The organism is Streptomyces sp. NPDC006283 (genome assembly GCF_040613325.1).
GTDB lineage: Bacteria > Actinomycetota > Actinomycetes > Streptomycetales > Streptomycetaceae > Streptomyces.
Map to the genome: position 1 here is coordinate 1 of NZ_JBEXRZ010000007.1, position 56,774 is coordinate 56,774.

Below are 56,774 nucleotides of genomic sequence, written 5' to 3' on the forward strand. Positions count from 1 at the left end.
GCCCTCATGCCGGCCGGTTTCGTCACCCGGACCGGCCTGCGCCGGCTGCCGGACCTGATGCGCTATCCGACAGGGACGCCGGCCTCGAGGTTGAGTACCGTGCTGCGTTCGCGGGCTCGCAGGGCCCAGCGCAGTCGTTCGTAGCGGGCGGGCGGCAGCAGGTCCGCCGCCTCCTGTTCGGCGACGAACTTCCAGCCGCGCAACTCTGAGCCGGGGAGCAGGACACGCGCGGCGTCGGCGTCCGCGAGCCGGCCGCCGTCGAAGAGCAGCCGCAGTCCGCCGTAGCCGGGCGGACGCGGGGGTTCCCAGTCGACGACCAGCAGCCGGGGTACGGCGGTGAGTTCGATGCCGAGCTCCTCCGTGACCTCGCGCATGCCCGCCCGGGCCGGTGCTTCGCCGCGCTCGACGACGCCGCCGGGGAATTCCCAGCCGGGTTTGTAGGTCGGGTCGACGAGAAGTACCCGGTCGTGCTGGTCGAAGAGGAGCACGCCGGCGGCGAGCGTCTCGCCGGTCGGCTCCGGGGTCTGAACGATGTCGCTGACCGTTGCCGAGCCCGTGCGTACGGCTTCGGCCACGGCGGCGGCCGTCTCCTGCGTGCCGAGCCTGCTGTTGTCGATCAGATGGGCGTCGGCGGTGAGCCAGCCGAGCGCGGCCTGGTAACGCTCGATGTTGCCGAACGCCCACCGGCGCGTGCGCTCGCTCTCCGCCGGGTCGTCCTCGAAGGCCTCACGTCCGGCGATCCGAGCGCGCAAAATCGTTTCGTCAGGCGCCAACAGCACATGCCGCACGGCTATCCGGCGGGCGGCGAGCCCGCCGAAGATCTCGTCCCGGTAGTCCTGCCGCAGCAGGGTCATGGGGGCCACCAGCACGCCGCCCACCTCGGCGAGCAGCGCGGCGGCCGTGTCCACGACGAGCCGCCGCCAGATCGGCAGATCCTGGTAGTCGCCCACCTCGGCCAGGCGTTTGGCGGGCAGCAGGCGGCGCATGCCGCTGCCGATCAATTCGGGGTCGAACAGCGTGCTGTTGGGGATCAGGTCGATCAGTTCGCGCGCGGTGCTGCTCTTGCCCGCACCGAACGCACCGTTGATCCAGACGATCACGGGTCCCCCTCTTCCGTAGCCGACAGTGGATTGCCCGCAACACCCTGCCACGGAAACGCCGCACCGGAACCGGTTGGCCGATCACACACCCCAACTGTGGCCGGGCCGTGACACCCGCCGCGCAGCGTCGTTGGAGCGGGAGAGACAAGGGGGTGCGTCATGCGCCGCACGGTGTTGGAGAAGTTCCCCGCGGGTGATCCGCGCGGCAGTCGGCAGGCGGAGGAGTACGCCCGCCACCGCAGGGACGAGGGCTTGGCGGCCGAAGTCGTCATGGACCTGGAGTCGGACGCGTTCCTGGTCGTGGTCCCCCAGCAGCAGGGCTCGGACCGCGGGTGGTGAACCCGCGGGGCTCGGTTTCCTCCGCCTGGTGGTGACCGACGCGCGACGGCGTGGGCGACTACCACGACGGTGCCTTCCCGGCGGCCCCCACGACGCCCCCGGGGCGCAGCGCCCTGGACCGCAAACGCCGCGGAACCCAACGCCGCGCACCACGAAGCCCCCGGGGCGCAGCGCCCCCGCGTCCCGTCAGGCGCGTCCCGCGGGAATCGCCCGGGACTCACGCCCCAGCATCGCCGCGGCCGCCGCACCGACCAGCCCGGCATCCGTCCCCATCAGAGCCGGTGTCACGCTCAGGTGCCGCACGAAGGACAGCGTCGCGTAGTCCCGCAGGGCGCGGCGCAGCGGGGCGAAGAGCACTTCGCCGGCCCCGGCCACTCCCCCGCCGATCACGGCGATCTCGATCTCGACGAGCGTCGCCGTGGCGGCGATCCCCGCGGCGAGCGCCTGAGCAGCCCGCTCGAAGGAGGCGACGGCGATGGCGTCGCCGGCACGCGCGGCGGCGGCGACCGCTGCGGCGGAGGTGTCCTTGTCCGGCCCGGGGCGCCATCCGTTCTCCAGCGCCCGGCGGGCGATGTTGGGTCCGCTGGCGATGCGCTCCACACATCCCCGGGCCCCGCACGGGCACAGGTCGCCGTTGAGGTCGACGCTGATGTGGCCGATGTGGCCCGCGTTGCCGGTGGGTCCGGCGTGCGGCGTGCCGTTCAGCACCAGACCGCCGCCGACGCCGGTGGAGACGACCATGCACAGCGCGTTGTCGTGGCCGCGTGCCGCGCCCTGCCAGTGTTCGGCCGCGGTCATGGCGACCCCGTCGCCGACCAGCGTGATGGGCAGACCGCCCACGGCCCGGGACACGCGGTCGACGAGCGGAAAGCCGCGCCAGCCGGGCACGTTGACCGGGCTGACCGTACCGGCGGAGGCGTCGACGGGCCCCGCGCTGCCGATGCCGAGCGCCGTCGCCCTCGGCCACAGCGGGGAGGCGGTCAGCTCGGCGAGAACGTTCTCGACCGCGTGCATCACCGTGTCGCCGTCTTCGCGGGCGGGTGTGGGGCGCTGCGCGCGGAGAAGGATCGCGCCATTGCCGTCCACCAGCGCGCCGGCGATCTTGGTGCCACCGATGTCGAGCGCGGCGACGAGGCTGTTATGCATCGGTACGGGATCCCCCGGAGCTGTCGGACCTGCGGTTTCGATAACAGTCTCCATTCCCCTGACAACGTTGTCCAGGGCCTATGCTCGACGCCACACGCTACCTATACGACGATCGTGACCGCCGAGACCCAGACAGGACAGCGCACTGTGGCCGATTCGACCCGTCCCCTGCCGCCCCCGGGCAGCCCTCGCGGCCCCGAGCCCCGCTACGGGAATCGGCCCACGATGAAGGATGTCGCCGCGCGGGCCGGAGTCGGACTGAAGACGGTTTCCCGCGTGGTCAACGGCGAGCCAGGCGTCACCCCGGACACCGAGCGCCGGGTGCAGGAGGCGATCGAGTCGCTCGGCTTCCGCCGCAACGACAGCGCCCGTGTGCTCCGCAAGGGGCGCACCGCCTCCATCGGCCTGGTGCTGGAGGACCTCGCCGACCCGTTCTACGGCCCCCTCAGCCGTGCCGTCGAAGAGGTCGCCCGCGCCCACGGCGCACTGCTCATCAACGGTTCCAGCGCCGAGGACCCGGACCGCGAGCAGGAGTTGGTGCTGGCGCTGTGCGCCCGCAGGGTGGACGGCCTGATCGTGATTCCCGCCGGACACGACCACCGCTACCTGGAACCCGAGATCAAGGCGGGCATCGCGACGGTGTTCGTCGACCGCCCGGCCGGCCGGATCGACGCGGACGTGGTGCTTTCCGACAGCTTCGGCGGCGCGCGGGCGGGCGTGGCGCATCTGATCGCGCACGGTCACCGGCGGATCGCGTTCATCGGGGACCAACCGCGTATCCACACCGCCGTGGAGCGGCTCCGCGGCTACCGTGCCGCCATGGAGGACGCCGGTCTCGAGATCGACGACTCGTGGGTCGCGCTCGGCTCGACGGCTCCGGAGCGGGTGCAGGCGGCCGTCACCGCGGTGCTCGAAGGGCCCGAACCGGTCACCGCGATCTTCGCCGGCAACAACCGCGTCACCGTGACGGCGGTCCGCGCCCTCGCGACGTACGAGAAGCGCATCGCCCTGGTCGGGTTCGACGACATCGAGCTCGCGGACCTGCTCGGCATCACCGTCATAGCCCAGGACGCCGCGGCGCTCGGGCGCACCGCGGCCGAGCGGCTGTTCCGCCGGCTCGACGGGGTGAACGAGGAGCCGGCCCAGACGGCGCTGGAGACGGTGCTGATCCCGCGCGGTTCGGGGGAGATCCCCCCGGCGTCGTGATCCGGTGCGGCGGGCCCGGTCGGCAGACCGGCAGGCCCGGCACGGGCTGATCGCCGAGCCTCGACCCATGACTTCGGCGTCTTCATGAGCGTCGATCCGGTGTTCGCGGCCGGTGGCAGGGACGCTCGTCAGCGACCAGCACCTCTGCCTCACCTCGTGGCCGGCCGTCACCGCGATCGCCACCGCCGACGCGGTCGCCCTGGGCACGGGCGCCGGAGGGCGCAGGGGTGGTAGCCGCACGACCGCGAACGCCCCGCGTCGTGACAACGGTCGCGACGCGGGGCAGCAGGAAGTGTCACCCGGCCGTGGCAGTCAGGTCGCCGCGCCGGGGCCGGGCGAAGCCGTCGAGATCGGCGCGGGTCAGGCCTGTCAGGCGGGCGACTTCCGCAGTGTCCAGGGCGCCGCAGTCGATGCCGCGCAGCAGGTAGGAGCTCAGGGCCTTGGCGGTGGCGGGCTCGTCCATGACGTCGCCGCCGGCGTGGTTGGCGTAGGCGGCGAGCCGGGCCGCGGCCTGCTCGAAGCCCTCGCGGTAGAAGGCGAACACGGCGGCGTAACGGGTGGGCAGGTGGCCGGGGTGCATGTCCCAGCCCTGGTAGTAGGCGCGGGCGAGTGCGCGACGGGTGAGGCCGTAGTGGAGCCGCCAGGCGTCGTGGACCTTCTCGGTCGGGCCGACGGGCAGGACGTTGGTGGATCCGTCGGAGACGCGTACGCCGGTGCCCGCGGCGGCGACCTGCATGACCGCCTTGGCGTGGTCGGCGGCGGGGTGGTCGCTGGCCTGGTGGGCGGCGCTGACGCCGAGGCAGGCGCTGTAGTCGAAGGTGCCGTAGTGCAGTCCGGTGGCGCGACCCTCGGCCGCGTCGATCATACGGGCGACGGTGGCGGTGCCGTCGGCGCCGAGGATGGACTGGCTGGTCTCGATCTGGATCTCGAACCCGATGCGGCCGGGCTCCAGACCACGGGCCTTCTCGAACGCCTCGACCAGCCGCACCATGGCGGTGACCTGCTCCGTGTAGGTGACCTTGGGGAGGGTCAGTACGAGCCCGTCGGGCAGTTCGCCGCGCTCCGTCAGGCCGGTGAGGAAGACGTCGAGGGTGCGGATGCCGCGGCCCCGTACGGCGGCCTCCATGCACTTCATCCGGATCCCCATGTACGGGGCGGCGGTGCCCTGTTCGTACGCCTCTGAAATGAGCCGCGCCGCGCGTGCGGCGTCGGCGTCCTCGTCGTCGCCCGCGTAGCCGTCCTCGAAGTCGACGCGCAGGTCCTCGATCGGCTCGTGCTCCAGCTTGGCGCGGACGCGCGTGTACACCGGCTCCGCGAGCTCGTCCGCGAGGCCGAGGACGCGCGCGAAGGTGCGGGCGTCGGGAGCGTGCTCGTCGAGTGCGGCGAGTGCCTTGTCGCCCCACGAGCGGATCGTGCCGGCGGTGAAGTCGTCGCCGGGGACGTAGACGGTGTGGACGGGCTGGCGCGTGCCGGGATCCCCGGGGTAGCGGCGGGCGAGTTCCGCGTCCACCGTCGCCAGGGAGGCGCTGATGCCCTCGCTGACCGCGCCGGCGAGGCTCGTCGCCACCTTCTCCTGCTGACCCATTCCCACACCCTCCGCACACTTCGGGATCCGTGGTTTCCGCATCACGGATTCAACATTCTGTTGAATGAAGTTAATGCGGCGCCGTGATCTGCGTCAATGGTGCGCCTCAACGGACCGGGGCCGCGCGGTGAAGATCACCACGCGGCCCCGGGCCGGACGATGCGCAGATCAGCCCTTGCGGGTCTTGACCTCGTCGGTCAGCTGCGGGACGACCTCGAAGAGGTCGCCGACCACGCCGTAGTCGACCAGGTCGAAGATCGGGGCCTCGGCGTCCTTGTTGATGGCCACGATGGTCTTCGAGGTCTGCATGCCGGCCCGGTGCTGGATCGCGCCGGAGATGCCGGAGGCGATGTACAGCTGCGGGGAGACCGACTTGCCGGTCTGGCCGACCTGGTTGGTGTGCGGGTACCAGCCGGCGTCGACAGCGGCACGCGAGGCACCCACGGCGGCACCGAGGGAGTCGGCGAGCGCCTCGATGATCGCGAAGTTCTCCGCGCCGTTGACGCCACGGCCACCGGAGACCACGATCGCCGCCTCGGTCAGCTCGGGGCGGCCGGTCGACTCGCGCGGGGTACGCGAGACGATCTTGGTGCCGGTGGCCTTCTCCGAGAACGACACGGCAAGCGCCTCGACGGCGCCCGCGGCCGGGGCGGCCTCCACGGCGGCCGAGTTCGGCTTGACCGTGATGACCGGGGTGCCCTTGGAGACACGGGACTTGGTGGTGAAGGAGGCGGCGAACGCGGACTGCGTCGCGACCGGGCCCTCGTCACCGGCCTCGAGGTCGACGGCGTCGGTGATGATGCCGGAACCGATACGGACCGCGAGGCGGGCCGCGATCTCCTTGCCCTCGGCGGAGGACGGGACGAGCACGGCGGCCGGGGAGACTGCCTCGTACGCGGCCTGCAGCGCGTCGACCTTCGGGACGACGAGGTACTCGGCGAACTCCGGGGCGTCGGCCGTCAGCACCTTCACCGCACCGTGCTCGGCGAGCGCGGCGGCGGTGTTTTCGGCGCCGGCGCCCAGTGCGAGGGCGACGGGCTCACCAATACGGCGGGCCAGCGTCAGCAGCTCCAGGGTGGGCTTGCGGACGGCACCGTCCACGTGGTCGACGTAGACGAGAACTTCAGCCATGGGACTTCTTCTCTCCTGCTTGCGAAGTGTGAAGGGGGCGGTTGGGGCCGAAGCCTTAGATGAACTTCTGGCCGGCCAGGAACTCGGCCAGCTGCTTGCCGCCCTCGCCCTCGTCCTTGACGATCGTTCCGGCGGTGCGGGCCGGACGCTGCGCGGCCGAGTCGACCTTGGTCCAGGCGCCCTCGAGGCCGACCTCTTCGGCGTCGATCTCGAGGTCCTCGAGGTCCAGGGACTCCACCGGCTTCTTCTTGGCGGCCATGATGCCCTTGAAGGACGGGTAACGCGCCTCGCCCGACTGGTCCGTCACGGACACGACGGCCGGCAGCGACGCCTCGAGCTGCTCGGAGGCGGTGTCGCCGTCACGACGGCCCTTGACGGTGCCGTCCTCGACCGAGATCTCGGAGAGCAGCGTGACCTGCGGGACACCGAGGCGCTCCGACAGGATCGCCGGCAGCACGCCCATCGTGCCGTCGGTGGAGGCCATACCGCAGATGACCAGGTCGTAACCGGTCTTCTCGATCGCCTTGGCCAGCACCAGCGAGGTGCCCATCACATCGGTGCCGTGCAGGTCGTCGTCCTCGACATGGACGGCCTTGTCCGCACCCATCGACAGCGCCTTGCGCAGCGCGTCCTTGGCGTCCTCGGGGCCGACGGTCAGCACGGTGACCTCGGCGTCGTCCGCCTCGTCCGCGATCTGCAGCGCCTGCTCCACCGCGTACTCATCCAGCTCCGACAGCAGGCCGTCGACGTCGTCTCGGTCGACGGTCAGGTCATCGGCGAAGTGCCGATCGCCGGTGGCGTCGGGCACGTACTTCACACAGACAACGATCCTCAGGCTCACGCCGGCTCTCCTACTGCATCGTCTCTACTGGACTGCCTTGTGAACGCAGCATAGGCGTCCGATGGGGCGGATCCCGGTCGGGGCGGGCCGCGCTCCGAACGAAATATTACTCGTCAGTACACCCACAGTGTTCCCGCTAAGCAAGCGCTTTGAACTGTGACCTTGACAACGGCATAACCGCTGCGCCACTGGGCTCAGTCCCTCAGCGCGGTGAAGCGTCCCTGGTGGTACAGCAGCGGCCGGCCCCCGCCCGCCGGGTCGCCGACAACGGCCTCGGCGATCACGATGCGATGGTCCCCCGCGGGCACCCTGGCGACGACACGGCACACCATCCACGCCAGCACCCCGTCGAGCACGGGAACGCCCTCGGGCCCTGTGCGCCAGCTCGTGGGCGGCGCGAACCGGTCGGCACCGCTGCGCGCGAAGGTGGCGGCCAGCTCCTGCTGGTGCTCGCCGAGTATGTGGACGCCGACGTGGTCGGCGTTCGCCACGACCGGCCAGCTCGAAGAGCCGGTTCCGACGCCGAAGGAGATCAGCGGCGGCTCCGCGGCCACTGAGGTAAGCGAGGTGGCGGTGAACCCGACCGGGCGTGGGCCGCCCGCGGTGATCACCGCGACGCCCGCCGCGTGCTGCCGGAAAACAGAGCGGAGGAGGTCGGGGGAGGCGAGCCGAGTGGTGCCGAGATCGGGCGATGCCGTCATCGAGGTTTCCTTCTGGGTGTGCGAATCATGCGGCTGTGGCTGCTCGGACAGCCGGACAACGCGCGCTCGCGTTCCGGGCGAGGTCGACATGGACCCGCCCGTACAGAAGGAGTACTGGAGGCACGGGAGCCAGCCTGGCGATACTTGGCGTGCACAGTCAAGTGCGCACAGGGAGGTGCGACCAGCGTCACGGATGCCGCGCCGCCCGTTCGAGCCCATGTCACGGCGCCTGCCGGGTAGGTGTCACACCGCCCGCCCGAGCGCCGCGATGACGTCGGCTCTGCGAGGCGCGCCGGAGGCTCTGGTGACGATCCGTCCGCCCGCGTCGAGGACCAGCACGGTGGGTGTCCTGACGATGCCCAGCCGGCGCACGAGTGCGAGGCGTTCCTCCGCGTCGACCTCGACATGGACGACTCCGTCGACCATGGCGGCGACATCGGCCAGGGTGCGGCGGGTGGCCCGGCACGGCTGGCAGAAGGCGGTGGAGAACTGGACGAGTGTCGCCCGCTCGCCGAGTTCCGCACCCAAGTCCGTTTCATCGAGCCGTCGTTCCGTGCCCGGGTCCGTTTCACCGATCCGCCGTTCCGTGTCCGGATCCGATCCACCACTTCGCCGTTCCGCGTCCTGAGCGCGCACCTTCGTCCTTTCCCTCGCCCCGGGTTCATCCCCAGAACTGCAGCATTCACCTGGCGGCAAGGATTCCCGCGCCCCGAAACCGTACTGGAGTTCCCTGGGACGACGTGATGAGAATCTCGCCTTCGCAGGCCACCAGGGCTGGTCAGTACGCCACACATGGGGGACGATCGCGCTATGCCGCAAACCTACGGCGGCGTAACTTCCACCGGGCGAACCCTCCCCGGGCATGACGAAAGGGTCCTCCCCCCATGGCAGAGCTCGTCTATCGGCCGGTCATCGGCGCCGCTCGTACGATGTTCAAGGCGCTCGACCTGAAGATCGACACTCAGGGGTCGGAGAACATTCCGCGAACCGGCGGAGCAGTGCTGGTCAGCAATCACATCAGCTATCTGGACTTCATCTTCACCGGCCTCGGCGCCCTGCCGCAGAAGCGCCTGGTCCGCTTCATGGCGAAGGACTCCGTCTTCCGGCACAAGATTTCCGGGCCGTTGATGCGGGGCATGAAGCACATTCCGGTGGACCGCAAGCAGGGCGAGGCGGCCTATGCGCACGCGCTGGACTCGCTGCGCTCGGGCGAGATCATCGGCGTCTTCCCCGAGGCGACGATCTCGCAGTCGTTCACGCTGAAGTCGTTCAAGTCCGGTGCGGCCCGGCTCGCCCAGGAGGCCGGTGTACCGCTGATCCCGATGGCCCTGTGGGGCACCCAGCGCCTGTGGACCAAGGGACGGCCGCGCAACTTCAGGCGATCGCACATCCCGGTGACGATCCGGGTCGGCGAGGCCGTCGAGGCACCCGCCGACCAGTACGCGGGCGCGATCACCCGCCGACTCCGTGAGCGGGTGCAGGAGCTGCTCGAGGCGGCTCAGCGCGCCTATCCGGTGCGCCCCAAGGACGCGACAGACACCTGGTGGGTGCCCGCGCATCTCGGCGGTACGGCCCCGACGCCCGCCGAGGTCCGCGAGGCCCACTAGACCACGCGAGGGCGTGTCGGCCCGAGGACCACGGCCGACACGCCGCGGGGCAGGTCAGGCCCGGGGGTGGACGGTGATCCGCGCCCCGGGGCTCAACTTCTCCAGCGATTCGGCGAGTTCGGCGGCTGCGGCCTCGAGCTCGCCGTCCGCCGCCGGGCCCATTCCCTCGAGCAGGAACAGGGCGTTCACCGACTCCTCGGCAAGACGCGTACGCACTCCCTGGCGCCAGTTCCAGCGCCGGCAGGTGACGCCTTCGTCGTCGCACCAGACGACCTCGCCGGCGTCGGGGTGCTCCACGACGCGCTCGCCGCCGGCCATGGTGACGAAGGGCTCTTCGCCGTCGGCCCGTACGAGCCGCATGCCGCCCCTGATGTGGTCGGTGTCCTCACCGCCGACGGGGATCAGATGCGACACGCTGATGGCGTTGTAGAGGTCCACCAGGAGGTTGATCCGGGGCAGCCCGCCGTCGGCGAGCGCCCGCTTGGCCAGCGCCTCGGCGGAGTTGCGGGTGCGGGACGGCTTGGCGCCGAAGGCCGTGTACGCCTGGCGCCAGGCGGCCATGTGCGGGTCCTCGTGCGGAGCGCGTCCGCCGAGCCGGGTCACGAGCCGGCGGGCTGCCTCGTTTAGGAGAGCAGAGCTGTCTGCGCTGCTGGGGCCGTTGACGAGTCCGCGCGCCTCGACGGCGACGTGGGTGAAGCCGGGCGCCAGCGCGCGCACTTCGTCGGACACAGTGAGCTGGAGGGTCATCGCCTGCTTGCCTTCGGCTGTTCGGGGTGCGGTGGGGAGGGGTCTGCCAGGTCTTGAGGACCGGGTCCAGTACAGCATAGAGCACTGGACAGTCCATCATGCTGGACCGCCTTCGAGGCGGGCACAGGAAAACGGCCGATCGACAGTCAATGACTTGTCCGATCGGCCGTCCTCTTGCGCACGCTGGAGCCGTCCTGCCTGTGCACGCCGGGAAATGGGGGCTAGCGCGCCATCTCTTCCTTGAGCGCCTGCACGAAGGAGTCCACGTCCTCTTCCGTGGTGTCGAACGAGCACATCCAGCGCACGTCGCCGGCCGCCTCGTCCCAGAAGTAGAAGCGGAACCGCTTCTGCAGTCGCTCGCTCACTTCGTGCGGAAGGCGGGCGAAGACGGCGTTGGCCTGCACCGGGTAGAGGATCTCCACCCCGTCCACCTGGCGCACACCGGCGGCGAGCCGCTGGGCCATCTCGTTGGAGTGGCGGGCGTTGCGCAGCCACAGATCCTTGGCGAGCAGTGCTTCCAACTGCACCGAGACGAAACGCATCTTGGAGGCGAGCTGCATGGACAGCTTGCGCAGATGCTTCATGTGGCTGACCGCGTCCGGGTTCAGGACGACGACCGCTTCACCGAAGAGCATGCCGTTCTTGGTGCCGCCGAAGGTCATGACATCGACGCCGGCAGCGTTGGTGAACGCCCTCATCGGGACGTTCAGCGAGGCCGCGGCATTGGCTATCCGGGCCCCGTCGAGGTGGACCTTCATGCCGTGGCCGTGCGCGTGATCGACGATCGCGCGGATCTCGTCCACGGTGTAGACCGTGCCGAGTTCCGTGTTCTGGGTGATCGACACCACCTGTGGCATCGCACGGTGCTCGTCGTCCCAGCCCCACGCCTGGCGGTCGATGAGCTCGGGCGTGAGCTTGCCGTCCGGCGTCGGTACGGTCAGCAGCTTCAGGCCGCCCATCCGTTCCGGAGCGCCGCCCTCGTCGACGTTGATGTGGGCGCTCTCGGCGCAGATCACGGCGCCCCAGCGGTCGGTGAGCGCCTGGAGGGCGGTCACGTTGGCGCCGGTGCCGTTGAAGACCGGGAACGCCTCCGCCGTCGGCCCGAAGTGGCTGTGCATGATCCGCTGGAGATGGTCGGTGTACTCGTCCCCGCCGTAGGCGACCTGGTGGCCGCCGTTGGCGAGGGCGAGCGCCGCGAGCACCTCGGGGTGAGCCCCCGCGTAGTTGTCGCTGGCGAACCCGCGCACGGACGGGTCGTGGTGGCGCCTGGCGTCGGTCTTCACGGTTTGGGGGTCAGCCACAGACGCTGTCCATTCACTTCCTGGGCGGGCCGGTCCCAGACTCCGGCGATGGCCTCGGCCAGCTCCGCCACGTCGGTGAAGCCCGCGAACTTCGCATTCGGGCGCTCGGCGCGCATCGCGTCGTGCACCAGTGCCTTGACGACCAGGATGGCAGCCGCCGACGTGAGGCCCTGCTCGCCCCCCGCCTTGCGGAAGGCGTCGGCGAGGGCCAGCGTCCACGCCTCGGCGGCGGCCTTGGCCGCCGCGTAGGCGGCGTTGCCCGCGGTGGGGTTGGAGGCCCCGGCCGCGCTGATCAGCACATAACGGCCCTTGTCGCTGCGCTGCAGCCCTTCGTGGAAGGCCAGCGAGGTGTTCTGGACGGTACGGATCAGCAGCTTCTCGAGCAGCTCCCAGTCCGCCGGGTTGGTCTCGGCGAACGTGGCACTGCCGCGCCAGCCGCCGACGAGGTGGACCAGACCATCGATCCGCCCGAACTCCTTCTCCGTCTTGTCGGCCCAGTCTCGGGCGGCGTCCAGGTCGAGCAGGTCGACGGTGTCACCGGTGACGGTGGCCCCACCGTGGGCGTACCTGGCGGCGTCCACCGCCTCTGCGAGCCGCTGGGGGTCGGCGTCGGAGGCGACGACGATGGCGCCCGCCTCCGCCAGCCTCAGCAGCGCGGCCCGGCCGGCCGGGCCGGCCGCGCCCGCCACTGCGACCACTGCGCCGTCCAGAGCACCGCTGCCGTTGGTCTTCATGGTCGCCTCCTGGATGCGAGAGCTCACGCGGCAGCTCCGGAAGCGGAAGCGGCGGTGATCCCCTTGGTGGAGGCGATCACGTTCTTCAGCTTCTTGGAAAGCGCCTCATAGAACATGCTCAGCGGAAACTCGTCCGGAAGCACGTCGTCGACAAGCTTGCGGGGCGGCTGGGACAGGTCGAGAGCGTCGGGGCCCTTGGCCCAGCGCGAGCCCGGGTGGGGCGCCAGGTAGGTGGAGACCAGTTCGTACGCGGCGAACCAGTGGACCAGCTTGGGGCGGTCGATGCCGTCGCGGTAGAGCTGCTCGATCTCACCGCAGAGCTGGTTGGTGACCTGCGGGGCACGCTCCCAGTCGATCTTCAGGGTGTTGTCCGTCCAGCGGACGACATCGTGCTTGTGCAGGTACGCGAAGAGCAGCTGGCCGCCGAGGCCGTCGTAGTTGCGGACCCGGTCGCCGGAGACCGGGAAGCGGAACATCCGGTCGAAGAGCACCGCGTACTGGACGTCACGGCCGTGCTGGTTGCCTTCGGCCTCCAGCTTCACGGCCTCCTTGAACGCGGTGAGGTCGCAGCGCAGCTCCTCCAGGCCGTACATCCAGAACGGCTGGCGCTGCTTGATCATGAACGGGTCGAAGGGCAGGTCGCCATGGCTGTGGGTGCGGTCGTGGACCATGTCCCAGAGCACGAAGGCCTGCTCGCAGCGCTTCTGGTCGGCCACCATCTCGCGGATGTCGTCGGGCAGCTCCAGGCCGAGCACGCGCACGGCCTCGTCGGTGACGGCGCGGAAGCGGGCGGCCTCGCGGTCGCAGAAGATGCCGCCCCAGGTGAAGCGTTCGGGCGCCTCGCGCACGGCGATGGTCTCGGGGAAGAGCACCGCGGAGTTCGTGTCGTAACCGGCGGTGAAGTCCTCGAAGGTGATGCCGCAGAAGAGCGGGTTGTCGTACCGGGTGCGCTCCAGCTCGGAGAGCCACTCCGGCCACACCATCCGAAGCACGACGGCCTCGAGATTGCGGTCGGGGTTCCCGTTCTGCGTGTACATCGGGAAGACGACCAGGTGCTGAAGGCCGTCCTCGCGGCCCGCGGCCGGGTGGAAGGCGAGCAGCGAGTCCAGGAAGTCCGGCACCTCGAAGCCCGAGCCGGCCCACTTGCGCAGGTCGGCCACGAGGGCGCGGTGGTACGCGGCGTCGTGCGGCAGCAGCGGGGACAGGTCCTCCACGGCGCCGATCACACGGTCAAGGGCGGCCTCCACCGTGGCTCGGGCCGGCGCGTCCTCTGCGTCGAAGTCGATCGAGCCGTCCTTGGACTGCCAGGGACGGATCCGCTCGACGGCATTCTTGAGCGTCGGCCAGCTCGGGTGGTCGATCACCCTGTCGGCCCGGGATATGCCCCCTGTGGCCACGTCCTGCACAAGAATTTCCGTCATGTCACTTCCTTCACGGGAGAACCTCGCGTCAAGACACCGTATCCATGCGCGGTTCTCTCCCACAAGTAGAGGCTTGGGAAATTATCCTGCGCCACCCCCCTGATCGCCGCAGTTTTTGCGGCGAGGGGCCCGCGATACGGTCGCATCGGCGGCTCTGGTCGGGACCACGAGCGATCGCGCCGTCAACCGCCCGAGGACGCGCCCACCCGCGGGTGAAGCGCCCCTACGGCCGGGGCCCGCGGTGCGCGACACGGCCCGGGTGTACGGCTTCCGGACACCCCGTGCGAGAGCGGTTCCGTCACCGGGACAGGCCGTTAGGCTGCGTCCTTACCGCCGGGTGCCAGGCTGCGCCCCGCGGGAGCCGCCGTCGACGGAAGCGAGAGAATCTTGACTTTCCTCACCATCGGTCATCGCGGGGTCATGGGCGTCGAGCCGGAGAACACCCTGCGTTCCTTCGTCCGCGCCGAGCAGTCCGGCATGGACGCCATCGAGCTGGATCTGCACCTGAGCAAGGACGGCGCACTCGCCGTCATGCACGACGCCGACGTCGACCGCACGACCGACGGCAACGGCCCGATCGCCGAGAAGACCCTCGCCGAACTGCGCCAGCTCGACGCGGGCGGGGGCGAGCGGGTGCCGGTGTTCGAGGAGGTCCTCGACGCCGTGAAGTCCCCGCTCCAGGCGGAGATCAAGGACGTGGCCGCGGCGCGCGCGCTGGCCGAGGTGATGCACAGGCGTGATCTGGTGCCGCGTGTCGAGGTGTCCTCGTTCCACGACGAGGCGATCGCCGAGATCTCGGCGCTGGTACCGGGCGTGCGCACAGTGCTGATCGCCAGCCGCTGGGGAGCCGACATCGTGGACCGGGCGAAGGCGGTGGGCGCCCACTGCCTGGCGTTGAACATCCGCCGGCTGACACTGGAGACCGTCGAGCGAGCCCACTCGGAGGGGCTGCGTGTGATCGGCTGGGTGGTCAACACACAGGATCACCTGCGGCTGGTGCGCGCTCTCGAGTTGGACGGCGCGACGACCGACTTCCCCGAGATCCGGCGCACCGGCCGCTTCACGGCCTGACGGCCGCCGTCGTGCGAGGCCTCACCGGCCTCGCACCAGGTCCCCCGCGGGCGCTTCCAACCGCCCTGTACGCGGTTGCTCCCCAGAGGACTTCAACCGCCCTGCACGAGATCCTTCACCAGCAGCTCGAAGGCAAGATCGTCGCGCTGCGGGACACCGAAGCGCTCGTCGCCGTACGGAAAGGGGCTCATCCGGCCCGTACGACGGTATCCGCGGCGCTCGTACCAGGCGATCAGCTCCTCGCGCACGGAGATGACCGTCATGTGCATCTGCGTGACGCCCCATGTCTCCCGCGCGCTGCGCTCCGCCTCCGCGATGATCCGGCGGCCCAGACCGGCGCCCTGGAGCTCGGGGCGCACCGCGAACATGCCGAAGTAGGCCACCTCCCCACGGTGCTCGAGCTGGCAGCAGGCGATCGGCGCGCCGTCCCGTTCGACGATCATCAACCGGCTGCCGGGCGTGGTCACGACCTCGAGGACACCCTGCGGGTCGGTGCGCTGCCCGGCGAGGATGTCCGCCTCCGTGGTCCAGCCCGCTCGGCTCGAGTCACCGCGGTACGCCGACTCGATCAGCGCGACGAGTACCGGGACATCGGCCTGGACCGCGTCGCGGTAGGTGAGTACGCCGGAGTCCTTCGGCGGTGCGGTGTCCATCGGGTGGGCCCTCCGTCTCTCCCGCTGTGCAGAGGACACGACTCTATCCCGCCCGGCGGCCGGCCTTCCCGCCGGTACGACGACCGACTTCACGGCCTCGCGGCCCACGTCGCCCTGCCCCGGAAAACCACGGTTCCCCCCGTGATCGCCCCTGCTGCGTGGGCTCAGCGCCTTGAGCCGGTGAGGCTGTGTCACCTGCCGTCGTCGGCGCCGTCGTCCGCGGCTCCCGGCCGGTCCGCCCGGTGCCGGGTACCGGGCAGGAATTCCTGCACCTTGGCCTTGAAGCCCTGCCGGATCATCGAACCGCGGGCGCTGTCGCCGTGCAGGATCGCGGAGGCCGCGGCCTCGATCTGGCCGAGCGAGGTGTGCGGCGGGATCGGCGGGACGGCCGGGTCGGTGCGGAAGTCGATCACGAAGGGCCGGTCGGCGGCGAGTGCCTGCTTCCAGGCGGCCTGGACCTGCTGGGGATTCTCGACCCGCACCCCCCGCAGACCGATGCGTTCGGCGATGTCGGCATAGGGCAGGTCGGGGATGTGCTGGGACTCCTCGAACTGCGGAGCCCCCGACATGGCCCGCATCTCCCAGGTGACCTGGTTGAGGTCGCCGTTGTTCAGCACCGCCACGATCAGCCTCGGATCGGACCACTCACGCCAGTACTTCGCCGCCGTGACCATCTCCATCATGCCGTTCATCTGCATCGCGCCGTCGCCCACCAGGGCGATCGCGGGACGGTCGGGATGGGCGAACTTGGCTCCGACGGCGTACGGGACGCCGGGGCCCATCGTGGCGAGCGTCCCGGACAGGGAGCCCCGCATCCGGCCGCGGAGCCGCAGATGCCGGGCGTACCAGTTGGCGGCGGAGCCGGAGTCGGCGGTGATGACGGCGTCGTCGGGCAGCATCCCGTCCAGCGCATGCACCACGTACTCGGGATTGATCGGGTCGGCGTCCACGGCGGCCCTGCGCTGCATCACCTCCCACCAGCGGTCGACGCTCTGCTCGATCTCGTCGCGCCAGGCGCGGCTCTGCTTGCGGTGCAGACGCGGCAGGAGGCGCCGCAGTGTTTCGCGGGCGTCCCCGACGAGGTTCACCTCGAACGGGTACCGCAGGCCGATCATGTGCGGGTCGATGTCGATCTGTACGGCCCGCGCCTGGTCGAGCTCGGGCATGAACTGGGTGTACGGGAAGCTCGATCCGATCATCAGCAGGGTGTCGCAGCCCCGCATCAGCTCGTAGGAGGGGCGGGTGCCGAGCAGCCCGATCGCGCCGGTCACATACGGCAGGTCGTCGGGGAGGACGTCCTTGCCGAGCAGGGCCTTGGCGACTCCGGCGCCAAGCACGTCGGCGAGCCGTTCGACCTCGGCGCGTGCTCCGCGGGCACCTTGGCCGACGAGGAGGGCGACCTTCTCACCAGAGTTGAGGATCTCCGCAGCGCGCTCGAGGTCCTCGTCCACGGGCACGGGTGCGTAGCGGCCGGTGCCCATGCTGGAAGGCACCATCTTGAAAGCGTGCTTCGGCGGGGTGTACTCCAGTTCCTGAACGTCCGCGGGGACGATGATCGCAGTCACGGTGCCCCGGGCGTAGGCGGTGCGCATGGCTCGGTCGATGAGGTTGGGCAGCTGTTCCGGGACCATCACGGTCTCGCAGAAGTCGGACGCGACGTCCTTGTAGAGGTTCTGCAGGTCGACTTCCTGCTGGTAGGAACCGCCCATCGCGCTGCGGTTGGTCTGCCCGACGATGGCGACGACCGGGACATGGTCCAGCTTCGCGTCGTAGAGCCCGTTGAGCAGGTGGATCGCGCCCGGCCCCGAGGTGGCGGCGCAGACGCCGGCCTTTCCGGAGAACTTGGCGTATCCGACGGCCTGGAAGGCCGACATCTCCTCGTGGCGGGCCTGCACGAACTTCGGCTTGTTGTCCGCGCGGCCCCATGCGGCCAGCAGTCCGTTGATGCCGTCTCCCGGGTAGGAGAAGACATGCGTCACGTCCCATTCACGCAGTCGCTGAAGGATGTGGTCGGCTACCTTCGTGCTGGCCATCCGGATCGCGCTCCTCACTGTCCGGCCGGGCGGTGTGCGCCGTAGTCTCCTGGCCTGTCCTGGGTAACCGTGGAGCGAGTGCGGGAAACATCGCCTCGTCCGCCAGCGGCAAGACCAGAAAGGGTCGTCCCGAAGCACCGGCGTGCTGACCGTCCGGCACTGGACACCCGGCACGATCGAGTAGCACGCGACTCGGCCTCCGTCGATGTCGGGCCGGTGACGGTGACGGTGACGGTAAGGGTGAGATCGTCGTCCGGTTCGCCGACGGCACGATGCTGGTCGCGCCGGGCCTCTCGGCGCACCGAATCGCACCGGCGACTGCCGCCCATCGCGGGCGGCCACGTGTTCCGGTACGACGCCGCCGCCGAGCTCTGCGGCAGCGAAGCCGCGGTGGTTCGCGCTGACGACCCCTCGAGTGGGCGCCCGTGCCACGGTGAACCCACCCGCAACGCTGCCTGCGGCGTGCGGCAGGATGACAGGTCGCGCCGAGTGGACTCCGTTTGTCCCGACGCGAGGTACAACCGCACTCCCAGCATGCACAGATGACAAGGTGACGATGCATCACATCCGGCTCATAGCGGCAACCCCCGCTCGCGCTCTGCTCCGCGCAACGGGAGGCGATCGGTGAATCGGGACCTCACATGGCACGACGTGACCGTCGCGGGGATCGCGTTGGTCGCCGGCATCGCGGCGGCCCTGTTGCTGCGCGTGATCCTGAAATGGCTCGGCGAACGGGCCGGCAGAACCAGATGGAGCGGTGACGACATCATCGTCGACGCCCTGCGGGCACTGGTCCCCTGGGCCGCGATCACCGGCGGCGCGGCGATAGCGGCGTCGGTTCTGCCGCTCACCGCCAGGGTCGGACGCAACGTCACCATGACGCTCACCGCCGTGCTCATCATGGCTGCGACGCTCACGGTAGCGAGGATCGTCGCCGGTCTGGTGCAGGCCGTGGCGCACTCCAGGTCCGGCGTCGCCGGGTCGGCCACCATATTCGTGAACATCACGCGGGTCGTGGTGTTGGCCATGGGCTTCCTTGTCGTGCTCGAGACCATGGGCGTCTCCATCGCTCCGCTGCTGACCGCGCTGGGTGTGGGAGGCCTGGCAGTCGCGCTGGCTCTGCAGGACACCCTGGCCAACCTCTTCGCAGGTGTGCACATCCTCGCTTCCCGAACGGTGCAGCCCGGGGACTACATCCGGCTCAGCAGCGGCGAGGAGGGCTACGTCGTCGACATCAACTGGCGCAACACCGTGGTGCGCCACATCTCCAACAACCTGGTGATCATCCCGAATTCGAAGCTGTCCGGCACCAACATGACCAACTACCACCGGCCGGAGCAGCAGATGACGCTCAACGTCCAGGTGGGTGTCGGCTACGACAGCGACCTGGACCATGTCGAGCGGGTCACGACCGAGGTCGTCGAGAGCGTGATGACGGACGTCGCCGGCGCCCTGCCCGATCACGAACCGGCCGTTCGTTTCCACACGTTCGGCGACTCCAGGATCAACTTCACGGTGATTCTGGGGGTCGGCGAGTTCAGTGACCAGTACCGGATCAAGCACGAGTTCATCAAGCGTCTGCACCGGCGCTACCGTGCCGAGGGCATCAGCATCCCTGCTCCGACACGGACCATTGCCGTGCGGCAGGGAGAGCTGCCGATCCCCCACCAGCGCCCCGCCGACGAGCCGCTGACCACAGCTGCCCTCGCAGACCCCGGCGTTTGACGCCCGGGGTACGGCGCCGGGCGTCCGGGCTGCTTCTCCTGGACGCCAGGCCCCTGGGTGCTGGTGACGTGCCCATGGCAGTGACGTGTTCGGCGTGCCCGGACGAGGCGCACCGCTGGTACGCCGATGAGCCGCCGCGCTACTCCGTCACTTTCCGGGTCAGGTCCTGCGTCACGCGGGCGAGCCACACGCCGAACTCCTGCCGGTCGTGCTCCTGCCCCGCGCACAGGGCCCTCACCTGCGCATCGGTGAGTCGGTTCGGCTCGTCCTCGGTGAGCAGACCGTTCAGTTCCCGCAGTACGGATGCCAGTCGCACGGCATCGGTGTGCTCGATCGGATCGACTCCGTGCCCGGCCTTCAACGTCGTTGAACCTGGCATCACGCCCTCCTTCCGGCGCCCCCTCCCCAGCAGCGTAGACCTGCCCGACGTGAACCGCCCCCGGCCGGTACGGGGACCGGCGGCCGCACCGCTCTGTCCACGGCCTTCGGTCAACGCACTCGGCCACCTCGTCGATTTCTGCTGCGCTGACCACTCGGCAGCTATGACCCAGGGCCTAGCCACGCTTCTTCTTCGGCCGGTCTCTCCGCCCAGTGGCCCGCGGGGCCGACGGATGCCGGTCGGCGTACGGATCAGCCGGCGCCCCGGCAGGGGCCTCCCGCTCAAGGTCCCGTCTGGTGGCGAGCAGGTCCTTCCGCGCCGCTTCCCCCACCTCGGGGTACTGAGGATCGATGTCCATCAGGGTGTGGGCGAGGATCGCCGCCGCGCAGATCCGCGCGAACCACTTCCGGTCCGCCGGCACGACGAACCACGGCGCCCATTTTGTGCTCGTGGCCGACAGCATCTCGGAGAACGCGTGCTGGTAGTCGTCCCACCGGCGCCGCTCCCGGACGTCGGCCGCGGAGAACTTCCAGTTCTTCTCCGGCAGGTCGATCCGCTTCAGGAAGCGGGTGCGCTGCTCCTCCTTGGACATGTTCAGGAAGATCTTGACCACCTTGAACCCGTTGTCCGTGAGGTAGCGCTCCCAGTTGTTGATCTCCCGGTAACGACGGTCCCAGACGTCCGGCCCGCGCGCGTCGTGCGGCAACTTCTGCCGGACAAGGTTCTCGGGGTGGACTCGGACAACAAGAACCTCCTCGTAGTGCGAGCGATTGAAGATGGCGATCTCACCGCGCCGGGGCAGCCGCTGGACGTAGCGCCACAGGTAGTCGTGGTCGAGTTCCTCGCTGGAGGGCACCTTGAAACTGCTGACCCGCACGCCCTGGGGATTGACGCCGCTCATGACGTGGCGGATCGTCCCGTCCTTGCCGCCGGCGTCCAGTGCCTGGAGACAGAGCAGGACGCCGTACGTGTCCTGGGCGGCCAGCCGCTCCTGGTACTCGGCCAGCAGGGACACCCCGGTCCGCAGCAACTCGATCCCGTCGCGCTTCTTCAGGTCGGCCTTGTAGCGGGGATCGAAGTCCCGGCCCAGGTTCACCTTCGAGCCCGGTTTCACCCGCAGGGGCCCGATGAACTCCGCGATGCGCTCGGCTCGCTCGTCCGCCATCACCGATCAGCCCTTCTCTGCTCCGGGGCGTGCACGGCCTCCAGGGGACCGGGAACGGTCACAGCCCGCATCCCACCCCTTCCGGGGCCGTCGGAGCGTTCGGGCCCGTACGGCCCGGCCCTGCGCCGCCCCCGGGCGGTTGCCGCCGGAGCCCGGGACGACCGCAGTTGCCCTGGCGTCGACGGGCAGACCGGGAGCGGCAGCCCTCGGCGGGAAGGTGCTCACCGACTTGAGGGGCCTGCTCTTCGACCGTCATGGCGTAGTGATCCCATGTCCCACGACCCCCGGACCGCAGCACCTCGCATCCCGCCACAGGCTCGAGGGTTCTCTCGTGCTCATTGTCTGCTTGCGGGGACAAGATCGCCCTCCAAGGGGCGTGCAGATGGGGAGCTGCCTGTTGGATCTTGCCGGCCGGGCGTTCGTGGCAGCCCCGTCGCGGGTGACGGCCGTGGCGGCCCGTCAGGTGCGGCGCTTCGGTGTCGGCTCCGGCTCGGAGGGAAGTGCTGCCGCGCGGCGGGACAGCAGCAGCGGGGGTCGCCAGCAGGAGCACGCCGGCCAGGCCGATGGCTGTCCGCGGGCCGAGTAAACCGCCCAGCACGCCCAATCGCGGCTCCGACGCGCTCCTCGACACCGTCGCCGACACCCCGGCCCTGGCCACCTTCATGGGCGAGCAGACCCGCCTCGTCTGGCCCGCCGACCACGGCCTGCGCCGCATCCCGGTGACCGACCCGACACCCGTCTGCCCGCATGCGCTCCGCTGGCACCGCGACAACCCCCACCCGGCGCCGGTCACCCTCCGCGCCCACCTCGCCGCCACAGCGGCCGGCCACGACACCGCTGGGACCTGGGCACCGGGCTGGGTGCTCCCGCGCTGAACGCCGCCCCGTCCTCGATCATCCTGGGGACGCATCACCCTGACGTCCGACCGCCGCGGCGGAGCTCTGCGCCCTTGTCGCGCTCCCCCTGTACCCCCGTGCGCTCGCGTACGCAGCGCGCCCGGGGGCATCGACTTCTCGACCGACGTGGAACGCCGGCCGAAGGGGGAGGTACGCCGTGCACGGACCAGGGATGTCCGGCTGGCTGCTCATGGTGCTGTGCGCCGCGACCGGGGCCTACTGCCTGCTGCGGATGCGCAGTTGCTCCGGGCCGGCGCGGGAGGCGGCAGGCGCTGAGGCGCTGATGGGTTTCGGTATGGCCGCGATGGCGGTGCCCGCCACCGTGTTCACACCACCCCGGTGGCACTGGGTGGTGTACGCGGCGGTCTTCGGCGCGGCCGCGGTGCACGCGGTGCGGCCGCGGCGGCACGCGGGCCGGCACCTGCACCATTCTGTCGGCTGCCTCGCGATGATCTACATGGCTGCGGCCATGGCCACCGGCGGCGGATCCGGAGGCCACGGCGGTCCGGCGACCGGTGGAGTGCCCGTCGTCACGGGCGCGCTGCTCGTCTACTTCTCCCTGTACGCGCTGAGATCGGGCCCCCGGCTGCTGATACCGCTCACCGCCGCGGGCGGTGGCGCGCTCGCGATGCAGACCTCCCCGGGCTCATCGTCGACGCTCGTGCCTGCCTGCAGAGTCTCGATGGCCATCGCCATGCTGGCGATGCTGCTGACCCTGTGAGCCGCTTCGACGGCCCTGGCTCGGCCGCTCCGCAGGGCCCCGGTCGCGCCGTGGTGTGCGTCACTTGACGTACGCGGCCATACCCGCAAGTAGCCCCGCGCTCATAGGCTGCAACCATGATGGTCTCGCTCGCGCTGCTCATGCTCGGCGCACTGGCCGCCGTCGTCGCACCGCGCCTCCTGTCGCGTGCCGACTGGCCGGAGCGCGAGCCCGTAGTCGCCCTCTGGGTGTGGCAGTGCATCGTGGCTGCCGTGCTGCTGTCGTTCGCGCTGTCGATGACGTTGAGCGCGGCCGCCGCGTGGCAGCTCGTGCGAGGCCATGTCTTCGCGTCCGCGCCGAACGGCGTCGTCGAGGCGTACGCCCTGGGAGCCGGCGAGCCGTGGTCCGCGGTGCTCGCCGTGAGCCTGGCGTGCGGCGGTCTGTGGACCGGCGCCATGCTCGCCCGGGAGATCCGCAGGTCCCGCCTGCTGCGCAGGCGCCGTCGTGCCGAGCTTCTCGTGCGCTCCCCGCTGATGCCCGGCGAGGCGCCCGGCAGCGAGCCGCTGGTTGTCCTGGAGGGCGAGCGGCCCGACGCCTGGTGGCTGCCGGGCGCGGCCCCGCAACTGGTGATCACCACGGCCGCGTTGCGCCGCCTGGAGGGCCGCCGGCTCGACGCCGTCCTCGCCCATGAGCAAGGCCATGCCCAGGCCCGGCACGACTGGCTGCTGCACTGCTCCGCGGCCCTGGCCAACGGCTTTCCGCAGATCCCGGTGTTCGCCGCGTTCCGTGACGAGATGCACCGGCTGGTCGAGCTGGCGGCGGACGACGTCGCCTCGCGGCGCTTCGGCCGGCTGACGATCGCGCTGGCGCTGGTCGAGCTGAACGAGGAACGCGGGGTGTTCGGGCCGTGCCCCACCCCGGACGCGGAGTTGCCGCACCGGGTGAACCGGCTGCTGGCTCCGGTCCCCCGGCTCACTCCGGCCCGCCGGCTGCGGCTGACGGCCGCCGCCGCCCTGGTGCCGGTGGTGCCGCTGCTGGTGGCCTTCGTTCCGGGGCTGCGCGCGCTGGGATAGATGGCCACCAACCGTGGGATAGATGGCCACTAAAGGGACAGGATGTGTTCATGTCCTCCCTCCGCTCCGTCCGCACCCCCGCCTCCCCCACGACACCACCGGGCCCGGCGACCGGCCCCGTCCGCGTCTGTGGCATGTTCGCCGCCCTGTCCGTACTGCTACTGGTGCCCGTCACACTCTCGTGGGCCCCGCTGATGTCCTTCGACCGGGCGGTCGTGGAAGCGCTGCACGGCTCCGCCGTGGCCGAGCCGGCGTTTACGCAGGTCAACCGCGTACTGACCGACTGGGTGTGGGACCCGTGGACGATGCGGCTGCTGGCCGCGGCGGCCGCCGTGTGGCTGTGGCTGCGCAGGGAACGTCTCCTCGCCGTCTGGGTGGCGGTGACCAGCGCCGTCGCGACGGCGCTCCAGCAAGCGGTGAAGGCCGCCGTGGGGCGTGATCGGCCCCAGTTTCCCGACCCTGTCGACTCGGCCCATTACGCGGCCTTTCCTTCCGGGCACGCGATGACGGCCGTGGTCACGTGCGGGCTGCTGCTCTGGCTGTCGCGGCGGTGGGGCACCGCGGGACGTGTCTGGGCGTGGTGCGTGGTGGCCGCCGCCGTCTCCGTGGCAGGGGTCGGCTTCACCCGGCTCTATCTGGGTGTCCACTGGCCTTCGGACGTGTTCGGCGGCTGGCTGCTCGGCGTGTGCGTCGTCGCTCTCGCCGTGGCCGCGTACGAGCGCACGGTCTTGTCCCGCGGACGCTGACCCGTCGAAAATCGGGTCATGGTGATCAGAACTGTGCTCTTCGACTTCTCGGGGACGCTGTTTCGCATCGAGTCGACGCGCGAATGGCTGCGTGCCGTGCTCGACGAGCGCGGACACTCCATGGCGGAGAGCGAACTGGACGAGTGCGCCGCGCGGTTGGAGGCGGCCGGAGCACTGCCGGGAGGGGCCCCGCCCCGGCGCATACCCGGCCCTCTCGCTGACGTGTGGGCGGTGCGGGACACGAGCACGGAGCGGCACAGGGCCGCGTACACGGGTCTCGCGCGGGAGGTTCCCCTGCCGGACGACGGCATGTACGACGCGCTCTACGACCGCCATATGACGGCTCGGGCGTGGTGCCCATACCCCGATGCGGGCGAGGTGCTGCGCGGCCTGCGCGAGCGGGGCGTCGGTGTCGGTGTGGTCAGCAACATCGGCTGGGATCTGCGGCCGGTTTTCCGGGCTCGCGGCCTGGACCCGCTTGTCGACACCTACACGCTGTCGTTCGAGCACGGCGTGCAGAAACCCGATGTCCGGATCTTCCGGTCGGCGTGCGAGGGCCTCGGCCGGGATCCGCGCGAGGTACTGATGGTGGGGGACGACCGACGCGCCGACGGCGGGGCCGCCGGTCTGGGCTGCGCGGTCCACTTCGTGGACCACCTGCCGGCGGCGGAGCGGCCCTCGGGGCTCCGCCCGGTGCTCGAGGCCGTGGACCGGAGCTCCGCAGCGTAGGAAAAGTGCCGCACCGCGGGAAGCCGGAGCGCCGCACCGTAGGGGGCGACGAGGGGCTGTAGGAGACTGAAGGCAGGACAAAGCCACCCGAACCGGACGATCCCCCGCGTCGCCCGGTTCGGGCAGCAGACCGCCGACCTGCCCCGAAGGCCGGACGGCGGGCACGCTGAGTATATTGGCTGAGAGCCAGTCAACGCAGGAGTCAAGCATGTCCCCGCGGAGCGCATCGGTCAATGAAGAGCTTCGTCGACGTTCTCGCGAGCGGCTTCTGCAGGCGACGGTGGAGCTCGTCGACGAGCGCGGTTACGAGGCCACGACGCTCGGCGACATCGCCGACCGGGCGGGTTCCGCACGGGGGCTGGTCTCGTACTACTTCCCGGGCAAACGTCAGCTGCTGCAGTCGGCCGTCCACCGGCTGATGCACCGCACGCTCGAAGCGGCGCTGGAACGTGAGCCGCACACCGAGGACGGGCGCGAGCGGCTGGCGCGGGCCATCGACGCCATTCTCGGCCTCGCCGTCGACCACCCCGTACTGATGCGCACGCACATGGCGGGGATCCTGCAGGCCGACGGATTCGTGCAGTGCCCCGAGCAGCAGCGGCTCGCCGCCCTGCTGAAGGACACGGTGCGGCGCTACGGATCACGGGACGTCGACACCGACTATCCCCTGCTGCGTGCGCTGCTGATGGGAGCGGTCTTCGCGGTGCTGCTGCCCGGCGTGCCGATGCCCCGGGCGCGGCTGCGCGCGGAGCTGTTCCAGCGGTACGGGCTGGAGTGGGAGCTCGGCACCCCACCGGACGATTTCGCGTCCGGCGGGGCACCTGGGCACATCCCGGATCAGTCGTCGAAGTAGTCCGGCTGCGTCTGCACATTGAGCTCGTGCATGCGCACCTTCTTGCCGGCATCCGTGCGCCGGTCGCTGAGCTTCAGCACGTCGAAGCCCTTGGCCATGTCGTTCGAGTAGATGTAGCCGTTGTAGTAGTACGCGGACCAGGAGCCGCCGGTGGAGATGGTGGTGGCGCTCAGAGGGCCGCGCTCGAAGTAGGCGATCTCCTTGGGCCTCGAGGAGTTGGTGAAGTCCCAGACGGAGACGCCGCCCTGGTACCAGGCCTGGACCATGATGTCGCGGCCCTTGACCGGGATCAGCGAGCCGTTGTGCGCCACGCAGTTCTCGGTGTCGGCCTGGTGGCGCGGGATCTTGAAGTAGCTGCGGAAGACAAGCTTGCGCCGGTCACCCTTGCCCACGATGTCGTAGATGCCGTCGGCGCCGCGGTCCGGACCGATCTCGGCGTTGCAGGTGGCCCCGCTGCCGCCGCCGAGCTCGTCGGTGAAGACGACCTTGTCGGCACGCTGGTTGAAGGTCGCCGAGTGCCAGAACGCGAAGTTGACGTTGTCCTGGACACGGTCGATGACCTTCGGGTGCTCCGGGTCCTCGATGTCGAAGAGGATGCCGTCGCCCATGCAGGCACCCGCCGCCAGGTCCTTGGAGGGAAGGACCGTGATGTCGTGGCAGCCGGTGGTCTTGGAGACGCCGGGGTTGGTCGGCGAACCGGGGTTGCCGCCGCCGTCGGGGCCCTCACCGGGGAAGAGCACCGGGAAGTTCACGATGGCCGACTTCTCCGGTGCCTTGCGCGGCACCTTGATGACGGAGATCCCGTCGTGCGGCGGCTGGCAGTCGGGGAACGCGGCGTTCGGCGAGTACGAGGAGACGTACACGTAGACGTTCCTGCGCTCCGGCACCAGCGTGTGCGTGTGCGAGCCGCACGCCGTCTCGACAGCGGCGACGTACTTCGGATTCCTCTTGTCGCTGATGTCGAAGATCTTCATGCCCTCCCAGGACGACTTCTCGGTCGCCGGCTGCGAAGTGCTGTTGCAGGAGTTGTCGCTCCGCGAGGAGTCGGTGGACAGGAAGAGCAGGTCGCCGGAGACGCTGATGTCGTTCTGCGATCCCGGACACAGGACCTGTGAAACGGTCCTGGGCTGCTTCGGGTTGCTGATGTCGAAGATGCGGAAGCCGTCGTAGTTGCCGGCGAAGGCGTACCGGCCCTGGAAGGCCAGGTCCGAGTTGGTGCCCGGGAGCGCATCCTTCGGGATGTTCGTCACGTGCTCGATGTTGTCGCTGTGGACGACCTCGTCCACGCCGGGTATCTCGCCGTTCTGAATGGCCGATCTGGTGTCCGCCGCCTGACCGGCAGAGACCTTCTCCCGGGCAGTCGCGTCGCCCGGGTCGGGGACGGCAACCGCCGGTCCCGCCGCCAGCAGTGTGGCGAGAAGTCCGGCCGCGGCGGCGCCGACACCCAGTCGTCTGCGTCGCACTCGGCTGGTGTGCAACAAATTCACTGTGTCCTCCCCTGGTAGCCGTTCATGGTTGAACGGTTCACGGACCCAGGCAGTATGTTGCCTAGCATGCACATCTCAACAGATGGCAACACGGAAGTCATCAAGGTTTCTGATCAACGACACACGTGAAGTAAGTGAGGGCGGTCGTCGATGAGGCCCAATTCCTTCAGGAGGTACGCGTGTTGAACCGCCGCCCTGCCAGGCCGGTCCGCAGCTTCGCCGTGACCGCGACGGTCGCCGCGGCTCTACTCGCCCTGGGCGCCTGCGAGTCGGGCTCCGAAGGCTCGCCCAAGGCGGCGGCATCCGGCGGGCCCTCTGTGGTGGCGCCCGGGAAGCCGGGCGAGCCGGCGAAAACCCTGTCCGCGGAGGAGGCCGCGAAGGCCGCACCCGACGACAGCCCCAACTCGGCGGACTTCGGCTATGCGCAGATGATGGTCCTCCACCATGAGCAGGCCTTGGAGATGACCACTCTCGCCCCCGATCGTGCCGAGTCGACACAGGTGAAGCGCCTCGCGGAACGCATAGCCGCTGCGCAGAAGCCCGAGGTGGACGCGATGCGCGGCTGGCTGAAGAACAACGGCGGGGACGACAGGGCAGACGGACACGGGCACGACCACGGCGCGATGCCCGGAATGGCCACCGCCGCGCAGCTGAAGCAGCTGCGGGCCGCCAAGGGCGGAGCTTTCGACGAGCTCTTCCTGAAGCTCATGATCACTCATCACCAAGGGGCGATCACGATGGCCGCCGAGGTCCTCTCCGACGGGAACAACGTCCTGGTCGAAGAGATGGCGAACGACGTGATCGCACAGCAGACCGCCGAGATCGGCCGGATGCGCGAGATGTAGCACGGGCGGGCACGGCCGGCGGACACGCCCGCAGGGAGTCCCCGCGCAAGGCTCCCCAGCGCGGCGATGCGATGCGATGCTGGAGTTCCCCCTGCGGGAAGGAGCGCAGCCGTGCTTCGCGTCGCCGTCGTCGGTTCCGGCCCCAGCGGGGTCTACGCCGCCCAGGCCCTCGTCCAGCAGACCGCCGTGCCGGACGTCCGGGTGCACATCCTGGACCGTCTCCCCTGCCCGTACGGGCTCGTCCGCTACGGGGTGGCCCCCGACCACGAGAAGATCAAGTCGCTGCAGAACAATCTGCGGTCCGTGCTGGAGGACGAGCGGATCGACTTCCTGGGCAATGTCGAGGTGGGCGCGCACGGCCTCGGCCCCCACAAGCTCCTGGAGTTCTACCACGCGGTGGTGTACTGCGTGGGTGCCGCCAGGGACCGCAAGCTCGGCATTGCCGGTGAGGATCTGCCCGGCAGCCATTCGGCCACCGACTTCGTCTCCTGGTACAGCGCCCACCCCGACGCCGCGCCGGACGCCTTCACGCTCGGCGCACGGTCGGCCGTCGTCATCGGGGTGGGCAATGTGGCGGTCGACGTGGCACGCATCCTCGCGCGCGGCGCGGACGAGCTGCGCGCGACGGACGTTCCCCAGGCCGCACTGGGGGCGCTGGCGGCAAGCCAGGTGCGCGACGTCCACATGGTGGGCAGGCGCGGACCCGCCGGGGCCAAGTTCACCACCAAGGAACTGCGGGAGCTGGGCGCCCTGCCCGCCGCGGACGTACTGGTGGACCCGGCGGACCTCGCGCTCGAACCTGCGTACGCCGATCCGGCGGCCGTGCCCGCGATCGTCCGCCGCAACCTCACCGTCGTACGCGAATGGGCCGCCCGCCCGCCACAGGGTCGGCCGCGCCGTATCCATGTGCGGTTCTTCCTGCGGCCCGTGGAACTGCTGGAGCGTGACGGGCGGGTCGGCGGCGTCCGCTTCGAACGGACGGTGCCGGACGGCACGGGCGGCATCCGCGGCACCGGCGCGTACGAGGACGTGGAAGCGCAGCTGGTGCTGCGCGCGGTGGGATACAAGGGCGTGCCGACGGACGGTCTGCCGTTCGACGCCGAGCGCGGTGTGGTGCCCAATACGGCGGGGCGGGTACTGCGGGACGGCGTCTTCTCGCCCGGCGAGTACGTGGCGGGGTGGATCAAGCGGGGGCCGACCGGAGTGATCGGCAGCAACCGGCCGTGCGCCAAAGAGACGGTGAATTCGCTGCTCGAGGACGCGTCGACGCTCGCACGTCGGCCGGTCGCAGCGGACCCCGTGGCCGCACTGCGGGCGTCGGGGCACCGGCCGGTGCGGTGGACGGGATGGCTGGCCATCGAGGAGGCGGAGACGGCACTGGGCCGCAGCCTGGGGCGGTCACGCGTCAAGATCTCCGACTGGGCGGGGCTGCTGAGCGCGGCGCACGTCGGGGGGCCGGACGATCCGGGCGGCAGTGGGCGGTGACGCCGCCGGTGTCGCCCCGGCGGCCGGTCGGCGGGCGCCTCAGGCGTCGCCGAGGCGTCGCGCCTGGCCTTCCGCCGCTTCGAGCACCCGGTCGAGAAGACCGGGGAACAGCGCGTCGAGGTCGTCGCGCCGCAGGCCGTTCATCTTCGCGGTGCCCTGGTAGGTCTGGCGGATCACGCCGTTCTCGCGGAGCACGCGGAAGTGGTGGGTCGTCGTCGACTTGGTGACGGGCAGGTCGATGTCCGAACAGGTCAGGTCGGTCTCAGCGGCCGCGAGTTCTCGCACGACCCGCAGCCGCATCGGGTCCGCAAGCGCGTGGAGCACGTCCTCGAGGCGGATCTCGTCAGGGGTGGGATGAGCGAGCACTCGGGGGCTGGTCACGGTGGTCACGGCGGCTCCGCTTCGTCCGGGGGTTCCCATCGTAGCGTCGTAGTTCGAAGTATCTCGTAGTTCGACGTGCCTCGTAGTTTGACAATCTCCGTACTACGATGAGTATCGTACGAGTACTACACCGGTCCCGCCCCGAATGGAGTCCGCCGTGAGCGCGTTGTTCGAGCCCTACACCCTGCGGTCGCTGACCATCCCCAACCGCGTCTGGATGGCGCCGATGTGCCAGTACAGCGCGGAGGTCTTCGGTCCGAATGCGGGCGTGGCGCACGACTGGCACTTCGCCCACTACGCCGCCCGTGCCGCGGGCGGCACGGGCCTGATCCTCGTCGAGGCGACCGCAGTGAGCCCGGAGGGCCGCATCAGCCCCGCCGACCTCGGCATCTGGAACGACACCCAGGTCCAGGCGTTCCGCCGCATCACCGCGTTCCTCGAGAGCCAGGGCACGGTTCCCGGCGTCCAGCTCGCCCACGCCGGCCGCAAGGCGTCGACGGACCGCCCCTGGAAGGGCGGCGCACCGGTCGGAGCCGAGGAGCACGGCTGGCAGCCGCTCGCACCCAGTGCCATCGCCTTCGACGAGGGGCATCCCGTGCCCGACGAGTTGACGAGCGCCGAGATCACGGAGATCGTCGGGCAGTTCGCGGACGCGGCCCGCCGCGCCCTGGACGCCGGTTTCCGGATCGCGGAGATCCACGGCGCCCACGGCTATCTGATCGGGGAGTTCCTCTCCCCGCACAGCAACCACCGCACCGACGAGTACGGCGGATCGTTCGACAACCGGGTCCGCTTCGCACTCGAGGTCGTCGACGCGGTGCGTGCCGTGTGGCCGGAGGAGCTGCCGCTGTTCTTCCGCATCTCCGCCACCGACTGGCTCGAGCAGGACGGCTGGACACCGGACGACACCGTCCGCTTCGCGACACTCCTCAAGGAGCACGGGGTCGATCTGCTCGACGTCTCCAGCGGCGGCAACGCCGCCCGGGTCCGGATCCCGACCGGCCCCGGCTACCAGGTGCCGTTCGCGGCAAGGGTGAAGGCGGAGACGGACCTGCCGGTCGCCGCGGTCGGGATGATCACCGACGCGCAGCAGGCGGAGAAGATCCTGGCGAACGGCGAGGCCGATGCCGTACTGCTCGGGCGCGAGCTGCTGCGCAACCCCTTCTGGGCCCGGCACGCGGCGCGCGTACTCGGCGGCGAGGTCCATGTCCCGCCGCAGTACCACCGCTCCGTCTGAGGAGAACCGACGGGCTCCGTGCGCGGCGACGAGTTCGAGCCGATGGGTTCGCGCCGATGAGTTTCGGCCCGGCAGGCGGTCTGTACTTGCATTGCCGGGCCGACCTGCGCGAAGAGCGTCCTACCGGCCACTGTCAGTGGTCGGGTGCAGACTGGCCCATAACCGAGACAAAGGCGTCCTGGAGGTATCGGGCCATGACCGATGTTCTGCTGACCGTAGGCACGCGCAAGGGACTCTTCATCGGCCGCAGGAGCGGCGGCACATGGGAGTTCAACGGCCCGCACTTCAACGCGCAGGCCGTGTACTCGATCGGTATCGACAACCGCCGCGCGGTACCCAGGCTGCTGGTCGGCGGCGACAGCGCGCACTGGGGCCCGTCCGTCTTCCACTCCGACGATCTGGGCGCGACCTGGATCGAGCCCGAGAAGCCGGCGGTCAAGTTCCCCAAGGACACCGGAGCGTCCCTCGAGCGGGTCTGGCAGCTGCACCCGGCCACCTCGGCCGAGCCGGAGGTGGTCTACGCGGGCACGGAGCCCGCCGCGCTCTTCCGCTCGGAGGACGGTGGCCACAGCTTCGAGCTCGTCCGGCCCCTGTGGGAGCACCCGACCCGCTCCCAGTGGGTGCCGGGCGGCGGCGGTGAAGCGGTCCACACGGTGATCACCGACCGGCGCGATCCGGAGGCGGTGACGGTTGCCGTGTCCACGGCCGGGGTGTTCCGCTCCCGCGACGGAGGGAGGAGCTGGGCACCGTCCAACCAGGGCGTGTCCGCGGTCTTCCTGCCCGACCCGAATCCGGAGTTCGGCCAGTGTGTCCACAAGATCGCGCAGGACGCCGTCGATCCGGACCGGCTCTATCTGCAGAACCATTGGGGGGTGTTCCGCAGCGACGACGCGGGAGCGAAGTGGACCGACATCGGGACCGGGCTGCCGTCCGACTTCGGCTTCGCCGTGGCCGCCCACCCCCACCGGGCGAACACGGCGTACGTCTTCCCGATCACGGCCGACGCGGACCGCGTCCCGGCGGGACGCCGCTGCCGCGTCTACCGTACGAGCGATGCGGGCGAGACCTGGGACGAGCTGTCGGCGGGCCTCCCGCAGGGCGAACACTTCGGCACGGTGCTCCGGGACGCCCTGTGCACGGACGACGCGGACCCGGCCGGTGTCTACTTCGGCAACCGCAACGGCGAGTTGTACGCGAGCGCGGACGACGGCGACTCCTGGCAGCTGCTCGCCTCGCACCTGCCGGATGTGCTGTGCGTACGGGCGGCCGTCATGCGCTGACGCATCTGTTCTCGCAGGTCCAGCGGTCGTTGGGGTCGTCGTGGGACGTGACGGTATCCGCGTGGATCTCACCGGCAGTGGTATCAGTTCCGGCGCAACGCTCAGGCCGGAGCGCCCAGCCGCAGCCCGGCGGCCCTCAGTGGCCGGTGACGGCCACGGCTGCCAAACCGGTCACGATCAGAGCGGCGGCGAGCGTGGTGCCCAGCACCTGCACCCACCACGCCCGCACCGGTACCGGGGGCTTGTTCCTGGGTCGGCTGAACAGGTCCTCGCACAGGACGCAGCCGCCACCAAAATCGTTTTTCCTTCTGTCCATACCCGCTTCAACGGACAGCCCGCAGCCGAGGCAACTCACCGCCGGGCGACCGCAATCAGATCGTCACCTGAAGACACCTGGAGGCCCTCGGACACACCGAGGAACTCACCAACCGCCCGCAACGCAGCACCATCAAGGACCATGGGGTGGCCAGGTGCGGCGACGGCAGGGCCGGCTCGCCGACGCAAGCCAGTGGTGTGCGAGTCAACGCGGCAGAGGAGAGACCATGACCGCCAGCGGATCATTCGTGATCGTCGGAGCCGCCCTGGCCGGTGCCAAGGCAGCGCAGACGCTCCGCGAAGAGGGCTTCGACGGAGACGTCGTTCTCCTCGGTGAGGAAGACGAGCACCCCTACGAACGCCCGCCGCTCTCCAAGGGCTACCTGCTGGGCAAGGACGGACGCGACGCCGTCTACGTCCACCCCCGCGAGTGGTACGGCGAGCACGATGTCGACCTCCGCCTCGGCACCACCGTCACCACGATCGACCCCGCCGGACACGAGGTGGCGCTGGCCGACGGCAGCCGCATCGGCTACGCGAAGCTGCTCCTGACCACCGGCTCCTCACCGCGCCGCCTGCCCGTACCGGGTGACGACCTCGACGGAGTCCTCTACCTTCGCCGCCTCGCCGACAGCGACCGCATCAAGGAGACCTTCGCGTCCGCGTCCCGCGTCGCCGTCATCGGGGCCGGCTGGATCGGCCTGGAGACCGCGGCCGCCGCCCGCGCGGCCGGTCTCGAGGTCACGGTCGTGGAGATGGCGGAACTCCCCCTGCTGCGCGTGCTGGGCCGCGAGGTCTCCCAGATCTTCGCCGACCTCCACACCGATCACGGGGTCGACCTGCGCTTCGGCGTGCAGGTCGCCGAGATCACCGGAGCCGACGGCCGGGCGAGCGGCGTGCTCCTGTCCGACGGCAGCCGCATCGAAGCCGACGCGGTCGTCGTCGGGGTCGGCATCACCCCCAACACCGGGCTCGCCGACGCCGCCGGCCTTGACGTCGACAACGGCATCCGCGTCGACGCCCGGCTGCGTACCTCGCACCCGGACGTCTTCGCCGCGGGGGACGTCGCCAACGCCCTCCATCCGCTGCTCGGCAAGCACATCCGTGTCGAGCACTGGGCCAACGCCCTCAACCAGCCCCAGGCCGCGGCCAAGGCGATGCTCGGCCAGGACGTGACGTACGACCGCGTGCCGTACTTCTTCACCGACCAGTACGACCTGGGCATGGAGTACACCGGATACGTCGAACCCGGCGGCTACGACCAGGTCGTCTTCCGCGGCCGGACGGACACCCGGGAGTTCATCGCCTTCTGGCTCGCCGAGGGCCGGGTGCTGGCCGGGATGAACGTCAATGTCTGGGACGTCACCGACCCCATCCGCGCCCTCGTGACCTCCGGGCGGCCGGTCGATCCGAAGAGGCTCGCCGATTCCGACGTACCTCTGAGCGGCCTCCTCGGCTGAGCGACCTGCTCGCACCAGGACGTCACGGCCCGGACACCCCGTGGCCCACGAGCTCCCCGTCACGCGCCACGACGCGTCCGCCGTGGACGACCATGTCGCGTCGCGGCATGTCCACCACGACCTGCGGCAGGCACTCGCCGCGCACGAGGACGAAGTCGGCAGGTGCACCGGGTGCGAAGTCCGCGTGGGCGAGCCCGAGGATGTCCGCTCCGCCGTGGGCGGCGACGGAAAAGCAGTCGGTCAGCTCCTCGTCGAGACGTACGTCCGTGACCCAGCCCAGCAGATGTGTGCGGTGCAGCATGTCGGCGTTGCCGAACGGGCTCCAGGAGTCGCGCACACCGTCTGAGCCGAGCCCGACGCGCACACCGTGCTCCCGCAGCCGGGCGACGGGCAGGACCAGCGAGTCGGACGGCGCCACCGTGGTCAGGGAGATACCCAGCTCCCCCATGTCCGCCGCTGTTGCGTCGAGTTCGCGGTCGCCCAGTCCCGGCAGGCAGAACACGTGGCTGACCGTGACCTTGCCCCGAAGGGACAGCGCGCGCGTACGGTCGATGATGCCGCGCAGCGCTGCGAGCCCCTTCTCGCCTCGGTCGTGCAGATGGATGTCGATGCCGACCCCGTGCCGGTCCGCGATGCCGAAGACCAGATCGAGCTGCTCGTCGAGCGCCTGGTCGAAACCGATCGGGTCGATGCCACCGATCAGGTCGACGCCTCCGGTGCGCGCGGCTTCCTCGAGCAGTTCCGCCGTACCGGGAGTGCGGATCACGCCGTGCTGCGGGAAGGCGACGATCTCGACGTCCAGCGCGTGCCGCAGCCGCTCACGCGCCGTGCCGACACCCTCGACGCCGGCCAGGTCGTACGCCGGGGCCACGTCCGCGTGGGCGCGCATCGCGCGGGTGCCGCGGGTGATGGCGTGCGCCATCAGTCCGTACGCGCGTTCCGCAACGGGGCGGCGCTGGCTGCGGAACAGTTCCACGTCCTGAGACACGTAGTCGGCGAGACCGCTCGCCGGCTTGCGCGTCACCCATGAACCGCCCCACGTCGTCTTGTCGGGATGGATGTGCGCGTCGACGAGTGAGGGAAGAGCGATGCGGCCGCCCCCCTCGACGACTTCGGCGCCGCGCGGCGCGGGCCGGTCCGCGATCCGGCCGTCGACGACCGCCAGGTCGACGGGTTGCTGCGCGCCGAACGGACGGACGTTGCGGAAGACCACGGCCCTGGAAGGGCGGCCGCCGTGGGGCTGCGCGGCGGCGCCGGGGACGGCGGCCTGGGCCTGCGGCAGGGCGGCCGTGGCGGACAGCGCGGCGGTGGTACCGGCCATTGCGGCGGCGCCTGCGATCACGGTGCGCCGGGACAGGCCACGGGCGGAATGCGAGGACGGCGTCATGATGCTCCTTCGACGGTGGCTTGGATCAGGGCAGCGAATGCCGGGGTGCCTTGGTTGGTCCGTGGCTCAGAGCGCGATGCCTGCGCGGACGACTCGTTCGGGCTTCTTCAGCACCGACACGTCCGCCAGCGGGTCGCCGTCGACCACGATCACGTCGCCCGCGAACCCCCGCGCGAGCCGGCCGACGGTGCGCTCCAGGCCCAGCAGCCGCGCCGCGCCGGTCGTGGCCGTACGGATCGCGTCGAGCGCCGGCAGTCCGGCTGCCCGCATCAGCTCGATCTCGCGGCCCACGGGGTCGATGGTCCCGCCCGACGAGTCCGTGCCCGCCGCCAGCGGCACACCGAGCTCGTGCGCCGCCCGGACCGCTTGCTTCAGGACCGGCAGGTAGGTGCGGCCGCGCTCGGCGAGCACCGGGTCGGGTGATTCGGCCAGTCCGGCGATCGCGGTGAGTGTGGGGGTGAAGTACGTACCCCGGCGGCGCATCTCGTGCAGTGTGCGCTCGCCGACGAACGCGCCGTGCTCCAGGGACCGGATACCGGCCGTGACCGCGTCGTGGCAGCCCTTTTCGCTGTAGCTGTGGCACAGGACGCCCTTGCCGCCGTGCCGGGCGGCAGCCACGATCTCGGACAGCTGTTCATGTGAGTACACCTGCGTCAGCGGGTCCTGGTCGGGCAGCCCCGCGCGCTCGTTGACGCGGGTCTTGATGACGTCGGCGCCGCGCGCGAGGTTCACTTCGACCACCCGGCGCAGCGACTGCGCCGAGCGTACGCCGTCCCGCAGACGGGCGAGCGGCGTGAGCGCGGGGTCGGCCAGTACCGTGTCGCCGAGGTGCGGCGTGACGAAGATGCCCGCGGCCCGCAGCCGGGGCGCCTGCGTGGGAGTGTGCCGGGCCAATTCCCGTACGGCGATGTCCTGGTAGAAGTTCGTCGATCCGCTGCGCGCGCTGGTCGCGCCCCGGAGGACCGCGTCGCGGGCTTCGTCGGCGGTACTCAGGTGGATGTGTGCGTCGACCAGGCCGGGCAGGATCCACCGGCCGTGGGCTTCGAGGATTTCCAAGCCCCTGGGGACCTCCGTGTGCGCCCGCGCCCCGGCCGCCCGCACCACCCCGGCCCGGATCACGACGACCGCGTCCTCGGTGACCTCGCCGGTCGACGGGTCGAGCAGCGTGCCACCCCGGACGACGAGGTCGCCGCCCGCCGCCCTGTCACCGCCCGTAGTGCCGCGCCGCTCCGCCGCCGTCGCGGGGGCCGCGACCGCAACGGTGCCGGCGAGCGCGGCGGCACCCGCGAGGATCCCGCGGCGGGTCAGTACGCGGGAGGGCGGTGGTACGGCGTCGACACACATGGGAGCTCCCAGGGGAGTGGGTATACAGCGAGTCGTTGTTTTGTATACCAAGCCGACCGAGGCAAGCAAGGATGATGCCTCCCAGGCAGGAAAATGCCACACCCCCCACACCGTCGAGCCAGACGGCTTCCACTTTTGGTATACAAACTCTCAACGAGAGGGGTCACCGAAGAGCGAACGCAGCGCCACCGTCCTGCTGTCCCGCACATGCAGCAGCGTGCTCGCCGCAGCGGCCTCCGCGTCGCCCAGCGCGATGCGGCGGAAGATGTCCGCGTGCTGGGCGCGCATGTGCGCCGGCTCCTCGCGCATCCCGAACAGAAGCTGAAGCTGCCAGCTCAACTGCTCCATCGTGCGGGCGAGGAGAGGGTTGCCCGACAACGCCACCACGCTCTCGTGGAACGCCGTGTGGGCTGCCACCTCGCGTTCCCCGGCGTCGTCCGCGGCCGCCTCCTCCGCCTGCCGGAGCGTCGCCTCCAGCGCGGCGAGGCCTTCGGGGTCGCCGGCCGCCGCCCGCGCCGCGAGCCTCGAGGCCTGGACGGCCAGCGGCTCCCACACCTCGTAGAGATGCTCCACGTCGGCCCGCTCCAAGCGGCGCACCCGCACCCCGCTGTGCGGCAGCAGTTCCAGCAGGCCCTCGGCGACCAGCGCCCGAAGCGCCTCGCGGACCGGCACCCGGGACATGTTGAGTTCCTCGGCGACCTCGCGCTCGACCAGGCGGGAGCCCTGCGGGTAACGCCGGTCGACGATGCGTTGCCGGACAGCCTCACGCGCCTGCGCGCCGAGCGAGGCGGAGGGACGCGAACCGGCGTCCGCGCCGCTCGAAACGCTCTTCCTGCTCTCCGACACCTGTACGGCCCTCCACTCGTCATGCCTCGGGGGAGGATATGTCCCGCACGGCGCGGCTCCGCCAGAGATGCCCCCCGTCAACCACAACATTCCAGGGGCAGCCGCATATCGCCTGCCGCGTCGACAACGGGAAGACGGCACACCGAAGCACAACTAGTCCCTGGCCGGTCAGTTCTTCACGAGGAACATGGGTCAACCCAACAAGGTCTCACACCGACAGCTGCCGCAGGCGGCGTCCTGCCACAAACCAACCGACGGCGGTCACATCGCGGCTCCCATGCCACAAACCAAACGCTACGGCCGTACTCTGCATCACAACAAACAATGGCCCTCGCCGCACCCACCCCCAGGGAGCCCACCATGACAAACGCCGGCAGCCTCGCCGACACAACCGCCATGCTCCAGTTGGAACTGCCGCAACTGGAAGCACACCAGCAGTCGCTGCAGAAGGAACTGGCACAGGTGACCGAGCGATTGGAGTCCGTGCGCGGCGCTCTGACCGCGCTCAACGCACTGGCAGGCACGACCCTCCCGCAGCCCCGCACCGAAGCCGCGGCGCCGACCGTTGAAGCGGCATCCGTCGAACCGGTCGCCAATGCCGCACCCGAACCCGCCCCGGCTGCGGAGGCACCGCAGGCAGCCGAAGTCACCGTGCCCGCACAGAAGAAGTCCGCGCCTGCGCGGCCCTCCACAACACGCAAGGCCCCTGCCGCTCCGCGCAAAAAGCCCGCCTCGAAGGCGGCAGAGACGCGCCGTCCGAAGAAGAAGGCCGCCGGCACCAAGGCGGTCAAGACCACGACGGCGAAGGCTCCCGCACCCGCCGCGACCTCGGCCCAGGACTCCAGCGGGCTCACCGACCAGGTGATCGCCGTCCTGGCCGGTCGCGCCGCCACCCCGTTGCGTGCCCGCGACGTCGCCGAGGCCCTCGGCCGTGACAACAGCGCGGGCGCCATCAACACCGTGCGCAGCACCCTCGACCGTCTTGTCGCCACATCCCGCGCCCACCGCGCAGGCCGCGGTCTCTACCAAGCCCCTGCCAACTGACGTCGGTCACACCGCCGTTCGGCCGGGGCGTGACCACCGCCCCGGCCGGACGAACGCTGCCGCACGGCGCAGGCCGCAGGCCGCGGCAACCCAGTCAGCCGTGACGGCGGCGGGCGAGGAGGAACGCCCCCGCGCAGGCAGCCAGGCCGGTCATCGCGCTGCCCGCGGCGATCTCGGCCCCGCTCGGCGTCCGGGAACCACCGACACCACCCTGCGCGGCGGCGCCCCTGAGAACGGTGAAAGTGGCATTCGCGCTGCGTCCGCCGCACTGCACGCTCAGAGTGGCGGCACCGACGGTGGCGGTGTTGTACACCCGCGCCGTCACCGACGTCCTCGACCCGGCAGGCAGTGTCACGGTGGGGAAGGCGGCCGATCTCACCGTGCCGCCGCTGGTGCAGCCCGACGCGGAGACCGACAACGTCGCACCCTGGTGCACCTGCGACGGACTCACTCTCACATTCGTCGGGCCGCTCGCCGTCGGGCCGTCCGCCCACGCGACGGCAGAGGGGGAAAGCACCAGAACGGCAACGGCTCCGGCCAGGCCTGTACAAGTTCGTGAAACACGCATGGCGCTCCTCAACGGGAGGCATCTCCGGCACGGCGCCGAAGATTCGTCGGCATCCGCCTCCCGTACACAACACTCGGCACGATCGCCCGCAACGGCACGCCCAGTTCACCCCCGCCGGAGACCACCGAAGGGGAAAAGCGCAGGTGGAGAAGGAGAACCGGTCGAGGGATCCCGTGACGGCCGGTTACTGCGGACGGCCCATCGGGGCCACCGGGAGCCTTGCGGTCATGCCCCGGCTTGGCCCTACGGCAGCTGCCAGTCCACCGTCTGTGCTCCCTGGCGGACGAGGAACTCGTTGGTGCGGCTGAAGGGCCGGGAGCCGAAGAAGCCGCGGTCCGCGGACATGGGTGATGGATGTGCCGACTCAATGGCAGGGAGATCACCGAGCAGCGGGCGCAGATTGCGTGCGTCCCGCCCCCACAGCACGGACACCAGCGGCCTGCCACGTCCGGCCAGAGCGCGGATGGCCTGTTCGGTCACTTCCTCCCAGCCCTTGCCCCGGTGGGCGCCCGGCTTGCTGGGTGCCGTGGTCAGCGCACGGTTGAGCAACAGCACGCCCTGACGGGTCCAGGGCGTCAGGTCTCCGTTGGAAGGGCGCGGCAGGCCGAGATCCGTGTGAAGCTCCCGGAAGATGTTCTCCAGGCTGCCGGGCAGACGCCCGACTTCCGGCGCCACGGCGAAACTGTGGCCGATGGCCATTCCGGGGGTGGGGTACGGGTCCTGACCGACGATCAGGACGCGGACGTCGTCGAAGGGCTGCTGAAAGGCGCGCAGTACATGCTGCCCCGCCGGGAGGTAGGTGCGCCCCGCTGCGATCTCGGATCGCAGGAAGTCTCCCATCGCCGCGATACGCCCCGCCACGGGACGCAACGCCTCGGCCCAGCCGGGCTCCACCAGTTCACTCAACGGTCGTGCTGCCACAGCACGTCACCCTACCGGCCCACGCACACCCGGTCGGACACACAGGTCCCACGGGGGCGAAGCCGGCGATAGGCTCTCTGCCGTCGTCGTCCCTCTTCTTTCTGGAGTCGGTTCATGAGATCGCCTGGGCGGTCGCCCGTGAGCCTGGTGCTCGGTGTGGACTCGGGCGGCTCCGGTCTGCGTGCGGCCCTCGCCGCCGCCGCGGAGCTCCAGCACGCCGAGACCGCCGCCTCCCGCGAACCGGTGCGCACCGGCGGCGACGGGATCGACGCGGGGCACATGCTCGACCAGTTGGTGCCGATGGCGCGGGCGTTGCTGGAGCGGGCCGGGAGCGGCACGTTGTCGGCCGTGGTCGTCGGAGCGGCGGGAATGGGGACGCTGGGCGGCCGACTGCGTGCCGAGCTGCCCGCGGCGCTGGAGAGCGCGCTCGGCGTACGACGGGTGGGCCTCGCCGCCGACGCGGTCACCGCTTACGCCGGAGCTCTCGACGGGCGGCCCGGTGCCGTGGTCGCCGCCGGCACCGGAATGATCGCGCTGGGCACGGACCTGACCGCCTGGCGCCGTTCCGACGGGTGGGGGCATCTGCTCGGCGACTGCGGAAGCGGAGCGTGGATCGGCAGAGCCGGCCTCGAAGCCGCACTGCGGGCGTACGACGGGCGGCGCGGCGGCTCGGCATCACTCCTGGAACGTATGGAGTCGGTCCTCGGCCCGGCCGGGGAGGTGCCAGGGCTGCTCTACCCCCGAACCGACAGGCCGGCGGTGCTTGCCTCGTTCGCCCCGGAGGTCGCCCGGTGCGCACCCGGCGACCCGGTGGCCGCCGGCATCCTCGAGCAGGCCGCGCGGCACATCGCCGAATCGGCCGCGGCGGTGTGCCCGCTGCCCGGCGAAGTGCCGGGCGACTGCGAAGTGGCCCTCACCGGCGGGCTGCTGAAGCTCGGCGAGCCTCTTCTCACCCCTCTGCGCGCCGAGTTGGCCGGGCAGCTGCCGCACGCCCGCCAGGTGACCGCGGACGGTGATCCGCTCTTCGGGGCCCTGCGGCTGGCGGCAGCCCTCGCGGAGGACGCGCTGCGCCTGCCGACCCATCCGACCCTGCTGCACGTTCCCGACAGAACGGGGTGAGACCTCCACAGAGAGTCAAGCGGAAAAATATGGACAGATGACGCGCGACCGCCCCCTCCCCGAACAGCCGCAGCCCCAAAACCAGTAGCATGCGGCGCCATGAGCTCCTCCACCGGGCCTGCACCCGGCCTGCCTGTACGAATGCCGCGACCCCGCCAGTCCGGGCGACACCGTCGCCCGGAGCCCGTGGCGGCTCCCGAGGGCGCACCCGCCCTCGTGCTTGCTGTGCCCGGCGCCCCGACGCCCACGACGCGCAGCCTGGCCGAAGAGGTCATAAGCATCGCCCGGTCCGAGCTGCCCGGCCTCGAGGTCGGCATCGGCTACCTCGACGGCGACGGCACCGAGTACCCCACGCTGGAGACCGTGCTCGCGCACACCGCCGGCCTCCGTACCGAGCGGTACGAGATCGCGAAGGCCGCCGGCCGTGAGGTCGCGGAGCCGGAGGGCCCCGCCGCCGTCGTGGTGCCGCTGCTGGCAGGCCCGGACAACGCACTGATGCGCCGCGTCCGGCAGGCGGTCATGGACAGCCGCGCCGCCGCCGAGCTGACCGACGTCCTCGGCCCGCACCCGCTGCTCGCGGAGGCCGTGCACGTCCGCCTCTCCGAGGCAGGTCTCGCCCGCGCCGACCGCGCGAGGCTGTTCACCGTGGCAACCGCGGCCGACGGCATCATCCTCGCCACCGTCGGCGGCGACGAGGCCGTTCAGGCCGCGGGGATCACCGGCATGCTGCTCGCCGCGCGCCTGGCCGTGCCCGTGATGGCCGCCGCGCTCGACGAGCCTGGCTCCGTCTCGGCCATCGCCGAGCAGCTGAGGGGCTCCGGCTCGGTGCAGCTGGCGCTCGCCCCGTACCTGGTCGGACCCGAACTGCCGGAGGGTCTGCTCGACGCCGCGGCGAAGGAGGCCGGTTGTGCCGCCGCCGAGGCGCTCGGCGCGTACCCGGCCATCGGCAAGCTGGTGCTGTCGCAGTACACCACGGCGCTGGGCATCGCGCCCCAGCCCCAGGGGGCGCAGCCTCGCTGACGTGACCGGTACGGCTGTCGCGGCCGGGCAGGAGCATCGACACGCAGGGCCCGCAGCGGGTGACGAACGTCCCCGGTACGGGCCCTGCGTGCCGTCTCCACGACGCCCGGCTGCCGCGTCCGGGCTGTCCGTGGCTCCGCGACGTCAGGCGAAGACGACGCAGGATGCCGCGGGGACGGTCAGCGAGCCCGTTCGCCGCGGGATGCCGGTGGTCCGGTCGACGACGAACCAGGTCACGTCGCCGGAGCGCTCGTTCGCCGCGTAGAGACGGCGGCCCGTCGGGTCCAGTGCCAGGTCGCGGGGCCAGTGACCGCCGCAGGGGACCGTGGTGACCAGGTGCGCCCGCTCCCCCGTCTCGTCCAGGTCCAGCACGGCGATGCTGTCGTGGCCGCGGACCGCGGCCCAGATCCGGCGGCCGTCGGGTGAGACGACCGAGGCGGAGGGGTAGGCGGGGCCGGTCGTGCCGGCCGGCAGCACGGCGGTCTGGCCGACCGGTTCGAGGGTCCCGGCCGCCGCGCCCAGCGGCAGACGGTCACCGTGGGCTCGAGTTCACCGAGCACGTAGGCGTGGCGCCCGGCCGGGTGGAAGGCGAGGTGGCGCGGCCCGGTGCCCGGGCGCAGCGCGGTCTCGCCGTGGAGCACCAGCGCGTCCGCCGCGGTGTCGAGCGCGCAGATCCGTACGGAGTCGGTGCCGAGGTCGACGCTGAGCACCCAACGGCCGGACGGGTCGGGCAGCACCTGGTGGGCATGGGGTGCGTCCTGGCGGTCCAGGACGGGGCCGCTGCCCTTGTGCCGCATGACGCCGCCGACGGGCCCGGGAGCGCCGTCGGTGCCTATGGGCAGGACGCTGACGCTGCCGGAGCCGTAGTTGGCGGTGAGCAGGTGCCCCTGGGAGACCGCGAGGTGTGTCGGGCCCTCAGCTCCGACGAGCATGGGCTCGCCGATCGGGCGCGGGGCGGCCCCGGTCACGTCGAACGCCGCCACTGCCCCGTCCGTCCTCTCGGAGACCGTGTAGAGGGCGGTTCCGGCTGCCGTTGTCACCGCCGCGAGGTACGAGGGGTCGGGGACGGCGCCGCTCGCCCCGGTCTCGGTCAGGGCTCCGGTTTCGAGGTCGACAGCGGCGGTGACGATCCCCCGCCCGCCCGCCGAGGTGAACGATCCGATGAAGGCCCGCCCTGCGCTCTGGTCGGCCATTGCGTTGTCCCCTCTTCAGCGTGCACGGTCCACGCCGGACGGTAGCAGCTGGTCCATACCAATCGAGGGGAGTCGGGCTCGTAGGCGGCCGTCCCGGTCAGGAGCCGGCGAGCGAGGACCGGGGACAGCTGCGCAGGGGCACGGCGAGGTCTGCCAGCGCCCGTTCCAGGCTGTGCAGGTGGTTCAGCGCCGCTTCCCCGCCCGGGCGTACCCGTGCGCTGCCGGTGCCGAGGGCGAGGACGGGTGCCGGGAGGGGACCGCGGGACCCGACCAGTGCGACGAGTGCGGCCTCGACGCGCCGACAGGCATCGAAGAGGCGTGCGTCATGGGAGGCGTCCGGGTCGGCTGCGACGGCGGCCAGGCCTCGTACCTCCCGCGCGCAGTCGTCCAGCAGCGCGAGAACCTGCCGGGCACGGACCTTGCGGGCCCGCAGCGGGCTGAGCGGATGCACGAGCGGGGCCAGGGAGAGCCGGGCGCGGCCGAGCAGGGCCTCCAGCTCGGCCGCGAGCGGGGCCGGGTCCGCGTCCGGGTCGCCGGCGATGCGGCGGGCCGCGGCGGTGGTGCAGCCGTGTACGCAGTGGAGGGCGCGCTCGACCCAGGCGTTCGTGGTGGCGTGGGTCGTGACGGGCAGCACGAAGGTCACGGCCAGCACGGCGCCGAGCGCTCCGACGCCTGTCTCGACCAGACGCAGCGCGAGCAGGGCCGGGGTCAGCACGCCGAGGAGCCCGTAGAGCATGCCCACCATCACCGTCACGGCGAGCATCATCCAGGTGTACGAGACGGCGGCGGTGTAGAAGATCCCGAAGACGCAGACCGCGACGAGGGCGGCGGTGGGGACCGCCTCGCCGTGCAGAGGCACCGCCACGACGAGGCTCACCGCGATGCCGGCGAGTGTGCCGAGGACCCGTCGGAAGCCGCGGACCAGGGTCTCGCCGCGCGACGCGGTGTTGACGAAGATCCACCACGTGGCGCCTACGGCCCAGTACCAGCGGTCCCCGGAGACGAGCTGGCCGACGACCAGCGCGAACGCCCCGCCGGCGGCCACCTGTACGGCCTGCCGGGTGGTGGTGCGGGCCACTCCACGGCCGCCGGGGGGTGCGGGCACGACGAGCGGCGTGGCGTTCTTCTCGTAGCACCAGACGCCGAAGCGGACGAGCGACGAGGCGGTCACCGCGAGGAGGACCGCGGAGTACAGCTCCGGCAGCTGCCCGGGGGCGGTGTGGAGGAACTGCGTGACGAAGAACGTCATGAACGCGAAGACGCCCAGGGAGTGGCCGCGGGGGCCCCAGCGCCGGACGTACACACCCGCGGCCGCCACGGCGAGGAAGACGGCGTCGCGCAGCGCTGCGTGGTCGTGCAACAACGCCGCCGCTGCGAGTACGGGAAGGCCGACGACGGGCAGCAGCGCGGTGGTGATCATCTGACCGCGGACCGTCGAGTCGGTGACGGTGAAGAGGGCGAGGAGCGCGGCGAGGCCGCCGACGACGACCGCGTTGAGCGTGTGGCCGGTCAGGCCGCACACCGCCACGGCCAGGCCGGTGCCGAGGACGGCCCGGACGGCACTGCGCAGTCGCAGCCGCCCCGGGTCCGGAGCCACGAACATCCTCTTCAGCACTGCATCCCGCCCCTGGTTCGACGTCGGCATGAAAAAGGCGCCGCGGAGTCCGCAGCGCCATTGATGCCCCTATGACACCATCCGGGGGCCACGTGGCTCAACCGGGCCTCGCTCGACTGTGCCATTGGCACACAACGAGCCCCGGCCCCTGGGTGGTGATGCGTGCCAATGGACCACAGCCAGGGGTACCCGGCCGTTCCGGCCGGATCCGGACCGAGAAGCGGGAGCGGTGCGCACGGTCCCCGGCGAACGCAAGATCCCCGGCGATCGGAGTGTGGACCCTCGCCGGGGATCTCGGGGGCCGATGCGGCTACGGCTGCGACTCGGCGTGGAGGGCGCTCACCTCCTCGGCGGTGAGCGCCTTGTCGTAGGCCTTCACGTCGTCGATCCCGCCGTGCCAGAAGTCGACGTTGCCGCCGCCCCACTTGGCGCGGCCGACCGAGAGGGGGCCGGTGCTGACGTCGGCCGGGCCGGCTGCGGCGGTCGCCACCAGCGTGCCGTCGAGATACAGCTTGATGTCGTTGCTCGCGGTGTCCCGCACTCCGACGAGGTGGTACCAGCGGCCCGGTTCCGGCGTGGTCTCCACGCGGGCGCGGTTGCCGCCGGGTGTGCTGAACGCGAAGGCACCCTGTCCGTACTGCAGGTAGAACGGGTTCTCCTGGCGCCTGCCGTCCTGGCTGACAGCGGTCGCGTAGTTGCCGGGGACCGAGTCGAGCGTGACCCAGGCGGAGACGGAGTAGCTCTTGGTGGTGTCGAGCACCGGGCCCTCGGTCTGTGCGTACTGGCCCTGGCCGTCGAACTTCAGCGCGCTGCCGCTGACGCCCGGGGTCCAGGAGGTGCCCTCCGTGAGTGTCAGGGGCTTGTTGCCCGGGCCGTCGTCGCGTGCGGTGGTGCCCCGGCCCTCGTCGAGGGCCCAGGAGCCGCCGCCGCTCAGCTCGTCCCGCTCACCGGCGGCGGCGCCGGCCGCGATGATCTTGCGGTTGATCTCGCGGACCTTCACCGGGTCGATCTTGATCTCCCGGCGGTCGTAGGTGTACAGGCCGTTCAGTTCGTTCTCCAGGTCGGAGATCTGGGTGTACACCGAGCCGGACAGCTCGGCCCCGGCCGCCTCGAGGTAGTACTTCTCGGTGTTCTCGACGTACTTACGGGTGAGGGCGTCCTTGTCGGCGACGCCGCTGTAGATCACCGTCGGGGGACCCGGCCACATGTGTCCGGGGGTGCGGAGGGTGAAGCCGCCGTGCTCTCCGTCCATGGCGGCCCGCTTCCCGTCGGGAAAGGCCGGGTCGGTGTTGTTGTAGTCGTGGTGGTCGATGATGTCGCCCTTGCCCGAGTCACCCTTGGAGTTGCAGCAGTTGACACCGCTGTGGGCGTTGACGACACGGGACGGGTCGGCGGCCTTGACGGACTCGGCGATGCGGCCGGTCTCCTCGCGGTTCCACTCGCCCCAGCCCTCGTTGAAGACGATCCAGCCGATGACGGAGGGCGAGTTGTGGTGCCGGCGCATCATCTCCCGGCCCTGGTCGACGAAGGCCTTCTGACCCGTTTCGTTGGTGATGTTCCCGGAGACGAAGTCCTGCCAGACCAGCAGGCCGAGCTTGTCCGCGTGGTGGAACCAGCGCGGCGATTCCACCTTGATGTGCTTGCGGACGGCGTTGAAGCCGAGCTTCTTGTGCGCCTCGAGGTCGAACGCGAGGGCCTTGTCGCTGGGCGGGGTATAGAGGCCGTCGGGCCAGAAGCCCTGGTCGAGCGTGGCGAGGGAGAAGATCGGCTTTCCGTTGAGCACCAGCTTCGGGAAGCCGCCGACCTTCTCGATCCCGATCTTCCGCATGCCGAAGTAGCTGTCGATGCTGTCGGTCGACCTGCCGTCGGTCAGCTTGACGTCGAGGTCGTAGAGGTACGGGTCGTCCGGGCTCCACAGACGCTGTCGGGCCACGGGCAGGCGCAGCTTGCTGTTCGCCGGCCCGCTGACCCTTCCGACGACCTTTCCGCGGACATCGCGTGCGACGGCCTCGACACGGGCCTGCGACGAGGCGTCGTCGGACTCGACGGTCACGGCGAGGCTGCTGGTGTCGATGTCGGGTGTGGTGACGAGGTTGTCGATGGCGGTGTCGGCGACGGGTTCCATCCAGACCGTCTGCCAGATGCCCGACGACTGGGTGTAGAAGATGCCGCCCGGGTTGGTGGACTGCTTGCCCATCGGCTGGTTGGCGCCGCCGGTGTCGGTGACGGCGACCACGATCTCCTGCGGGCCGGTCCCCTCGACGGCGTCCGTGATGTCGGCGCTGAAGGCGTTGTAGCCGCCGGTGTGTTCGGCGACCTGTTTGCCGTTGACCCAGACGCGGGCCTGGTAGTCGACGGCGTCGAAGTTGAGCTTCAGCCGATTGCCCTTGCCGACCTTCCAGCCCTTGGGCACGTCGACCAGCTTGCGGTAGAACATGTGGTCCTCGTGCCGCTCGATCCCGGAGAGCTGGGACTCGACCGGGAACGGCACGATGATCTTCTCGTCGAGGTTCTTGCCGAAGACCGGCTTCTCGCCTGCCGCCGCACCGCTGAACTGCCACGGCCCGTTGAGGTTCTTCCACTTGCCACGGACGAGCTGCGGGCGCGGGTACTCGGGCAGCGGGTTCTTCTCGTCGAGGTTGTCGCCCCACGTGGTGGTGAGCCGGTGGGTGGAGGCGTTCTGTGCCGACCGGATGATCTGCGGCACGGTCTCGTCGCCGGCCTTCAGGCCGCCTTGGCCGTCGTAAGTGACCTTGACCAGCTGGTTCTTCTGGATCGGCTCGGCGAGGGTGACGATCAGGGACTTCCGGTCGCCCGAGGCGACGGCGACCGACTCGATCGGCATGGCCGTCGTGTCGGCCTCCACCTTCAGGTGATCCTTGACCGCCGCGATGTCACCGACGTTCTTCTCGAAACGCGCCCGCAGACGCCGGCCGTTTTCGGCGACCGAGAACTCCACGGGGTAGACCTCGAAGTCGGCGGGCGGGGTGAACGCCGTCTCCGGAACGAGTTGCTTGGGCATGGTGGACGTGGACCAGCGCAGGAACATGTTCGCCCCGCCGACATCCTGGAACATCTCCATGCGGAAGTCGTACTTCTGGCCGGCGGTCAGTTCGACCGGTGCGCTGGTCTGTTCCCTGTCCCAGTCGGGCACCCAGTGATCGATGACCGGCTTGCCGTCGATGAACAGACGGAAGCCGTTGTCACCGATGCCGTAGAACGTGTAGTCACCGGTGACCGGCGCCTCGATCTGGCCGGTCCAGCGGGCGGTCGTGTGCTCGCCCCGGCCGGTCAGCGTCTCGAAAGTGGTCGTGAGACCCGGGAAGTTGATCTGCGGATCGAGCGAGGTGCCACCGAGTTCGGCGAAGTCCCGGGCTCCCGGCGCCGACATGCTGAAGTACTCGCCCTTCAGGCCGTGCACCTCGATGGCGGCGTTCTCGGCGGCGGTCGCGGACACGCTGCCGGCCGGCTCTGCGGCCGACGCGGTGGGTATCAGGCTGGTCGTCGGCAGCACCAGGGCGGCCGCTGTGAGCAGCGCCCACATTCTGGTTCGGGGGCGGGCGTTTCGTCTTGTCATCGAATCTTCCTCGTAGTGAGGGATCGGAGCCGGACCCGGAAGCGACGGGCGCGGCGGACGAGACCCGGGCCGGTGAGCGGCAGGCCTCGGCGAAGTGACGATGCGGGCTCTGTCCGGGCGTCGTGCATGGCGGACACCGGGCACGGACAGCGGCGGGCGACAGCGCACCAGCCGGTTGTTCCATCGTTGGAAAACTGTGTGCAGCGGAATGAGAGCACGCCGCCCGACGGCTGTCCAGCCCCCTCGCAGCACCCGACCTCCGCGTGCGCCGCGGAACGCCCCTGCCGTGCAACGGACCTGACGCCAGATCATTTCTTAAACGTCGCGCACCACTCTTGCCGCACGCGCTCCACCGGCTATATAACGTTGTAAATCCAGCGCCGCCCACCACGGCACGGTTCCATAGCGCCTTCCTTTTCCCAGGTCAGAGCAGTGATGACCGAGCCTGCCGGGTTCCGGAACAGGCTGACTCTCCATACCCACGCCGCCCGACCGCACGCCACTGCGCGGTGCTGTCACCCCCGCCAAGGAGTGCCCTGAGATGACCATCCCGCAGCGATCTCGCACGCTCGCCGTCGCCTGTCTGCTTGCCGCCACCGCGACGCTCGCCGTGTCCGGCTGCGCGAAGTCGGAGACCCCGAGCAACGCCGGCGGCGACAGCAGCCAGGCGGCCCAGGCGGCGAAGACGCCTGAGGGCAGCTCCGGCCCCGGCTGTTCGCTCAAGACCTACGGAGCCCCGAAGCTCGACCTCAAGAACGCCGTCGTCGGCTTCTCCCAGTCGGAGAAGGAGGCCAACCCCTTCCGTATCGCGGAGACGCAGTCCATCAAGGACGAGGCGGCCAAGCTCGGCGTGAAGAAGCTCCTCACCACCAACGCCCAGTCCCAACTGTCCAAGCAGATCAGCGACATCCAGGACATGCTGGCCCAGGGCGCGCAGTTCCTGATCGTCGCACCGCTGAACTCGGACGGTCTGGAGCCTGCGTTCCAGGCTGCCGCGGCGAAGAAGGTCCCCGTCCTCACCATCGACCGCAAGGTCAACGCCACGGCCTGCAAGGACTATCTGGCCTTCCTGGGCTCGGACTTCGTCGAGCAGGGCAAGCGCGCCGCGGACGCGATGATCAAGGCGACCGGCGGCAAGGGCAAGGTGGCCATCCTGCTCGGCTCGTCGGGCAACAGTGTCACCACCGACCGCACCAAGGGCTTCGTCGACCAGGTCGCGGCCGAGGCGCCCGGTCTGACGATCGTCGCCCAGCAGACCGGCGAGTTCGCCCGCGACAAGGGCCAGCAGGTCATGGAGCAGCTCATCCAGTCGAAGCCCGACATCACCGCCGTGTACGCGGAGAACGACGAGATGGCCCTGGGCGCCGTCACCGCCCTCAAGGCCGCCGGCAAGAAGCCGGGCAAGGACGTGAAGATCGTCTCCATCGACGGCACCCGCAACGCCGTGCAGGCGCTGGCCAACGGCGAGCTGAACGCGGTCATCGAGTCCAACCCGCGCTTCGGGCCGCTCGCCTTCGCCACCGCGCAGAAGTTCTACGGCGGCGAGGAGATCCCCGAGAACGTGATCATCAGCGACCGCGCCTACGACGAGTCCAACGCCGAGGAATCCCTGGGCGGAGCCTACTGACCGCGCCCTCGCCGGCGCTCCGGCGTCGTCATGGCACGGCCGTGTCGCCGCGCGGGGGCTGTTGTCGCTCGGACGCTGTTTCAACAGGGCCCGCCGCTGCGGGCGGGCCGTTCCGGGCAGCCACGGTGAACTCATGCCGTGGCGGCCCGGGAACCACCCACACGATCTCCGGAAGGCCAGGCACATGGCACCCCCCGAAGCGGCAGCGTCCGCGGCCACCGGCACACAGTCGCCGGCCACGCCGACGGTGCTGGAGGCTCGCGGCGTCAGCAAACGCTTCCCCGGCGTGGTCGCCCTCGACGACGTCTCGTTCACCCTGCGCGCGGGAGAGACCCACGCCCTCGTCGGCGAGAACGGTGCGGGCAAGTCCACCCTGATCAAGGTACTCACCGGCGTCCACCGCCCGGACGGCGGCGAACTGCGGCTGTCGGGCGAACAGGTGCACTTCGCCCGCCCCTTCGAAGCCCAACAGGCCGGAATCTCCACGATCTACCAGGAGGTCAACCTGGTTCCGCTGATGAGCGTGGCACGCAACATCTTCCTCGGACGCGAGCCCAGGAACCGTCTCCGCCTGATCGACTTCACCCGCATGCACCGGGAGGCAGCGGCCCTGCTGGGAGGGTTCGGCGTCACCGTGGACCCGCGTCGGCCCCTGCACACCCTGGGCGTCGGAACACAGCAGATGGTCGCTTTGGCGCGTGCCGTGTCGGTCAAGGCCCAGGTGGTGGTGATGGACGAACCCACCTCGTCGCTGGAACCGCGTGAGGTGGAGACGCTGTTCCGGGTGATCGGCGATCTGCGCCGGCAGAACATCGCGGTCGTCTACGTCAGCCATCGCATGGACGAGCTGTACCGCATCTGCGACCGCGTCACCGTGCTCCGCGACGGCAAGCACATCCACACCGGCGACCTGGCCGACCTGGAACGCATGCAGTTGGTGTCCATGATGCTCGGCCGGGAGATCACCGAGGTCCGCCGGCACGGTGTGACCAGCTTCGGCGAACAGGGGCACGACATCGCCCGCAGGCCCGTCCTCACGGCGACCGGCCTGACCCGCAGGCACCAGTTGGAGGGAGTGTCCCTGGACCTCCATCCCGGCGAAGTGCTGGGTCTTGGAGGCCTGTTGGGTTCGGGACGCAGCGAGAGTGCCAAGGCGCTGGCGGGCGCCCTGGCTCTCGACGCGGGAGAGATCACCGTCGACGGCCGTGTGCTGCGCCGAACCTCCTCCGCGAGTGCCATCCGCGCCGGGATCAGCCTCCTGCCGGAGGACCGGAAGGCGGAGGGCATCGTCCCCGGGCTCTCCGTACGCGAGAACATCGTGCTCGCCGCCCTGCCACGGCTCTCGCGCGCGGGCATCGTCTCGCGCAGGCAGCAGGACCGCATCGTCGACATCTTCATGAAGCGCCTTCGCATCAAGGCGTCAGGCCCTGAACAGAAGGTCGGCGAACTGTCCGGCGGGAACCAGCAGAAGGTGCTTCTCGCCCGGTGGCTCTGCCTGGAACCGAAGGTGCTGCTGCTCGACGAGCCGACCCGCGGCATCGACGTCGGCGCGAAGGCCGAGGTGCAGACGCTCATCGACGAGCTCGCCCAGGAAGGGCTGGCCGTCCTGCTGATCTCCTCCGACATCGAGGAACTCATCGAGGGGTCCGACCGGATCGTGGTGCTGCGCCAAGGTGCAACGGCAGGCGAGCTGACCGGCGATCAGGTCTGCGAGAGCGCCCTGCTCGAGGTGCTCGCCGACCATTCCCCCGCCGCCGTCCCGCCCGCGGCACCGACGCAGGGCGCGGGCGCGGAGACCGGCTGCACCGGCACCGGTCCGCACGGACCGGAACCGGCCCGCACCCCTTCCCCGCCACCTGCCCGGACGACCGCCCGGGCTTCGGCCGCCGAGGAGAGCCCCCGATGACGACGACCCACCCGACCGTGGCGCCGGGGCGCCGCCTGTCGCGACTGCCCGGACCCGCCTGGTTCCAGGAGTACGGCGTGTACGCGGCGGTGACCGCACTCCTGGTCTTCAACGCAACCTTCACCGAGCACTTCCTCACCGTCGACAACCTCCGCACCCAGCTGATCCAGGTCGCCCCGGTCGTCATCGTCGCGCTGGGCATGGCCCTGGTGATCGGCACCGAGGGCGTGGACCTGTCCGTCGGTTCGGCGATGGCGCTGGCCGCGGCGCTGCTGCCGCTCTATCTCGGTTACGGGCTGGTGCCGGCCCTGCTCATCGCGCTGCTGGCCGGCGCCGTGGTCGGGGCGGTGAACGGCACCCTGGTCTCCGTGGTGGGACTCCAGCCCATCGTCGCCACTCTCGCCCTGTTCGTCGGTGGCCGCGGGATCGCCCTGGTCATGGCGGACGGGCAGCTGAAGCAGATCACCAACCCCGACCTGCTGGCCCTCGGCACCGGCAGCTTCCTCGGTGTCCCGCTGGTCGTCCTGATCGCCGGGGTGCTGGCGCTCGCCGTGGCCTTCCTCGTCCACCGGACCACCTTCGGACGGCAGGTCGTCGCGATCGGCGGCAACCGCCCCGCCGCGGCCCTTGCGGGCCTGCCGGTGAAGCGGGTCCTGACCGGTGTCTACGTCCTGTGCGGTGTACTCGCGGCACTGGCCGGCATCCTCGCCACGGCCCGCCTCACCGCCAGCGATCCCTCCTCGCTGGGCAACCTGATGGAGCTGTCCGCGATCACCGCCGTGGTGGTCGGCGGGACACCGCTCAGCGGCGGTTCCATCCGTGTGCTGGGCACCGTCGCCGGGGCGCTGCTGATGCAGTTGCTGCGCGCGACGCTCGTGAAGCACGACCTGCCCGACTCGACCGCCCAGATCGCTCAGGCGGCCATCATCATCGTCGCCGTCTACGTCGCACGGGAGCGCCGCGCCCGATGAAACTCATGTCAGCACTCGGCTCTTCGGGAGCCGGTATCCGCAGTGCCGAACGTTGGGGCAAGGACGCGGGCCCCGGTCCCGCACCGGCCGCCGAAGCGTCCGGCAGGGAGCGCCTCGCCGCGCTCGTCCAGCGTCAGGGTGTGCTCGCGGTCCTGCTCATGGTGGTGGTGGTCGCCTCCTTCGTCTACCCGACGTTCGCCACCCTCGACAACGCCCGCGGTGTGACGGTGCAGGCGTCGTTCCTCGCCGTGGTGGCGCTGGGCATGACCTTGGTGATCATCACCGGCGGCATCGACCTGTCCGTCGGCTCGGTGTTCGCCCTCGGCGGCGTGCTGGCCGCCTGGGCGTCGCAGTACGGCATGCTGCCGGCGCTGCTGGTGCCGCTCGCGGTGTGCGGGGCGATCGGCGCGCTCAACGGACTGCTCATCGCGCGGGCGGGCATGGCTCCGTTCATCGTCACGCTCGCGTCCCTGCTGGGCGCCCGCGGGCTGCTGCTCGCCATCACCGACGAGGGCGCGACCACCCATCTCGTCCCCAAGGACTCGGCGTTCGCCGCGCTGGGGCAGGGCAGCGTGTGGGGATTCGGCCATCCGATCCTGATCGCTCTCGTGCTTTTCGGTGTGGGTGGTGTCGTGCTGCAGCGAACCTCGTTCGGGCAGACACTGTTCGCCGTGGGCGGCAGCAGTGACGCGGCCACTCTCATGGGGCTGCCGGTCGCCCGGGTGAAGATGACGGTCTATCTGATGAGCGGGCTGCTGGCCGGTCTTGCAGGCGCGATCAACGCGGCACGGCTGTCCTCCGGCGTCACCATCATCGGTGTCGGTATGGAACTCGACGCGATCGCCGCCGTCGTCATCGGCGGAACGCTCCTCGTCGGCGGCGCCGGATCCGTCAGCGGCACCTTGTGGGGTGTGCTCCTGCTGGCCGTGATCCAGAACCTGATCAACCAGATCGGTTCGCTCAACTCCTCGTACCAGTCCGTGGTCAGCGGCGGATTCCTCATTCTCGTCGTGGTGGCGCAGCGGTATCTGGCGCGAAGTCGCAGAACGGCCTGAATCCGGCCGGGCACCTGAGCGGGCGCAAGCCCGCCGGGGCCCGGCGCATCGTTCCCGAGCCCGGACACCGCCGAGCCCGGTCCCGTCCGGCCGAGGCCGGACAACGCCGAACACAAGGAGTGCCGTGGGCGTCAGCCTCAAGGACGTCGCGCAGCGGGCGGGCGTGTCCATCAAGACCGTGTCCAACGTGGTCAACAACTATCCCCATGTCACCCCGCGCATGCGGGCCAAGGTGCAGCAGGCCATCGACGAGCTCGGCTACCGCCCCAACCTCACCGCCCGCCATCTGCGCAAGGGGCGCACCGGCATCATCGCCTTCGCCGTACCGGAGCTCGGCAACCCGTACTTCGCGGAACTGGCGGGCGCGGTCATCGACGCCGCCGCCCGGCACGACTACACCGTTCTCGTCGACCACACCGCCGGGCTGCGTGAACGGGAGCTCCTGGTCTGCCAGGAGTTCCGCTCGCACGTGATCGACGGGCTGATCCTCAGCCCGATCCACCTGGAGACCGCCGACCTGACCGGCCGCCAGGAGACCTCGCCGCTCGTACTGCTCGGCGAGCGCGAGTACGAGGCGCCCTACGACCAGATCGCCATCGACAACGTGTCCGCGGCGCGGACGGCGGTACGGCACCTCCTGGACCTCGGCCGCCGGCGGATCGCCTTCCTCGGCTCACGTACCGGCCGTGAGCGCCAGCCCGCCCACCTGCGGCTGCGGGGGTGGCGGGAGGAACTGGCGGCCGCCGGTCAGGAACCCGATGAGCGCCTGGTGGTCGCCACGGACGGCTACGGCCGCGCCGACGGCGCCGCGGCCATGGCGGTCCTGCTGGCACGCGGCGAACGGCCGGACGCCGTCTTCGCCTACAACGACCTCATCGCCATCGGCGCGATGCGCACCCTCACCGAACGCGGCCTGAGGGTTCCGGAGGACGTCGCCGTGGTCGGCTTCGACGACATCGAGGAGAGCCGCTACGGCACCGTCACCCTCACCACCGTCTCTCCGGACAAACAGGCCATCGCCCGCCTGTCCGTGGACCGGCTCGTCGAGCGACTCGCCGGACAGCCGGTGTCCGGGGCCCAGCGGATCCGGCCCGGCTACCGCCTCATCGTCAGGGAGTCGACCGCCGGCGGCCGGACGGGCGCTCAGGCGGACGACGGGCCTCCCACGGGGTAGCGGACACGCTCCCACCGACCGCGCTCCATCCGGACACCGCTCGCCACAAGGACTGACCATGCCCCGACCCACCGTGCACCACAGGCCGTTCGGCACTGCCCCCAGCGGGGAGGAGGTCGGCCTGTGGCGGCTGGAATCCGGCACGGGACTGCACGCCGAGATCCTCACCTACGGCGGCATCCTGCACACGCTCGGCGTGCCCGACACCGCGGGCGACATCGACTCCGTCGTCCTGTCACTGGCGTCCGTCGACGACTACGCACAGAAGAGCCCCTACATCGGCGCACTGATCGGCCGTTACGCCAACCGCATCGCCGACGGCCGCTTCACCCTCGACGGAACGACGCACCACATCCCGTGCAACGACCGCGGCCACGCACTCCACGGAGGACCGGAGGGTTTCGACACCCGGATGTGGGACGCCGCTCCCTTCACCGTCGGCGACTCTGCCGCGGTGCGGCTCTCGCTCCACAGTCCCGACGGCGACATGGGCTTCCCCGGTGCGCTCGACGTCACCGCGACCTACAGCCTCGACGCCTCCGGCACCCTTTCGCTCACCTTCACGGCGGCGACGGACCGGCCCACGGTGGTCAGCCTCTGCAACCACTCGTACTTCAACCTGGCCGGAACGGGCGACATACGGGGGCACACGCTGCAGGTCGACGCCCCCGCCTTTCTGCCGGTCCGCGCGGACGGCATCCCGCAGGGCCCGGCCGTCGGCGTCGCGGGCACCGCCTTCGACCTGACGTCACCTCAGCTCCTCGGCGACCGCGTGTCGCCGGCGGACGACCAGGTTCGGCAGGCCGGCGGCTTCGACCATTGCTGGGTTCTTGCCGACGCCGGTACCGACGCCGGCACCGACGCCGGCACACTGAGGCGCGCCGCCCGGCTCACCGCCCCGGGCGCCGCTCGCGTCATGGAGGTGTGGACCACGGAACCGGGCCTACAGGTGTACACGGCCAACCAGCTCGACGGCTCCCTCATGGACGGCACCGGCCGCTGCCTGGAGCGCCACAGCGCGGTCTGCCTGGAGAC

The 56,774-nt window shown here is 70.6% G+C and carries 49 protein-coding genes and 2 pseudogenes (1 of these 51 running past the window's edge); 25 read left to right on the top strand and 26 right to left on the bottom strand.

The window, feature by feature from the left end; genetic code table 11:
• Window positions 1–62: 62 nt before the first annotated feature.
• Entirely contained in the window at window positions 63–1,100 is a 1,038-nt protein-coding gene (locus ABZ070_RS02940) for an NUDIX domain-containing protein (protein WP_356629238.1), read from the bottom strand.
• A 159-nt stretch (window positions 1,101–1,259) separates the two neighbouring features.
• Here ABZ070_RS02940 and ABZ070_RS02945 point away from each other — a divergent pair, with 159 nt between their 5' ends.
• A complete protein-coding gene (locus ABZ070_RS02945) occupies window positions 1,260–1,439 on the top strand; it encodes a hypothetical protein (RefSeq protein ID WP_356629240.1) in 180 nt (59 codons plus the stop codon).
• 186 nt (window positions 1,440–1,625) lie between these two features.
• On the opposite strand, the gene ABZ070_RS02950 is transcribed toward ABZ070_RS02945, so the two are convergent.
• Window positions 1,626–2,585 (bottom strand): ROK family protein, encoded by a 960-nt coding sequence (locus ABZ070_RS02950; RefSeq protein WP_356629242.1) that lies wholly within the window; start codon window positions 2,583–2,585, stop codon window positions 1,626–1,628.
• A gap of 225 nt (window positions 2,586–2,810) precedes the next feature.
• Here ABZ070_RS02950 and ABZ070_RS02955 point away from each other — a divergent pair, with 225 nt between their 5' ends.
• Window positions 2,811–3,791, top strand: a complete 981-nt coding sequence (locus ABZ070_RS02955) for a LacI family DNA-binding transcriptional regulator (protein ID WP_356629367.1) — start codon at window positions 2,811–2,813, stop codon at window positions 3,789–3,791.
• Between the two features lie 295 nt (window positions 3,792–4,086).
• Here the strand turns inward: ABZ070_RS02955 and ABZ070_RS02960 are convergent, their stop codons facing one another.
• The 5 genes from ABZ070_RS02960 to ABZ070_RS02980 all read right to left on the bottom strand — a co-directional run bounded on the left by ABZ070_RS02960 (window position 4,087) and on the right by ABZ070_RS02980 (window position 8,625).
• Window positions 4,087–5,376 carry an aldolase/citrate lyase family protein gene (locus tag ABZ070_RS02960; protein ID WP_356629244.1) on the bottom strand — a complete coding sequence of 430 codons (1,290 nt, stop codon included), beginning with the start codon at window positions 5,374–5,376 and terminating at the stop codon, window positions 4,087–4,089.
• Between the two features lie 168 nt (window positions 5,377–5,544).
• Window positions 5,545–6,507 carry an electron transfer flavoprotein subunit alpha/FixB family protein gene (locus ABZ070_RS02965; RefSeq protein WP_356629246.1) on the bottom strand — a complete coding sequence of 321 codons (963 nt, stop codon included), beginning with the start codon at window positions 6,505–6,507 and terminating at the stop codon, window positions 5,545–5,547.
• Between the two features lie 55 nt (window positions 6,508–6,562).
• Window positions 6,563–7,348 (bottom strand): electron transfer flavoprotein subunit beta/FixA family protein, encoded by a 786-nt coding sequence (locus ABZ070_RS02970; RefSeq protein ID WP_356629248.1) that lies wholly within the window; start codon window positions 7,346–7,348, stop codon window positions 6,563–6,565.
• Window positions 7,349–7,542: 194 nt separating this feature from the next.
• Window positions 7,543–8,049: a flavin reductase family protein gene (locus tag ABZ070_RS02975; protein ID WP_356629250.1), complete on the bottom strand. Its 507-nt coding sequence runs from the start codon at window positions 8,047–8,049 to the stop codon at window positions 7,543–7,545.
• 243 nt (window positions 8,050–8,292) lie between these two features.
• A complete protein-coding gene (locus ABZ070_RS02980; protein ID WP_356629369.1) occupies window positions 8,293–8,625 on the bottom strand; it encodes a thioredoxin family protein in 333 nt (110 codons plus the stop codon).
• 308 nt (window positions 8,626–8,933) lie between these two features.
• On the opposite strand from ABZ070_RS02980, the gene ABZ070_RS02985 reads away from it, so the two are divergent.
• A complete protein-coding gene (locus ABZ070_RS02985) occupies window positions 8,934–9,656 on the top strand; it encodes a lysophospholipid acyltransferase family protein (protein WP_356629252.1) in 723 nt (240 codons plus the stop codon).
• A 54-nt stretch (window positions 9,657–9,710) separates the two neighbouring features.
• Here ABZ070_RS02985 and ABZ070_RS02990 read toward each other — a convergent pair whose 3' ends face one another.
• The 4 genes from ABZ070_RS02990 to ABZ070_RS03005 all read right to left on the bottom strand — a co-directional run bounded on the left by ABZ070_RS02990 (window position 9,711) and on the right by ABZ070_RS03005 (window position 13,859).
• Window positions 9,711–10,403, bottom strand: a complete 693-nt coding sequence (locus ABZ070_RS02990) for a phenylalanine--tRNA ligase beta subunit-related protein (protein ID WP_356629254.1) — start codon at window positions 10,401–10,403, stop codon at window positions 9,711–9,713.
• Window positions 10,404–10,624: 221 nt separating this feature from the next.
• Window positions 10,625–11,704 (bottom strand): low specificity L-threonine aldolase, encoded by a 1,080-nt coding sequence (locus ABZ070_RS02995; protein ID WP_356629256.1) that lies wholly within the window; start codon window positions 11,702–11,704, stop codon window positions 10,625–10,627.
• Window positions 11,683–12,438 (bottom strand): SDR family NAD(P)-dependent oxidoreductase, encoded by a 756-nt coding sequence (locus ABZ070_RS03000; RefSeq protein WP_356629371.1) that lies wholly within the window; start codon window positions 12,436–12,438, stop codon window positions 11,683–11,685. Before ABZ070_RS03000 ends, ABZ070_RS02995 begins: the two co-directional genes overlap by 22 nt.
• 23 nt (window positions 12,439–12,461) lie before the next feature.
• Window positions 12,462–13,859: a DUF6421 family protein gene (locus ABZ070_RS03005; protein ID WP_356629258.1), complete on the bottom strand. Its 1,398-nt coding sequence runs from the start codon at window positions 13,857–13,859 to the stop codon at window positions 12,462–12,464.
• Window positions 13,860–14,246: 387 nt separating this feature from the next.
• Between ABZ070_RS03005 and ABZ070_RS03010 the strand changes: the two genes are divergently transcribed.
• The gene (locus tag ABZ070_RS03010; protein WP_356629260.1) at window positions 14,247–14,930 is read left to right on the top strand and encodes a glycerophosphodiester phosphodiesterase family protein; all 684 of its coding nucleotides are present in this window, start codon (window positions 14,247–14,249) and stop codon (window positions 14,928–14,930) included.
• 92 nt (window positions 14,931–15,022) lie between these two features.
• Here ABZ070_RS03010 and ABZ070_RS03015 read toward each other — a convergent pair whose 3' ends face one another.
• Together ABZ070_RS03015 and ABZ070_RS03020 are read right to left on the bottom strand one after the other, a co-directional pair.
• Window positions 15,023–15,583: a GNAT family N-acetyltransferase gene (locus tag ABZ070_RS03015; protein WP_356629262.1), complete on the bottom strand. Its 561-nt coding sequence runs from the start codon at window positions 15,581–15,583 to the stop codon at window positions 15,023–15,025.
• 191 nt (window positions 15,584–15,774) lie between these two features.
• Window positions 15,775–17,616 carry a thiamine pyrophosphate-requiring protein gene (locus tag ABZ070_RS03020; protein WP_356629264.1) on the bottom strand — a complete coding sequence of 614 codons (1,842 nt, stop codon included), beginning with the start codon at window positions 17,614–17,616 and terminating at the stop codon, window positions 15,775–15,777.
• 624 nt (window positions 17,617–18,240) lie between these two features.
• On the opposite strand from ABZ070_RS03020, the gene ABZ070_RS03025 reads away from it, so the two are divergent.
• Window positions 18,241–19,341, top strand: a complete 1,101-nt coding sequence (locus ABZ070_RS03025) for a mechanosensitive ion channel family protein (protein ID WP_356629266.1) — start codon at window positions 18,241–18,243, stop codon at window positions 19,339–19,341.
• A 139-nt stretch (window positions 19,342–19,480) separates the two neighbouring features.
• Here ABZ070_RS03025 and ABZ070_RS03030 read toward each other — a convergent pair whose 3' ends face one another.
• Both ABZ070_RS03030 and ABZ070_RS03035 read right to left on the bottom strand, forming a co-directional pair.
• Window positions 19,481–19,720 carry a hypothetical protein gene (locus tag ABZ070_RS03030; protein ID WP_356629268.1) on the bottom strand — a complete coding sequence of 80 codons (240 nt, stop codon included), beginning with the start codon at window positions 19,718–19,720 and terminating at the stop codon, window positions 19,481–19,483.
• Between the two features lie 175 nt (window positions 19,721–19,895).
• Complete coding sequence (locus tag ABZ070_RS03035; RefSeq protein ID WP_356629270.1) at window positions 19,896–20,885, bottom strand: polyphosphate kinase 2 family protein; 990 nt, start codon at window positions 20,883–20,885, stop codon at window positions 19,896–19,898.
• 599 nt (window positions 20,886–21,484) lie between these two features.
• Here ABZ070_RS03035 and ABZ070_RS03040 point away from each other — a divergent pair.
• The 6 genes and pseudogenes from ABZ070_RS03040 to ABZ070_RS03065 form a co-directional block, all read left to right on the top strand.
• Window positions 21,485–21,760: pseudogene (locus tag ABZ070_RS03040) on the top strand (LysR family transcriptional regulator); the annotation flags it as partial.
• A gap of 178 nt (window positions 21,761–21,938) precedes the next feature.
• Window positions 21,939–22,502, top strand: coding sequence for a DUF5134 domain-containing protein (locus tag ABZ070_RS03045; protein WP_356629272.1), 564 nt, complete (start codon window positions 21,939–21,941; stop codon window positions 22,500–22,502).
• A 116-nt stretch (window positions 22,503–22,618) separates the two neighbouring features.
• The gene (locus ABZ070_RS03050; protein WP_356629274.1) at window positions 22,619–23,554 is read left to right on the top strand and encodes a M56 family metallopeptidase; all 936 of its coding nucleotides are present in this window, start codon (window positions 22,619–22,621) and stop codon (window positions 23,552–23,554) included.
• A 50-nt stretch (window positions 23,555–23,604) separates the two neighbouring features.
• Window positions 23,605–24,300, top strand: a complete 696-nt coding sequence (locus ABZ070_RS03055) for a phosphatase PAP2 family protein (protein ID WP_356629276.1) — start codon at window positions 23,605–23,607, stop codon at window positions 24,298–24,300.
• A 24-nt stretch (window positions 24,301–24,324) separates the two neighbouring features.
• Window positions 24,325–25,029, top strand: coding sequence for an HAD-IA family hydrolase (locus tag ABZ070_RS03060; protein WP_356629373.1), 705 nt, complete (start codon window positions 24,325–24,327; stop codon window positions 25,027–25,029).
• Window positions 25,030–25,237: 208 nt separating this feature from the next.
• Window positions 25,238–25,882, top strand: a complete 645-nt coding sequence (locus ABZ070_RS03065) for a helix-turn-helix domain-containing protein (protein WP_356629278.1) — start codon at window positions 25,238–25,240, stop codon at window positions 25,880–25,882.
• Here ABZ070_RS03065 and ABZ070_RS03070 read toward each other — a convergent pair.
• Window positions 25,867–27,369, bottom strand: coding sequence for a hypothetical protein (locus ABZ070_RS03070; protein WP_356629280.1), 1,503 nt, complete (start codon window positions 27,367–27,369; stop codon window positions 25,867–25,869). The genes ABZ070_RS03065 and ABZ070_RS03070 overlap by 16 nt on opposite strands.
• A 182-nt stretch (window positions 27,370–27,551) precedes the next feature.
• Between ABZ070_RS03070 and ABZ070_RS03075 the strand changes: the two genes are divergently transcribed.
• Together ABZ070_RS03075 and ABZ070_RS03080 are read left to right on the top strand one after the other, a co-directional pair.
• The gene (locus ABZ070_RS03075; RefSeq protein WP_356629375.1) at window positions 27,552–28,214 is read left to right on the top strand and encodes a DUF305 domain-containing protein; all 663 of its coding nucleotides are present in this window, start codon (window positions 27,552–27,554) and stop codon (window positions 28,212–28,214) included.
• A 111-nt stretch (window positions 28,215–28,325) separates the two neighbouring features.
• Window positions 28,326–29,699, top strand: coding sequence for an FAD-dependent oxidoreductase (locus ABZ070_RS03080; protein ID WP_356629282.1), 1,374 nt, complete (start codon window positions 28,326–28,328; stop codon window positions 29,697–29,699).
• A gap of 39 nt (window positions 29,700–29,738) precedes the next feature.
• On the opposite strand, the gene ABZ070_RS03085 is transcribed toward ABZ070_RS03080, so the two are convergent.
• On the bottom strand, window positions 29,739–30,089 hold the full coding sequence (locus tag ABZ070_RS03085; RefSeq protein ID WP_356629284.1) for a helix-turn-helix domain-containing protein: 351 nt from the start codon (window positions 30,087–30,089) through the stop codon (window positions 29,739–29,741).
• A gap of 148 nt (window positions 30,090–30,237) precedes the next feature.
• Between ABZ070_RS03085 and ABZ070_RS03090 the strand changes: the two genes are divergently transcribed.
• Window positions 30,238–31,317, top strand: a complete 1,080-nt coding sequence (locus tag ABZ070_RS03090; RefSeq protein ID WP_356629286.1) for an NADH:flavin oxidoreductase/NADH oxidase — start codon at window positions 30,238–30,240, stop codon at window positions 31,315–31,317.
• 194 nt (window positions 31,318–31,511) lie between these two features.
• Window positions 31,512–32,597: an exo-alpha-sialidase gene (locus ABZ070_RS03095; protein WP_356629288.1), complete on the top strand. Its 1,086-nt coding sequence runs from the start codon at window positions 31,512–31,514 to the stop codon at window positions 32,595–32,597.
• Window positions 32,598–32,733: 136 nt separating this feature from the next.
• On the opposite strand, the gene ABZ070_RS03100 is transcribed toward ABZ070_RS03095, so the two are convergent.
• The gene (locus ABZ070_RS03100) at window positions 32,734–32,913 is read right to left on the bottom strand and encodes a hypothetical protein (RefSeq protein WP_356629290.1); all 180 of its coding nucleotides are present in this window, start codon (window positions 32,911–32,913) and stop codon (window positions 32,734–32,736) included.
• A 226-nt stretch (window positions 32,914–33,139) separates the two neighbouring features.
• Between ABZ070_RS03100 and ABZ070_RS03105 the strand changes: the two genes are divergently transcribed.
• Complete coding sequence (locus ABZ070_RS03105; RefSeq protein ID WP_356629292.1) at window positions 33,140–34,372, top strand: FAD-dependent oxidoreductase; 1,233 nt, start codon at window positions 33,140–33,142, stop codon at window positions 34,370–34,372.
• A 22-nt stretch (window positions 34,373–34,394) separates the two neighbouring features.
• Here ABZ070_RS03105 and ABZ070_RS03110 read toward each other — a convergent pair whose 3' ends face one another.
• The 3 genes from ABZ070_RS03110 to ABZ070_RS03120 all read right to left on the bottom strand — a co-directional run bounded on the left by ABZ070_RS03110 (window position 34,395) and on the right by ABZ070_RS03120 (window position 38,039).
• Complete coding sequence (locus ABZ070_RS03110) at window positions 34,395–35,759, bottom strand: amidohydrolase family protein (protein ID WP_356629294.1); 1,365 nt, start codon at window positions 35,757–35,759, stop codon at window positions 34,395–34,397.
• A 66-nt stretch (window positions 35,760–35,825) separates the two neighbouring features.
• The gene (locus ABZ070_RS03115; RefSeq protein WP_356629296.1) at window positions 35,826–37,103 is read right to left on the bottom strand and encodes an amidohydrolase family protein; all 1,278 of its coding nucleotides are present in this window, start codon (window positions 37,101–37,103) and stop codon (window positions 35,826–35,828) included.
• Window positions 37,104–37,253: 150 nt separating this feature from the next.
• On the bottom strand, window positions 37,254–38,039 hold the full coding sequence (locus ABZ070_RS03120) for a GntR family transcriptional regulator (RefSeq protein ID WP_356629298.1): 786 nt from the start codon (window positions 38,037–38,039) through the stop codon (window positions 37,254–37,256).
• Between the two features lie 270 nt (window positions 38,040–38,309).
• Here ABZ070_RS03120 and ABZ070_RS03125 point away from each other — a divergent pair, with 270 nt between their 5' ends.
• Window positions 38,310–38,993 (top strand): hypothetical protein, encoded by a 684-nt coding sequence (locus ABZ070_RS03125; protein ID WP_356629300.1) that lies wholly within the window; start codon window positions 38,310–38,312, stop codon window positions 38,991–38,993.
• 94 nt (window positions 38,994–39,087) lie between these two features.
• Here the strand turns inward: ABZ070_RS03125 and ABZ070_RS03130 are convergent, their stop codons facing one another.
• Entirely contained in the window at window positions 39,088–39,444 is a 357-nt protein-coding gene (locus ABZ070_RS03130) for a hypothetical protein (RefSeq protein WP_356629302.1), read from the bottom strand.
• Between the two features lie 360 nt (window positions 39,445–39,804).
• Window positions 39,805–40,482, bottom strand: coding sequence for a uracil-DNA glycosylase (locus tag ABZ070_RS03135; protein WP_356629304.1), 678 nt, complete (start codon window positions 40,480–40,482; stop codon window positions 39,805–39,807).
• A 114-nt stretch (window positions 40,483–40,596) separates the two neighbouring features.
• On the opposite strand from ABZ070_RS03135, the gene ABZ070_RS03140 reads away from it, so the two are divergent.
• Window positions 40,597–41,601: a BadF/BadG/BcrA/BcrD ATPase family protein gene (locus ABZ070_RS03140; protein ID WP_356629306.1), complete on the top strand. Its 1,005-nt coding sequence runs from the start codon at window positions 40,597–40,599 to the stop codon at window positions 41,599–41,601.
• Between the two features lie 99 nt (window positions 41,602–41,700).
• Complete coding sequence (locus ABZ070_RS03145; RefSeq protein WP_356629308.1) at window positions 41,701–42,621, top strand: hypothetical protein; 921 nt, start codon at window positions 41,701–41,703, stop codon at window positions 42,619–42,621.
• A 144-nt stretch (window positions 42,622–42,765) separates the two neighbouring features.
• Here ABZ070_RS03145 and ABZ070_RS03150 read toward each other — a convergent pair.
• The 3 genes and pseudogenes from ABZ070_RS03150 to ABZ070_RS03160 all read right to left on the bottom strand — a co-directional run bounded on the left by ABZ070_RS03150 (window position 42,766) and on the right by ABZ070_RS03160 (window position 49,006).
• Window positions 42,766–43,814, bottom strand: a pseudogene (locus tag ABZ070_RS03150) (lactonase family protein).
• A 97-nt stretch (window positions 43,815–43,911) separates the two neighbouring features.
• Complete coding sequence (locus ABZ070_RS03155; protein ID WP_356629310.1) at window positions 43,912–45,429, bottom strand: FUSC family protein; 1,518 nt, start codon at window positions 45,427–45,429, stop codon at window positions 43,912–43,914.
• Window positions 45,430–45,739: 310 nt separating this feature from the next.
• Window positions 45,740–49,006 carry a LamG-like jellyroll fold domain-containing protein gene (locus tag ABZ070_RS03160; protein WP_356629312.1) on the bottom strand — a complete coding sequence of 1,089 codons (3,267 nt, stop codon included), beginning with the start codon at window positions 49,004–49,006 and terminating at the stop codon, window positions 45,740–45,742.
• A 541-nt stretch (window positions 49,007–49,547) separates the two neighbouring features.
• Here ABZ070_RS03160 and ABZ070_RS03165 point away from each other — a divergent pair.
• From ABZ070_RS03165 to ABZ070_RS03190, 6 genes are all read left to right on the top strand, one after another.
• Window positions 49,548–50,633, top strand: coding sequence for an ABC transporter substrate-binding protein (locus ABZ070_RS03165; RefSeq protein WP_356629314.1), 1,086 nt, complete (start codon window positions 49,548–49,550; stop codon window positions 50,631–50,633).
• Window positions 50,634–50,817: 184 nt separating this feature from the next.
• Entirely contained in the window at window positions 50,818–52,539 is a 1,722-nt protein-coding gene (locus ABZ070_RS03170; protein WP_356629316.1) for a sugar ABC transporter ATP-binding protein, read from the top strand.
• Complete coding sequence (locus tag ABZ070_RS03175) at window positions 52,536–53,510, top strand: ABC transporter permease (protein ID WP_356629318.1); 975 nt, start codon at window positions 52,536–52,538, stop codon at window positions 53,508–53,510. The genes ABZ070_RS03170 and ABZ070_RS03175 overlap by 4 nt, the downstream gene beginning before the upstream one ends.
• Window positions 53,507–54,565 (top strand): ABC transporter permease, encoded by a 1,059-nt coding sequence (locus ABZ070_RS03180; RefSeq protein WP_356629320.1) that lies wholly within the window; start codon window positions 53,507–53,509, stop codon window positions 54,563–54,565. The genes ABZ070_RS03175 and ABZ070_RS03180 overlap by 4 nt, the downstream gene beginning before the upstream one ends.
• Before the next feature lie 124 nt (window positions 54,566–54,689).
• Window positions 54,690–55,739, top strand: coding sequence for a LacI family DNA-binding transcriptional regulator (locus ABZ070_RS03185; RefSeq protein ID WP_356629322.1), 1,050 nt, complete (start codon window positions 54,690–54,692; stop codon window positions 55,737–55,739).
• Window positions 55,740–55,797: 58 nt separating this feature from the next.
• Window positions 55,798–56,774: the 5' portion of an aldose epimerase family protein gene (locus ABZ070_RS03190; protein ID WP_356629324.1), read on the top strand. Its footprint extends 112 nt past the window's final position; the window shows 977 of its 1,089 coding nt (coding positions 1–977); it begins with the start codon at window positions 55,798–55,800; the stop codon falls past the right edge of the window.

Coding starts and splice junctions, on each gene's coding strand:
- ABZ070_RS02990 (WP_356629254.1), bottom strand. CDS start 10,403: ATGACCCTCCAGCTCACTGTGTCCGACGAAGTGCGCGCGCTGGCGCCC.
- ABZ070_RS03125 (WP_356629300.1), top strand. CDS start 38,310: ATGACAAACGCCGGCAGCCTCGCCGACACAACCGCCATGCTCCAGTTG.
- ABZ070_RS03050 (WP_356629274.1), top strand. CDS start 22,619: ATGATGGTCTCGCTCGCGCTGCTCATGCTCGGCGCACTGGCCGCCGTC.
- ABZ070_RS03035 (WP_356629270.1), bottom strand. CDS start 20,885: ATGGCGGACGAGCGAGCCGAGCGCATCGCGGAGTTCATCGGGCCCCTG.
- ABZ070_RS02945 (WP_356629240.1), top strand. CDS start 1,260: ATGCGCCGCACGGTGTTGGAGAAGTTCCCCGCGGGTGATCCGCGCGGC.
- ABZ070_RS02955 (WP_356629367.1), top strand. CDS start 2,811: ATGAAGGATGTCGCCGCGCGGGCCGGAGTCGGACTGAAGACGGTTTCC.
- ABZ070_RS03105 (WP_356629292.1), top strand. CDS start 33,140: ATGACCGCCAGCGGATCATTCGTGATCGTCGGAGCCGCCCTGGCCGGT.
- ABZ070_RS03110 (WP_356629294.1), bottom strand. CDS start 35,759: ATGACGCCGTCCTCGCATTCCGCCCGTGGCCTGTCCCGGCGCACCGTG.
- ABZ070_RS03120 (WP_356629298.1), bottom strand. CDS start 38,039: ATGTTGTGGTTGACGGGGGGCATCTCTGGCGGAGCCGCGCCGTGCGGG.
- ABZ070_RS03065 (WP_356629278.1), top strand. CDS start 25,238: ATGTCCCCGCGGAGCGCATCGGTCAATGAAGAGCTTCGTCGACGTTCT.
- ABZ070_RS03020 (WP_356629264.1), bottom strand. CDS start 17,616: ATGGCCAGCACGAAGGTAGCCGACCACATCCTTCAGCGACTGCGTGAA.
- ABZ070_RS02975 (WP_356629250.1), bottom strand. CDS start 8,049: ATGACGGCATCGCCCGATCTCGGCACCACTCGGCTCGCCTCCCCCGAC.
- ABZ070_RS03160 (WP_356629312.1), bottom strand. CDS start 49,006: ATGACAAGACGAAACGCCCGCCCCCGAACCAGAATGTGGGCGCTGCTC.
- ABZ070_RS03145 (WP_356629308.1), top strand. CDS start 41,701: ATGAGCTCCTCCACCGGGCCTGCACCCGGCCTGCCTGTACGAATGCCG.
- ABZ070_RS03005 (WP_356629258.1), bottom strand. CDS start 13,859: ATGACGGAAATTCTTGTGCAGGACGTGGCCACAGGGGGCATATCCCGG.
- ABZ070_RS02985 (WP_356629252.1), top strand. CDS start 8,934: ATGGCAGAGCTCGTCTATCGGCCGGTCATCGGCGCCGCTCGTACGATG.
- ABZ070_RS02965 (WP_356629246.1), bottom strand. CDS start 6,507: ATGGCTGAAGTTCTCGTCTACGTCGACCACGTGGACGGTGCCGTCCGC.
- ABZ070_RS03030 (WP_356629268.1), bottom strand. CDS start 19,720: ATGCCAGGTTCAACGACGTTGAAGGCCGGGCACGGAGTCGATCCGATC.
- ABZ070_RS03170 (WP_356629316.1), top strand. CDS start 50,818: ATGGCACCCCCCGAAGCGGCAGCGTCCGCGGCCACCGGCACACAGTCG.
- ABZ070_RS02950 (WP_356629242.1), bottom strand. CDS start 2,585: ATGCATAACAGCCTCGTCGCCGCGCTCGACATCGGTGGCACCAAGATC.
- ABZ070_RS03100 (WP_356629290.1), bottom strand. CDS start 32,913: ATGGACAGAAGGAAAAACGATTTTGGTGGCGGCTGCGTCCTGTGCGAG.
- ABZ070_RS03015 (WP_356629262.1), bottom strand. CDS start 15,583: ATGGACACCGCACCGCCGAAGGACTCCGGCGTACTCACCTACCGCGAC.
- ABZ070_RS03180 (WP_356629320.1), top strand. CDS start 53,507: ATGAAACTCATGTCAGCACTCGGCTCTTCGGGAGCCGGTATCCGCAGT.
- ABZ070_RS03055 (WP_356629276.1), top strand. CDS start 23,605: ATGTCCTCCCTCCGCTCCGTCCGCACCCCCGCCTCCCCCACGACACCA.
- ABZ070_RS03140 (WP_356629306.1), top strand. CDS start 40,597: ATGAGATCGCCTGGGCGGTCGCCCGTGAGCCTGGTGCTCGGTGTGGAC.
- ABZ070_RS02960 (WP_356629244.1), bottom strand. CDS start 5,376: ATGGGTCAGCAGGAGAAGGTGGCGACGAGCCTCGCCGGCGCGGTCAGC.
- ABZ070_RS03165 (WP_356629314.1), top strand. CDS start 49,548: ATGACCATCCCGCAGCGATCTCGCACGCTCGCCGTCGCCTGTCTGCTT.
- ABZ070_RS03000 (WP_356629371.1), bottom strand. CDS start 12,438: ATGAAGACCAACGGCAGCGGTGCTCTGGACGGCGCAGTGGTCGCAGTG.
- ABZ070_RS03115 (WP_356629296.1), bottom strand. CDS start 37,103: ATGTGTGTCGACGCCGTACCACCGCCCTCCCGCGTACTGACCCGCCGC.
- ABZ070_RS03175 (WP_356629318.1), top strand. CDS start 52,536: ATGACGACGACCCACCCGACCGTGGCGCCGGGGCGCCGCCTGTCGCGA.
- ABZ070_RS03095 (WP_356629288.1), top strand. CDS start 31,512: ATGACCGATGTTCTGCTGACCGTAGGCACGCGCAAGGGACTCTTCATC.